The 55,599-nt window shown below is 31.3% G+C and carries 67 protein-coding genes, 2 tRNA genes and 5 pseudogenes (1 of these 74 only partly in view); 24 read left to right on the top strand and 50 right to left on the bottom strand.

Annotated elements, in window-relative coordinates:
• From GRQ01_RS02645 to GRQ01_RS02615, 9 genes are all read right to left on the bottom strand, one after another.
• Positions 1-634 carry the 5' end (the start) of an MATE family efflux transporter gene (locus GRQ01_RS02645; RefSeq protein ID WP_158334295.1) on the bottom strand. The gene continues 683 nt to the left of window position 1, outside the view, so 634 of the gene's 1,317 nt are visible here — the first part of the coding sequence; it begins with the start codon at positions 632-634; its stop codon lies off the left edge, out of view.
• Positions 635-944: 310 nt separating this feature from the next.
• Positions 945-2,228 carry a GntP family permease gene (locus GRQ01_RS02640; protein ID WP_158334294.1) on the bottom strand — a complete coding sequence of 428 codons (1,284 nt, stop codon included), beginning with the start codon at positions 2,226-2,228 and terminating at the stop codon, positions 945-947.
• Positions 2,229-2,238: 10 nt separating this feature from the next.
• Positions 2,239-3,003: a 3-hydroxybutyrate dehydrogenase gene (locus GRQ01_RS02635; protein WP_158334293.1), complete on the bottom strand. Its 765-nt coding sequence runs from the start codon at positions 3,001-3,003 to the stop codon at positions 2,239-2,241.
• Positions 3,000-3,119 carry a TIGR00366 family protein gene (locus GRQ01_RS07665; protein ID WP_373451529.1) on the bottom strand — a complete coding sequence of 40 codons (120 nt, stop codon included), beginning with the start codon at positions 3,117-3,119 and terminating at the stop codon, positions 3,000-3,002. The genes GRQ01_RS02635 and GRQ01_RS07665 overlap by 4 nt, the downstream gene beginning before the upstream one ends.
• Positions 3,100-3,186 (bottom strand): TIGR00366 family protein, encoded by an 87-nt coding sequence (locus GRQ01_RS07745; protein ID WP_324250698.1) that lies wholly within the window; start codon positions 3,184-3,186, stop codon positions 3,100-3,102. Before GRQ01_RS07745 ends, GRQ01_RS07665 begins: the two co-directional genes overlap by 20 nt.
• The gene (locus GRQ01_RS02630) at positions 3,170-3,772 is read right to left on the bottom strand and encodes a TIGR00366 family protein (RefSeq protein WP_227656229.1); all 603 of its coding nucleotides are present in this window, start codon (positions 3,770-3,772) and stop codon (positions 3,170-3,172) included. Before GRQ01_RS02630 ends, GRQ01_RS07745 begins: the two co-directional genes overlap by 17 nt.
• Before the next feature lie 8 nt (positions 3,773-3,780).
• The gene (locus GRQ01_RS02625; protein WP_158334292.1) at positions 3,781-4,413 is read right to left on the bottom strand and encodes a 3-oxoacid CoA-transferase subunit B; all 633 of its coding nucleotides are present in this window, start codon (positions 4,411-4,413) and stop codon (positions 3,781-3,783) included.
• A gap of 3 nt (positions 4,414-4,416) precedes the next feature.
• Positions 4,417-5,106, bottom strand: a complete 690-nt coding sequence (locus tag GRQ01_RS02620) for a CoA transferase subunit A (protein WP_158334291.1) — start codon at positions 5,104-5,106, stop codon at positions 4,417-4,419.
• A gap of 2 nt (positions 5,107-5,108) precedes the next feature.
• On the bottom strand, positions 5,109-6,290 hold the full coding sequence (locus GRQ01_RS02615; protein WP_158334290.1) for an acetyl-CoA C-acetyltransferase: 1,182 nt from the start codon (positions 6,288-6,290) through the stop codon (positions 5,109-5,111).
• 432 nt (positions 6,291-6,722) lie between these two features.
• Here GRQ01_RS02615 and GRQ01_RS02610 point away from each other — a divergent pair, with 432 nt between their 5' ends.
• On the top strand, positions 6,723-7,838 hold the full coding sequence (locus GRQ01_RS02610) for an NAD(P)/FAD-dependent oxidoreductase (RefSeq protein WP_158334289.1): 1,116 nt from the start codon (positions 6,723-6,725) through the stop codon (positions 7,836-7,838).
• A gap of 3 nt (positions 7,839-7,841) precedes the next feature.
• On the opposite strand, the gene GRQ01_RS02605 is transcribed toward GRQ01_RS02610, so the two are convergent.
• The 5 genes and pseudogenes from GRQ01_RS02605 to GRQ01_RS02585 all read right to left on the bottom strand — a co-directional run bounded on the left by GRQ01_RS02605 (position 7,842) and on the right by GRQ01_RS02585 (position 11,575).
• On the bottom strand, positions 7,842-8,582 hold the full coding sequence (locus GRQ01_RS02605) for a phosphate ABC transporter ATP-binding protein (protein ID WP_158334288.1): 741 nt from the start codon (positions 8,580-8,582) through the stop codon (positions 7,842-7,844).
• Between the two features lie 45 nt (positions 8,583-8,627).
• Positions 8,628-9,386 carry a phosphate ABC transporter permease PstA gene (gene pstA, locus GRQ01_RS02600; RefSeq protein ID WP_193699212.1) on the bottom strand — a complete coding sequence of 253 codons (759 nt, stop codon included), beginning with the start codon at positions 9,384-9,386 and terminating at the stop codon, positions 8,628-8,630.
• A gap of 23 nt (positions 9,387-9,409) precedes the next feature.
• Complete coding sequence (locus GRQ01_RS02595) at positions 9,410-9,661, bottom strand: DUF3333 domain-containing protein (RefSeq protein ID WP_193699211.1); 252 nt, start codon at positions 9,659-9,661, stop codon at positions 9,410-9,412.
• Positions 9,658-10,509, bottom strand: a pseudogene (gene pstC / locus GRQ01_RS02590) (phosphate ABC transporter permease subunit PstC). The gene GRQ01_RS02595 and the pseudogene pstC overlap by 4 nt, the downstream one beginning before the upstream one ends.
• A 67-nt stretch (positions 10,510-10,576) precedes the next feature.
• Positions 10,577-11,575: pseudogene (locus tag GRQ01_RS02585) on the bottom strand (substrate-binding domain-containing protein).
• A gap of 252 nt (positions 11,576-11,827) precedes the next feature.
• On the opposite strand from GRQ01_RS02585, the gene GRQ01_RS02580 reads away from it, so the two are divergent.
• From GRQ01_RS02580 to GRQ01_RS02565, 4 genes are read left to right on the top strand one after another with little or no spacing between them, the layout of a single operon-like run.
• On the top strand, positions 11,828-12,328 hold the full coding sequence (locus GRQ01_RS02580) for a ferritin (protein ID WP_158334287.1): 501 nt from the start codon (positions 11,828-11,830) through the stop codon (positions 12,326-12,328).
• 46 nt (positions 12,329-12,374) lie between these two features.
• On the top strand, positions 12,375-13,751 hold the full coding sequence (locus tag GRQ01_RS02575; RefSeq protein WP_158334286.1) for an MBOAT family O-acyltransferase: 1,377 nt from the start codon (positions 12,375-12,377) through the stop codon (positions 13,749-13,751).
• Complete coding sequence (locus GRQ01_RS02570; protein ID WP_158334285.1) at positions 13,752-14,732, top strand: SGNH/GDSL hydrolase family protein; 981 nt, start codon at positions 13,752-13,754, stop codon at positions 14,730-14,732.
• The gene (locus GRQ01_RS02565) at positions 14,719-15,897 is read left to right on the top strand and encodes a GDSL-type esterase/lipase family protein (protein ID WP_158334284.1); all 1,179 of its coding nucleotides are present in this window, start codon (positions 14,719-14,721) and stop codon (positions 15,895-15,897) included. Before GRQ01_RS02570 ends, GRQ01_RS02565 begins: the two co-directional genes overlap by 14 nt.
• Positions 15,898-15,939: 42 nt before the next feature.
• Here GRQ01_RS02565 and GRQ01_RS02560 read toward each other — a convergent pair whose 3' ends face one another.
• Positions 15,940-17,130 (bottom strand): M20 metallopeptidase family protein, encoded by a 1,191-nt coding sequence (locus GRQ01_RS02560; RefSeq protein ID WP_158334283.1) that lies wholly within the window; start codon positions 17,128-17,130, stop codon positions 15,940-15,942.
• A 253-nt stretch (positions 17,131-17,383) separates the two neighbouring features.
• On the opposite strand from GRQ01_RS02560, the gene dsbD reads away from it, so the two are divergent.
• Entirely contained in the window at positions 17,384-19,087 is a 1,704-nt protein-coding gene (gene dsbD / locus GRQ01_RS02555) for a protein-disulfide reductase DsbD (protein ID WP_158334282.1), read from the top strand.
• 116 nt (positions 19,088-19,203) lie between these two features.
• On the opposite strand, the gene GRQ01_RS02550 is transcribed toward dsbD, so the two are convergent.
• From GRQ01_RS02550 to GRQ01_RS02530, 5 genes are all read right to left on the bottom strand, one after another.
• Entirely contained in the window at positions 19,204-20,079 is an 876-nt protein-coding gene (locus GRQ01_RS02550; RefSeq protein WP_158334281.1) for a 1-aminocyclopropane-1-carboxylate deaminase/D-cysteine desulfhydrase, read from the bottom strand.
• Positions 20,066-21,019, bottom strand: a complete 954-nt coding sequence (locus GRQ01_RS02545) for an OmpA family protein (protein ID WP_158334280.1) — start codon at positions 21,017-21,019, stop codon at positions 20,066-20,068. The genes GRQ01_RS02550 and GRQ01_RS02545 overlap by 14 nt, the downstream gene beginning before the upstream one ends.
• Entirely contained in the window at positions 21,016-22,380 is a 1,365-nt protein-coding gene (locus GRQ01_RS02540) for a MotA/TolQ/ExbB proton channel family protein (RefSeq protein WP_158334279.1), read from the bottom strand. The genes GRQ01_RS02545 and GRQ01_RS02540 overlap by 4 nt, the downstream gene beginning before the upstream one ends.
• Positions 22,381-22,465: 85 nt before the next feature.
• Complete coding sequence (gene fbaA / locus GRQ01_RS02535; RefSeq protein WP_158334278.1) at positions 22,466-23,530, bottom strand: class II fructose-bisphosphate aldolase; 1,065 nt, start codon at positions 23,528-23,530, stop codon at positions 22,466-22,468.
• A complete protein-coding gene (locus tag GRQ01_RS02530) occupies positions 23,530-24,351 on the bottom strand; it encodes a peptidylprolyl isomerase (RefSeq protein ID WP_158334277.1) in 822 nt (273 codons plus the stop codon). The genes fbaA and GRQ01_RS02530 overlap by 1 nt, the downstream gene beginning before the upstream one ends.
• 81 nt (positions 24,352-24,432) lie before the next feature.
• On the opposite strand from GRQ01_RS02530, the gene nth reads away from it, so the two are divergent.
• From nth to GRQ01_RS02505, 5 genes are read left to right on the top strand one after another with little or no spacing between them, the layout of a single operon-like run.
• The gene (gene nth, locus GRQ01_RS02525) at positions 24,433-25,053 is read left to right on the top strand and encodes an endonuclease III (protein WP_158334276.1); all 621 of its coding nucleotides are present in this window, start codon (positions 24,433-24,435) and stop codon (positions 25,051-25,053) included.
• 26 nt (positions 25,054-25,079) lie between these two features.
• Positions 25,080-25,703 (top strand): DNA/RNA non-specific endonuclease, encoded by a 624-nt coding sequence (locus tag GRQ01_RS02520; protein ID WP_158334372.1) that lies wholly within the window; start codon positions 25,080-25,082, stop codon positions 25,701-25,703.
• A 9-nt stretch (positions 25,704-25,712) separates the two neighbouring features.
• Positions 25,713-26,345 carry a trimeric intracellular cation channel family protein gene (locus tag GRQ01_RS02515; protein ID WP_158334275.1) on the top strand — a complete coding sequence of 211 codons (633 nt, stop codon included), beginning with the start codon at positions 25,713-25,715 and terminating at the stop codon, positions 26,343-26,345.
• 58 nt (positions 26,346-26,403) lie between these two features.
• The gene (locus GRQ01_RS02510; RefSeq protein WP_158334274.1) at positions 26,404-26,841 is read left to right on the top strand and encodes an EexN family lipoprotein; all 438 of its coding nucleotides are present in this window, start codon (positions 26,404-26,406) and stop codon (positions 26,839-26,841) included.
• A complete protein-coding gene (locus GRQ01_RS02505) occupies positions 26,838-27,053 on the top strand; it encodes an EexN family lipoprotein (protein ID WP_158334273.1) in 216 nt (71 codons plus the stop codon). The genes GRQ01_RS02510 and GRQ01_RS02505 overlap by 4 nt, the downstream gene beginning before the upstream one ends.
• On the opposite strand, the gene cmoA is transcribed toward GRQ01_RS02505, so the two are convergent.
• From cmoA to GRQ01_RS02460, 9 genes are all read right to left on the bottom strand, one after another.
• Positions 27,043-27,753 carry a carboxy-S-adenosyl-L-methionine synthase CmoA gene (gene cmoA / locus GRQ01_RS02500; RefSeq protein ID WP_158334272.1) on the bottom strand — a complete coding sequence of 237 codons (711 nt, stop codon included), beginning with the start codon at positions 27,751-27,753 and terminating at the stop codon, positions 27,043-27,045. The genes GRQ01_RS02505 and cmoA overlap by 11 nt on opposite strands.
• The gene (locus GRQ01_RS02495; protein WP_158334271.1) at positions 27,740-28,594 is read right to left on the bottom strand and encodes a bifunctional riboflavin kinase/FAD synthetase; all 855 of its coding nucleotides are present in this window, start codon (positions 28,592-28,594) and stop codon (positions 27,740-27,742) included. The genes cmoA and GRQ01_RS02495 overlap by 14 nt, the downstream gene beginning before the upstream one ends.
• Positions 28,560-29,321, bottom strand: a complete 762-nt coding sequence (gene tlyA / locus GRQ01_RS02490; RefSeq protein WP_158334270.1) for a 23S rRNA (cytidine-2'-O)-methyltransferase TlyA — start codon at positions 29,319-29,321, stop codon at positions 28,560-28,562. Before tlyA ends, GRQ01_RS02495 begins: the two co-directional genes overlap by 35 nt.
• A gap of 174 nt (positions 29,322-29,495) precedes the next feature.
• The gene (gene ligA, locus GRQ01_RS02485; protein WP_158334269.1) at positions 29,496-31,439 is read right to left on the bottom strand and encodes an NAD-dependent DNA ligase LigA; all 1,944 of its coding nucleotides are present in this window, start codon (positions 31,437-31,439) and stop codon (positions 29,496-29,498) included.
• Positions 31,440-32,582, bottom strand: coding sequence for a dihydropteroate synthase (gene folP, locus GRQ01_RS02480; protein WP_203121142.1), 1,143 nt, complete (start codon positions 32,580-32,582; stop codon positions 31,440-31,442).
• A gap of 1 nt (position 32,583) precedes the next feature.
• Positions 32,584-33,183 carry a DNA polymerase III subunit delta' gene (locus tag GRQ01_RS02475; RefSeq protein ID WP_158334268.1) on the bottom strand — a complete coding sequence of 200 codons (600 nt, stop codon included), beginning with the start codon at positions 33,181-33,183 and terminating at the stop codon, positions 32,584-32,586.
• 3 nt (positions 33,184-33,186) lie between these two features.
• On the bottom strand, positions 33,187-33,723 hold the full coding sequence (locus GRQ01_RS02470) for a HobA family DNA replication regulator (protein WP_158334267.1): 537 nt from the start codon (positions 33,721-33,723) through the stop codon (positions 33,187-33,189).
• The gene (locus GRQ01_RS02465; protein ID WP_158334266.1) at positions 33,720-34,922 is read right to left on the bottom strand and encodes an aspartate kinase; all 1,203 of its coding nucleotides are present in this window, start codon (positions 34,920-34,922) and stop codon (positions 33,720-33,722) included. Before GRQ01_RS02465 ends, GRQ01_RS02470 begins: the two co-directional genes overlap by 4 nt.
• Before the next feature lie 2 nt (positions 34,923-34,924).
• Positions 34,925-35,395: an RNA pyrophosphohydrolase gene (locus tag GRQ01_RS02460; RefSeq protein WP_203121139.1), complete on the bottom strand. Its 471-nt coding sequence runs from the start codon at positions 35,393-35,395 to the stop codon at positions 34,925-34,927.
• Positions 35,396-35,494: 99 nt separating this feature from the next.
• On the opposite strand from GRQ01_RS02460, the gene hemW reads away from it, so the two are divergent.
• Genes hemW through queA form a run of 4 tightly spaced genes read left to right on the top strand, consistent with a single transcriptional unit; the run spans position 35,495 to position 38,731 of the window.
• A complete protein-coding gene (hemW, locus tag GRQ01_RS02455; RefSeq protein ID WP_158334265.1) occupies positions 35,495-36,562 on the top strand; it encodes a radical SAM family heme chaperone HemW in 1,068 nt (355 codons plus the stop codon).
• 59 nt (positions 36,563-36,621) lie between these two features.
• Positions 36,622-36,981 carry a Sec-independent protein translocase protein TatB gene (tatB, locus tag GRQ01_RS02450; protein ID WP_158334264.1) on the top strand — a complete coding sequence of 120 codons (360 nt, stop codon included), beginning with the start codon at positions 36,622-36,624 and terminating at the stop codon, positions 36,979-36,981.
• Positions 36,981-37,709: a twin-arginine translocase subunit TatC gene (gene tatC, locus GRQ01_RS07660; protein ID WP_158334263.1), complete on the top strand. Its 729-nt coding sequence runs from the start codon at positions 36,981-36,983 to the stop codon at positions 37,707-37,709. The genes tatB and tatC overlap by 1 nt, the downstream gene beginning before the upstream one ends.
• On the top strand, positions 37,706-38,731 hold the full coding sequence (queA, locus tag GRQ01_RS02445; protein WP_158334262.1) for a tRNA preQ1(34) S-adenosylmethionine ribosyltransferase-isomerase QueA: 1,026 nt from the start codon (positions 37,706-37,708) through the stop codon (positions 38,729-38,731). Before tatC ends, queA begins: the two co-directional genes overlap by 4 nt.
• Here queA and lpxD read toward each other — a convergent pair.
• The 5 genes from lpxD to GRQ01_RS02420 are packed head-to-tail and all read right to left on the bottom strand — an operon-like array spanning position 38,726 to position 43,326.
• Positions 38,726-39,685 (bottom strand): UDP-3-O-(3-hydroxymyristoyl)glucosamine N-acyltransferase, encoded by a 960-nt coding sequence (gene lpxD, locus GRQ01_RS02440; RefSeq protein WP_158334261.1) that lies wholly within the window; start codon positions 39,683-39,685, stop codon positions 38,726-38,728. The two genes, queA and lpxD, sit on opposite strands and share 6 nt — an antisense overlap.
• The gene (gene ilvN, locus GRQ01_RS02435; protein ID WP_158334260.1) at positions 39,682-40,146 is read right to left on the bottom strand and encodes an acetolactate synthase small subunit; all 465 of its coding nucleotides are present in this window, start codon (positions 40,144-40,146) and stop codon (positions 39,682-39,684) included. The genes lpxD and ilvN overlap by 4 nt, the downstream gene beginning before the upstream one ends.
• Entirely contained in the window at positions 40,143-41,843 is a 1,701-nt protein-coding gene (locus GRQ01_RS02430; RefSeq protein WP_158334259.1) for an acetolactate synthase large subunit, read from the bottom strand. The genes ilvN and GRQ01_RS02430 overlap by 4 nt, the downstream gene beginning before the upstream one ends.
• Positions 41,844-41,853: 10 nt before the next feature.
• Positions 41,854-42,297, bottom strand: coding sequence for a GatB/YqeY domain-containing protein (locus GRQ01_RS02425; RefSeq protein ID WP_158334258.1), 444 nt, complete (start codon positions 42,295-42,297; stop codon positions 41,854-41,856).
• A gap of 9 nt (positions 42,298-42,306) precedes the next feature.
• Complete coding sequence (locus GRQ01_RS02420) at positions 42,307-43,326, bottom strand: bifunctional 3,4-dihydroxy-2-butanone 4-phosphate synthase/GTP cyclohydrolase II (RefSeq protein WP_158334257.1); 1,020 nt, start codon at positions 43,324-43,326, stop codon at positions 42,307-42,309.
• A 94-nt stretch (positions 43,327-43,420) separates the two neighbouring features.
• On the opposite strand from GRQ01_RS02420, the gene GRQ01_RS02415 reads away from it, so the two are divergent.
• Together GRQ01_RS02415 and GRQ01_RS02410 are read left to right on the top strand one after the other, a co-directional pair.
• Positions 43,421-43,495 (top strand) — tRNA-Gln (locus tag GRQ01_RS02415).
• A 23-nt stretch (positions 43,496-43,518) separates the two neighbouring features.
• A tRNA-Met gene (locus GRQ01_RS02410) sits at positions 43,519-43,594 on the top strand.
• Positions 43,595-43,820: 226 nt separating this feature from the next.
• Here the strand turns inward: GRQ01_RS02410 and GRQ01_RS02405 are convergent.
• The 5 genes from GRQ01_RS02405 to GRQ01_RS02385 all read right to left on the bottom strand — a co-directional run bounded on the left by GRQ01_RS02405 (position 43,821) and on the right by GRQ01_RS02385 (position 45,952).
• Positions 43,821-44,174: a tyrosine-type recombinase/integrase gene (locus GRQ01_RS02405; RefSeq protein WP_228892765.1), complete on the bottom strand. Its 354-nt coding sequence runs from the start codon at positions 44,172-44,174 to the stop codon at positions 43,821-43,823.
• 229 nt (positions 44,175-44,403) lie between these two features.
• Positions 44,404-44,913: a tyrosine-type recombinase/integrase gene (locus GRQ01_RS02400; protein WP_158334255.1), complete on the bottom strand. Its 510-nt coding sequence runs from the start codon at positions 44,911-44,913 to the stop codon at positions 44,404-44,406.
• A gap of 103 nt (positions 44,914-45,016) precedes the next feature.
• Positions 45,017-45,343, bottom strand: a complete 327-nt coding sequence (locus tag GRQ01_RS02395) for a hypothetical protein (protein WP_158334254.1) — start codon at positions 45,341-45,343, stop codon at positions 45,017-45,019.
• A complete protein-coding gene (locus GRQ01_RS02390; protein WP_158334253.1) occupies positions 45,336-45,656 on the bottom strand; it encodes a hypothetical protein in 321 nt (106 codons plus the stop codon). Before GRQ01_RS02390 ends, GRQ01_RS02395 begins: the two co-directional genes overlap by 8 nt.
• On the bottom strand, positions 45,614-45,952 hold the full coding sequence (locus GRQ01_RS02385) for a MarR family transcriptional regulator (protein ID WP_193699210.1): 339 nt from the start codon (positions 45,950-45,952) through the stop codon (positions 45,614-45,616). The genes GRQ01_RS02390 and GRQ01_RS02385 overlap by 43 nt, the downstream gene beginning before the upstream one ends.
• Positions 45,953-46,523: 571 nt before the next feature.
• Here GRQ01_RS02385 and GRQ01_RS07740 point away from each other — a divergent pair.
• The 6 genes from GRQ01_RS07740 to GRQ01_RS02365 all read left to right on the top strand — a co-directional run bounded on the left by GRQ01_RS07740 (position 46,524) and on the right by GRQ01_RS02365 (position 49,495).
• Complete coding sequence (locus GRQ01_RS07740) at positions 46,524-46,706, top strand: DNA cytosine methyltransferase (protein ID WP_265331898.1); 183 nt, start codon at positions 46,524-46,526, stop codon at positions 46,704-46,706.
• Complete coding sequence (locus GRQ01_RS07655; RefSeq protein ID WP_265331897.1) at positions 46,645-47,043, top strand: DNA cytosine methyltransferase; 399 nt, start codon at positions 46,645-46,647, stop codon at positions 47,041-47,043. The genes GRQ01_RS07740 and GRQ01_RS07655 overlap by 62 nt, the downstream gene beginning before the upstream one ends.
• 208 nt (positions 47,044-47,251) lie before the next feature.
• The gene (locus tag GRQ01_RS07650; RefSeq protein ID WP_227656228.1) at positions 47,252-47,572 is read left to right on the top strand and encodes a DNA cytosine methyltransferase; all 321 of its coding nucleotides are present in this window, start codon (positions 47,252-47,254) and stop codon (positions 47,570-47,572) included.
• Between the two features lie 17 nt (positions 47,573-47,589).
• Positions 47,590-47,994, top strand: a complete 405-nt coding sequence (locus GRQ01_RS02375; RefSeq protein WP_203121159.1) for an ATP-binding protein — start codon at positions 47,590-47,592, stop codon at positions 47,992-47,994.
• Between the two features lie 17 nt (positions 47,995-48,011).
• Positions 48,012-48,575: a hypothetical protein gene (locus tag GRQ01_RS02370; protein WP_158334250.1), complete on the top strand. Its 564-nt coding sequence runs from the start codon at positions 48,012-48,014 to the stop codon at positions 48,573-48,575.
• 191 nt (positions 48,576-48,766) lie between these two features.
• Positions 48,767-49,495 carry a PDDEXK family nuclease gene (locus tag GRQ01_RS02365; protein WP_158334249.1) on the top strand — a complete coding sequence of 243 codons (729 nt, stop codon included), beginning with the start codon at positions 48,767-48,769 and terminating at the stop codon, positions 49,493-49,495.
• Positions 49,496-49,537: 42 nt separating this feature from the next.
• Here GRQ01_RS02365 and GRQ01_RS07755 read toward each other — a convergent pair.
• From GRQ01_RS07755 to GRQ01_RS02320, 9 genes and pseudogenes are all read right to left on the bottom strand, one after another.
• A pseudogene (locus GRQ01_RS07755) lies at positions 49,538-49,877 on the bottom strand (type II toxin-antitoxin system HicB family antitoxin).
• A 1-nt stretch (position 49,878) separates the two neighbouring features.
• A pseudogene (locus GRQ01_RS02355) lies at positions 49,879-50,108 on the bottom strand (type II toxin-antitoxin system HicA family toxin).
• 165 nt (positions 50,109-50,273) lie between these two features.
• Positions 50,274-50,690 carry a hypothetical protein gene (locus GRQ01_RS02350; protein ID WP_158334248.1) on the bottom strand — a complete coding sequence of 139 codons (417 nt, stop codon included), beginning with the start codon at positions 50,688-50,690 and terminating at the stop codon, positions 50,274-50,276.
• An 11-nt stretch (positions 50,691-50,701) separates the two neighbouring features.
• A complete protein-coding gene (locus GRQ01_RS02345) occupies positions 50,702-50,890 on the bottom strand; it encodes a hypothetical protein (RefSeq protein WP_158334247.1) in 189 nt (62 codons plus the stop codon).
• A gap of 38 nt (positions 50,891-50,928) precedes the next feature.
• Positions 50,929-51,528 carry a hypothetical protein gene (locus GRQ01_RS02340; RefSeq protein WP_158334246.1) on the bottom strand — a complete coding sequence of 200 codons (600 nt, stop codon included), beginning with the start codon at positions 51,526-51,528 and terminating at the stop codon, positions 50,929-50,931.
• A 5-nt stretch (positions 51,529-51,533) separates the two neighbouring features.
• Positions 51,534-51,992, bottom strand: coding sequence for a DUF4043 family protein (locus tag GRQ01_RS02335; RefSeq protein WP_158334245.1), 459 nt, complete (start codon positions 51,990-51,992; stop codon positions 51,534-51,536).
• Positions 51,970-52,320, bottom strand: a complete 351-nt coding sequence (locus GRQ01_RS02330; protein ID WP_158334244.1) for a hypothetical protein — start codon at positions 52,318-52,320, stop codon at positions 51,970-51,972. Before GRQ01_RS02330 ends, GRQ01_RS02335 begins: the two co-directional genes overlap by 23 nt.
• 9 nt (positions 52,321-52,329) lie before the next feature.
• Complete coding sequence (locus tag GRQ01_RS02325) at positions 52,330-52,716, bottom strand: hypothetical protein (protein ID WP_158334243.1); 387 nt, start codon at positions 52,714-52,716, stop codon at positions 52,330-52,332.
• Between the two features lie 33 nt (positions 52,717-52,749).
• On the bottom strand, positions 52,750-52,908 hold the full coding sequence (locus GRQ01_RS02320; protein ID WP_193699209.1) for a hypothetical protein: 159 nt from the start codon (positions 52,906-52,908) through the stop codon (positions 52,750-52,752).
• A gap of 216 nt (positions 52,909-53,124) precedes the next feature.
• Between GRQ01_RS02320 and GRQ01_RS02315 the strand changes: the two genes are divergently transcribed.
• Complete coding sequence (locus GRQ01_RS02315) at positions 53,125-53,322, top strand: hypothetical protein (protein ID WP_158334242.1); 198 nt, start codon at positions 53,125-53,127, stop codon at positions 53,320-53,322.
• Between the two features lie 645 nt (positions 53,323-53,967).
• Here the strand turns inward: GRQ01_RS02315 and GRQ01_RS02310 are convergent.
• Both GRQ01_RS02310 and GRQ01_RS02305 read right to left on the bottom strand, forming a co-directional pair.
• A pseudogene (locus GRQ01_RS02310) lies at positions 53,968-54,620 on the bottom strand (DNA/RNA non-specific endonuclease).
• Between the two features lie 5 nt (positions 54,621-54,625).
• On the bottom strand, positions 54,626-54,841 hold the full coding sequence (locus GRQ01_RS02305) for a DUF1828 domain-containing protein (protein ID WP_228892759.1): 216 nt from the start codon (positions 54,839-54,841) through the stop codon (positions 54,626-54,628).
• Positions 54,842-55,599 lie beyond the last annotated feature (758 nt).

The raw sequence follows: 55,599 nt of genomic DNA, 5'->3' as shown, positions 1-55,599 counted from the left end.
GAATTTGCAATTTATAACAAAGTATAAAAAATAAAGCAAGCATAGCAAAAATACGCGCTATAACATTGCTAAGCCCTATTCCAAAAAGCTCTGATTGGGTATAATATAATGCATAATAATTCCCGCAAATAACTAATACATCCATCAAAAAACCTATAAGCATCACCCAATAAGCACCATTATAAACCCTCACTATAGCCGCTAAAACAATGCCTATAGCGTCAAAAAATAAGCAAATTGCTAGCATGCGTAAATAAATTTCACCCTCTTTTAATAATGCATCCGGGATCTTTAAAAGATAAAGCAAATACTCCCCATGCCAGAAAATCAATACAGCACACAAAAACCCCAAAAGAATATTTAAAAACAAACTCTGATGAATAACCTTTCTAGCTAAAACAAAATTCCTTGCTCCAAGTGCTTGAGAAATGACTACACTACAACCTACACTCAAAAATAAAAAAATAGTGATAAAAAGATCTAAAATTTGATTGCCCGCTCCCATAGCTCCTACAAGAAAATTAGAATAATGAGACACCATAGCAGTATTAATAATAACACTTAAGTATTTTGAAAATAAATCACAAAAGATAGGAAAACTTAGTCTAAGCAAAGAAAATTGTTTTTTCACCATAGATCATACTTTAAAAAAACAATTATAAATTTTAATTTCTGATTTTTTAACTTTTAAAGCATTGTTTAATTTTTGAAAACATCTTAAAACATATATCAAATAAGAAAAATACTCTTGCTTACTTTGAATTTTTAAAAGATTTTTAAAGCAAACTAAAATACTCTTAAGCAAAATCATATCCTTTGAAAAATTTCTTTTTTAAGGATATTATTTTAATAAAAATACACTTGTTTTCAAATAAATCTAAGCAAATTTCGTTTTGAGTTAAAGACAAAAATCAATATCATCTTGTCTTTAACTCTATAAATTTTTAATAAATTCCAAAATAAGCAAATATTATACCCACTATTAAAGCTATAATAGGAATGATGACTGCAACCACACAAATATCTAAATAACTCTTTTTATGACTCATTCCTGTAATTACAAGTAAGGTCAAAACCGCACCATTGTGAGGCAAAGCATCAAGTCCACCTGATGATATAGAGGCTACTCTATGGAATAATTCTAAAGAAATATTTTCATTTAATGCTATTTCTTTATATTTTGCACCCAAAGCCTCCAAAGCTATCCCCATACCACCAGAAGCAGACCCTGTAGCCCCTGCTAATAAATTCACTGCTATAGCTTCAGAAATCAAAGGATTTGTTTTAAAACCTAAAAGCAAATGAGTTAAGGTTTGAAATCCTGGAACGGCTTTAACAACACTACCAAAACCTACCGCAGCTGATGTATTAATAATAGCTATAATAGAACCTTGCGCCCCTGCATTTATAGCTTGGATAAAATCTTTAAATCTATGTACATTTAAAATAAGTATTGCAAGAATACCACACAATAAAGCATTAATAATTTCAAAAGAAAATAAATTTAATAAAACCACCACGCAAAGCAAAGGCACTAATGATAAAATAAAATTAGGAACTTTTTGCTCTAAAGAAGAACGATGTTTTTCATCCGGTTCATCATAAAATTCCCCTAAATTTTTAAAATAATTTTCTCTGTATTTAAGATAAAAATATCCCCCAAGAAGCATAATCAATCCAGATATTATACCCATAATAGGTGCTGCCATGGCTGTAGTATCAAAATACTTTATAGGGATTAGATTTTGAATTTGAGGGCTACCAGGAAGGGCTGCCATAGTAAAAGTAAAAGCACCTAAAGCTATAGTCGGTGGAATAAGTCTTCTTGGTATATTAGCTTTTCTAAACAAAGACAAAGCTAGAGGATAAACCGCAAAAACAACCACAAAAAGACTTACCCCACCATAGGTTAAGATCGCAGCTGAAAGTATCACCCCTAAAATCGCTCTTTTTTCTCCTAGAATTTTTCCTATAGCTAAAGAAACAGAATTCGCCATAGAAGTAATTTCCATGAGTTTGCCAAAAATTGCTCCAAGCATAAAAACAGGAAACCAAGTCTTAGCAAAAGCCACAAAACCTCCCATATAAACATTAGTATAGCTATCAAACAAATCAAGCCCCCCACCTAATGCCACAACACCAGCTGCAATAGGTGCCACCCATACTATAGACCAGCCAAGATAAGCTAATATCATTAAAATAAGCAAACCTAAAATTATACCTGTCATATTAGCCTCCTTATTGTGCTGTATAACCTGCGTCAATGACCATATTTTGACCAGTTATATGCTTAGCCTCATCAGAAGCCAAAAACAAAGCTAAAGCCGCAATATCATTAATATCAATCAACTGTTTTTGAGGTATTAAAGGATAAAGCACTTCTTCTAAAACCTGTTCTAAACTCACGCCCCTAGTATTTGCTAAATCTTGCATTTGACCCCTTACTAAAGGAGTATCTATATAGCCTGGACAAATGGCATTAGCTGTAATCTTAAACATAGCACATTCTAAAGCTGTGACCTTTGTAAGTCCTATAAGCCCATGCTTTGCACTATTATAAGCAGCCTTACCAGCAAAGCCTATAAGTCCATTAATAGAAGCCATATTAATAATACGACCGAATTTTTGCTCTTTCATTATAGGCAAAACATATTTAGTACTGCAAAAAGCACCCACTAGCATAATTTGTATCATTTGTTCAAATTTAGCAGTGGGAAAATCTTCGATTTTTGCAACATATTGCAAGCCTGCATTATTGATTAAAACATCTATGCGTTTGAATTTCTCATAAGTTTTTTGGATTAAATTTTGTATATCACTTTCTTTACTAACATCGCATTTTACTCCTAAAACTTCATCTTTAGGATAAGCTTTAATAGTTTGATTTAAAGCATCTTCATTTAGATCTGAAAAAACCACATTATAATTTTCTTTAAAAAATTTTTGCGCTATGTTTAAACCTATACCACTAGCACTACCTGTAATAACTACAACTTTTTTCATATTATTTCTCCTTTGTTCATGTTAAAAAAATATAATCCACAACACACTATTAAACCTGCAAAAATCAGAGTAAGCACACAATAACCCATAATATCCTTAGCACCCAAACCTGCAATAGCTAAAAGCCGGCAAGGCCCAAAAAGGCTGTATCATATTAGTCCAAGAATCACCCCAACAATAAATAAATTATAAGTAGAAAAAAGAGTCTGAGTATAATAGGAATAGCTTGACTAATCACACCTGCACTTATGGTATGTAAATTTTCATTTTGTGTAGCTATGCTTAAAGGAATAGATCCTGATAAACCCCATGCCAAATCACAAAACCAGAATAAGCACTCGCAATAAGAAGCCCTATAATCTACTCCTTTAACATTCTTTGCAATTTCTTTTGCAAAAATCGCACTAATAACTAAACCAAATCCCCAATTAATCCAATTTGCTATTAAAGATAAAAAAGTAACTAAAACTATAGCCGCATAAGCACTCTTAGGCAAAGAAGCGAGGTATTTTAAAAATTTCTGAATCAATTGGGCACTAGCTAAAGCCTGACCTAATACCAAAACAAGAGCCATTTGCATAGAAAAACTCAAAAGAGTCCATAAGCCATTTCCCCAGCTAGAAACTATACTTGATACATTTTGTCCTGTAAAAAAATAAACAAGAATAAAAACAAAAAAGCTTAAAATTCCCACTAAAACAAAAGAATCAGGCAAGCATTTTGATGCTAAAAACACACAAGCTGAAGTAAAACGTCTTAATAAAAACATAAAATTTCCTATAAGCACACTTCAAATTCTGCTTCGGTTTTAGCCTTTATTTCCTCCAAACTTACTCCTTCTTGTAATTCAATAAGCTTCATTTTTCCATCTTCAAAATCAAAAACACCAAGTTCTGTAATCAATCTATGAACCACAGCTTTACCCGTTAAAGGCAAGGTGCATTCTTTTTTTACCTTACTTTCGCCCTTTTTATTAGTGTGTTCCATGACAACCACTATTCTTCTAGCCCCTGCGACTAAATCCATAGCCCCACCCATACCTTTAACCAATTTTCCAGGTATCATGTAATTTGCTAAATCTCCCTTTTGAGAAACTTCCATAGCACCAAGAAGGGCTAAGTTAATATGATTGCCTCTTATCATAGCAAAAGATTCAGCACTATCAAAAAAAGAAGCTCCTTTAACCACACTTACAGTCTCTTTGCCCGCATTGATTAAATCAGCATCAACTTCATTTTCTTTAGGATAAGAACCTATACCCAATAATCCATTTTCAGAATGCAAAAATACCTCTAAATTCAAGCTTTTAATTTCATCAGCTACTAAGGTTGGTATCCCTATGCCAAGATTGACATACATCCCATCTTTTATTTCTTTAACGGCTCTTTTTACTATAATCTGTTTTGACATCTTTTATCCTTTATCCACGGTTAATTTTTCTATTCTTTTTTCATAAAATTCACCCTTATAAACAAAATCCACATAAATTCCGCTCAAATGCACACTATCAGGATTAATTTCATCTACTAGTTCTTCAACCTCAGCCACAGTAATTTTTCCTGCACTAGCACATAAAGGATTAAAATTTCTAGCTGTTTTATTAAAAATCAAATTGCCGTATTTATCTGCTTTTTGGGCTTTTACTAAAGCAAAATCCCCTTTAATGGCTTGCTCTAAAATATACATTTTTCCATCAAATTCTTTATGCTCTTTACTTTGCGCTACTAAAGTCCCAATGCCTGTTTGAGTATAAAAACCAGCAATCCCAGCCCCACCAGCTCTTAATTGCTCTGCTAAAGTACCTTGTGGGGTAAGCACAACCTCTAATTCTTTATTGATCAATTGCTGTTCAAAAATTTTATTTTCTCCTACATAAGAAGCTATCATCTTTTTAATCTGTTTATTTGCTAGCAAAATCCCAAGTCCAAAATCATCTACACCGCAATTATTACTCACAACGGTTAAATCCTTTACGCCCAATTCCTTCACCTTAGCTATACTATACTCAGGAATACCACAAAGTCCAAATCCACCGACTAAAAGAGTCATACCGTCTTTTAAATCTTTAAAAGCCAGATCTAAATTATCTATAATTTTATTCATTTTTATTCCTTCATTTCAACTAAAACGCTAATACCTTGCCCTCCACCTACACACAAAGTAGCCAGCCCTAATTCTTTTTTATTTTGTCTTAAAGCATAAATCAAACTCGTTAGTATTCTAGCTCCACTAGCCCCTATAGGATGACCTAAAGCTATAGCTCCGCCGTGTATGTTTATCTTCTCTTCATCAGCTTTTAATTCTCTAATGCTTGCTATACTTTGAGCTGCAAAGGCTTCATTAAGTTCTATTAAATCTATATCTTTTAAATCAAGTTTATTTTTCTTTAAAAGTTCTTTAACTGCAAAAGCCGCACCTATACCCATAACACTTGGATCAACGCCCACACTAGCAAAAGATTTAAGAGTAGCAAGAATAGGCAAGCCCAATTCTTTAGCCTTTTCTTTAGAAGCTAGCATAAGCATGGCCGCTCCATCATTAATACCGGAAGAATTTCCAGCAGTTACGCTACCTTCTTTATCAAACACAGGAGAAAGTTTTGAAAGCTTTTCTATACTTGCATCTTTTCTTACAAATTCATCTTCTTTAAAAAGGAATTCATTCTTTTTATCTTTTATATTTAAGGCTAAAATTTCATCATTAAATTTGCCTTGCTCTATAGCCTTTGTGGCCTTTTTATGAGAATTTAAAGCAAATTCATCTTGCTCTTGCCTTGAAATATGATATTTTTTAGCTAAATTTTCAGCAGTAATGCCCATATGATAATCATTTAAAGCACACCATAAACCATCATTAATCATACTATCTATTAAAGTTTGATTGCCCATTTTATAACCTAATCTAGCATTTTGCATGATAAAAGGCGATAAGGACATATTTTCAACACCCCCAGCCAAAATCAAAGACGCATTAGCCAAAGTTATTGAATTAAAACCAAGTTCTATAGCCTTAAGACCAGATCCGCAAACCATACTCACTAAAAAAGCTGTTTTATCCTCTTTTAAACCACTTTTTAAAAGAGCTTGTCTAGCTATATTTTGTCCTTGTCCAGCTTGTAAAACCTGTCCTAAAACCAACTCATCTATGCAATGAGTTTGCACATTTAAACTTTCTATTAAATTTTTACTTAAAATACTGACCATATCCACAGGCTTGAGTGTTTTAAGTGATCCTAGAAAAGTTCCAATGGCAGTTCTTTTAGCTGCTACTATTACAACCTCTTTCATAAAATAATCCTTTGCTTTGTAGTTAATTTTACCTCGATCTTAAGTATATTAAAAACAAAACATTTCTTAAGAATAAACCACCCATCAAGAAACAAAAAATCAAAAAATGTATCAATAATGTTACTTTTTTATACATTTTCAAAAACTAAGCATAAAATTGAAGTAAAATAATAAAAACAAATAAAAACACACGCGTAAAAACAACACTATTTAAACATTTTAATCAAAATTTCAGCCTTATGTTACATTTTAATAATACCCATTACATTTTAGCAATACCTCATAATAAAGATATGATTATAAAAATCATATCTTTCATAATTTATCTTAAATTAATTTTTATTATATTATCTTTATTTACTGTGAAAAATCATGGATATTAAAATACTGATATTTAATTTAAAATTTTATACAAAAACAGAGGATTGATAAATGGAAAAAATTCTATTATTAGGTGGGGGATATGCCAGCTTATCTTTTATAAAAAATTTAAATAAAAATACCTTGAAAAAATATGATATTACTTTAATTTCAAAAGAAGATTATCATTATCAAAGTGTTTTGCTCCACCAAGTCGTTAGTTCAGGAAAAAACATCAATATTAATTATAAAGAAATTTTACCTCAAGAAGTCACTTTTATCAAAGATCAAATCCTAGAGATTAAAGAAAATGAAGTGGTAGGATTGAAGGCAAAGTACGATTATGATTTTCTTATTATAGGTTTAGGATTTAATAGCGATGATTTTAAGATCCCAGGAGTTAAAGAATATGCTTTTGATATAGTCGATTTTAAAAACAGCTTCACAATTTATGAAAAAATGAAAAATTATGATAATAATTTAGAAATTGCAGTTTGTGGAGGAGGATTTAGCGGGATAGAACTATTAGGAAATTTAGCCCACGATTTAAAAAAAATCAATAAAAATTTTAAACTCAAATGCATAGAATTTATGCCAACAATTTTACCTATATTTGATAAGGATCTTGCTTTACAGGCCCAACTTTATCTAGAAAAATTAGGCATTGAGTTTTATCTTAATTCTAAAATCATCCAATGCCAAAAAGATGGAGTAATCATACAAAAAAACAATGCAGAAGAAAAAATAAATGCTAATTTCATTCTTTGGACAGCTGGAGTACAAGGCAATCCAGTAATAGGAAATTCTTCCTTTTTTAATTCTCAAAGGAATAAAATAGAAATCAATGCCTTTTTAAATCCCTTAAATCAAGAAAAACCAATGAATAATATTTTTGTCTTAGGAGATTGTGCTTTATTAAAAGATGCTAATAACAAAGCTTATGCTCCAACAGCACAATTAGCAAACCAACAAAGCCAATATCTGGCTAAAAGATTTAATAATGATTTTAAATTTAATGATTTTTTTCATTACCAAAACAAAGGAATCTTATGTTCTTTAGGCGAAAATTACGCTATAGGAGTTATAAAAAACAAAAGCATAAAAGGAAGCCTAGCATCCTATATTAAAAAATTCATAGAATTGCAATGGCTTTTAAAACTTAAAGGCTTAAAAGCTCTATTAGGATAAATTCTATCCAAAAACACCGCTTAAATAGGCTTTAGTTTTTTCTTGCTTTGGGTTTTCAAAAATTTCTTGACTTTGACCTAATTCTACTAATTGTCCAAGATGAAAAAAGGCTGTATAATCGCCAATGCGTTTGCCTTGCTGCATATTATGTGTTATCATGATCATAGAAAGATTATGACTTAATTCTTTTAAAAGTTCTTCTATAATACTTAAACTTATAGGATCAAGTGCTGAAGTAGGTTCACCTAAAAGCAAAAGCTTAGGCTTAATAGCTAAGGCTCTTGCTATACAAAGACGCTGTTGCTGTCCTCCTAAAAGGACTAAAGCATTTTGCTTTAATTTATCTTTAACTTCTTTAAAAAGCCCTACTTTTTCTAAGCAATCAACCACCAAAGCCTCTTCCTCGTCTTTATTTTTAAACATGCCATGAAGCCTAGGTGCATAAGAGATATTTTCATAAATGCTTTTTACAAAAACATTAGCCTGTTGAAACACCATACCTACATTTTTACGCAAAACCACCACATCTTGATGATTAACATCTTTACCTTCAACCTCAATCAAACCATAAATCTTTGCGATTTTATCATTCATTCTATTAAAACAACGCAAAAAAGTAGATTTTCCACATCCTGAAGCCCCTATGAGAGTGGTTATTTTGTTTTGCTTAATTTGCATATTGATATCAAGCAAGGCCTGTTTTTTCCCATAAAATAAATTTAAATTGCTTATTTTTGCTATCATTTTAATCTTCCTTGAAAATATTTTCTTAACAATACCGCACTTAAATTAAGCACAACTAAAACCCCCAAAAGCACCATATGCTGCAGTTCTTTCTAAAAAAGCACGCTCAGGCATGGCCAACCATGAGTAAATTTGGGCTGATAAAACACTAGTAGGATCAAAAATAGAATTTGCCACATCAGGGATAAAAGCTATCATACCTATAATCATTAAAGGTGCTGTTTCTCCTATAGCCTGTGCTAAAGTAAGTATAGTCCCTGTTAAAATCATAGGCATAGCTAAAGGCAAAATAATGCCTTTAATCACTTGCACCCTTGTCATACCTAAAGCATAAGCAGCATTTTTCATATTTATATCCACGCTTTTTAAAGCTGCCTTTGTACAAACAATGATAATAGGCAAACTCATCATGGCCAAAGTAAGCCCTCCTACTAAAGTACTAGATCGAGGCATATTAAAAAGATTGATAAACACCCCAAGTCCTAAAAGTCCAAATAAAATACTAAGAATACTAGCAAGATTATTAATACACACTTCTATAAAATGTGTAAAAATATTTTGTGGTGCAAATTCTTCTAGATAAATAGCGGTTGCAATCCCTATAGGAACACTCACAACCATACAAACAAGCATCACAAGCAAGGTCCCTACAAGCGAAGATAAAATACCTGAATTTTCAGGCGATTTAGAATCCCCATTTAAAAAGAAAGGAGTATTAAAACGAAGTTCTATTTCGCCTTTTTGCACAAGTTCATCTACTAAAGCTCTTTGCTGTTGATTTAAGCGATTGTATTTTTGCTTCATATACTGATCTACTTCTGCATTGGCTAAAAGCCAAGTTTTTTAGTGATTTGACCTGTTCTTATCCTTCTTTGTTCTGCACGCGATAAAAGCTCATAAACTGGGGAATTTTTTTGGGCTTTAGCATAAATATAACTTTGTTTAAAAGCCCCACTCCCAAGATACACCACGCTTACTAAAAAGATACAAAGAAAAAGCAAATTAAAATAAAGCCCCATTTTACAAAGCCTTTTAAAAGACTTTGAAGCTTTTTGCCTTTTTTTAAAAAGTTTCTTCATAAATTTTTCCTTTTATAAAAACGGTTAATAAGATAAACACTCAATATATTAATAAATAAAGTGAGTATAAAAAGAACAAAACCCAAAGAAAAAGCACTTAAAGTCAAAGAACTATCAAAGGCCTGATCCCCGCTTAAAGCTTCTACTATTTTTACTGTGATAGTTGTCATGTCTTCTAAAAAATTCATACTTAAATTAGGACGCAAAGAAGCTGCCATTACTACTATCATGGTTTCACCTAAGGCTCTTGAAACCCCTAAAAGACAAGCTGCAAGTATACCTGGAAGTGTTCAAGTAAAATGACTGCAAAAACCACTTCTTTTTTAGTCATTGCCAAAGCATAAGCAGCATGGATCCTTTTTTGGCTTACAGCTTCAATACAATCTTGCGATAAAGAAGCCACTATAGGAACTATCATAATCCCCATAATAAGTCCTGCTCCTAAAGCACTTTGAAAACTAGCTTGCAAGCCTAATAAAGAAAAAACCATACTATACAAGGTGCTACAACTATAGCCGCAAAAAATCCAAAAACCACAGTAGGAATTGCAGCTATGATTTCTAGTATAGGCTTTAAGCAATTTTTTGATTTTTTAGACGCAAAAACACCCAAATATATAGCACACATCACACCCAAAGGCAAAGCACTTAGCATAGCGATTAAAGAAATATAAAAAGTTCCCCAAAAAAGCGATAAAGCACCAAAAACGCCTTGCTTGTACCATCTGCATTTACAAAAGCTGCATCTGCAGCCCATTCACTTGAAAATAAAAAGGTAATAATGCTTTCTTTTTGAAAAAATTTTAAAGCTTCAATTAAGATTGTAAACAAAATAGCAAAGCTCACCATAACACTCACAAAAGCACATAAAAAAAGTATAAATGAAATGATTTTTTCTTTTAATAAAATATTTCCTTTAAAAAGCTTTCCCAGCTTTTACCCTATCATAAGTTAAAATTTTTCTCTCTTGTATATGCTTTTGAAAAGCTTTTAATTTCTCATCACTTAAAGGAATAAGTCCTATTTTTTCAAGCTCACCTCCATTTTTTGCCAAATCATCACTCATATAAATTTTTGCAAATTCAAAGGCTTGTTTAGGATTTTTCTTCGCATTAATATAGATAAATAAAGTTCTTGCAAGTTCGTATGTTTCATTAGCAATACTTTCTTTACTTGGCATGATACCATCAATACTAGCTGCATTGACTTTATCAAAATTACTCACCAAAAAACCATAGCCAAAAATTCCAAAAGCATCTTTATCCACACTTAATTTTGAAATGATTAAATTATCATTTTCCCCACTAGGAATGTAAACTCCATCTTGACGTATGGTTTTATACTCACCCTTATATTCAGGAATCTTTTTAGAAATATCACGCATGATAAGCTCTTCTATACTATCTCTAGTACCAGAACTTGAAGGAGGACCATAGATGCTGATTTTACGTTGAGGCAGGTTTTTATTAATTTGATGCCAATGGGTATTAAGGATTTAGCACAAGTTTTCCTTTTTGCGGAATTTCTTTTTCCAAAGCTAAAAAAAGCTCTTCTTTGGTAATGCTTAAAGGAATATTGGCTTTATTTTGTACTAAAACTATACCATCATAACCTATCATAACACCTACTATCTATATCTGTAATGCCTGCTTGATTGCAAGCTTGAAATTCACTAAGTTTCATAGGTCTTGAAGCATTAGAAATATCAGTGATTCCCTCACAAAAAACTTAAATCCACACCCTGTTCCTATACTCTCTACTATAGGAGTTTTCACATTTTTAATCAAAGCATATTCTTCAGCCACAAAAGCTGTGAAAGATATACTGTTGAAGATCCTGCGATCTTTAATTCTTCTGCATTTAAAACGCCCAAAAGGGTAAAACTTCCCATACTCAAAAATAAAAATTTTTTCATAATCTTCTCCTTTTTTAAAAAGCGATAGAAGTTTAAAAAACTTGGAAACATTTTAGAAACATCTCAAACAATAAAAATCTTAAAAATTGATTGATTTTAAAAAAAATAAATCCTCTAATATACGCAAGAATTCCATGGATTTGTTATAAAATGATTTAGAATTTTTAATTTTTAAATTTACAATTTTAGTTTATTTTTAACAAAATAATATATTATTACAAAGTATTTTAAAATTTAAAAAGGAGACAAAAAATGCTTTCTAAGGAAGTTATTACTTTACTCAATGAGCAAATAAATAAAGAAATGTATGCAGCAAACTTATATCTTAGTATGAGTTCTTGGTGCTATGAAAATAGTTTTGATGGTGCTGGATCCTTTTTATTTGCGCATGCAAGCGAAGAAAACGATCACGCAAAAAAACTTATCATTTATCTTAATGAAACAGACTCTCATGTAGAATTAAAAGAAGTAAAACAACCTCAACATCAATTTAAATCCTTACTTGATGTTTTTGAAAAAACTTACGAACACGAACAATCCATCACAAAATCTATCAACGCTTTAGTTGAACACATGCTAATACACAAAGACTATTCTACTTTCAATTTCTTACAATGGTACGTAAGCGAACAGCATGAAGAAGAAGCTCTTTTTCGTGGCATAGTAGACAAAATAAAACTCATTGGAGATCATGGTAATGGGCTTTATTTAGCTGATGAATACATTAAAAACATTGCATTAAATAAAAAATAATCTTTGCTCTTTATATAGGGCAAATTTCATTTGTGGATTTTAAAGCATGACTTATTTTTCTTTAGAATTTAGTATTTTAATGCTTGCTTTTTTTGCTATTTACTGGGCTTTTAAAAATCATTATAAAATACAAAATATTTTAATTTTGATTTTTTCTTATATCATTTATATTTTAATCAATCCCTATTTTGCTTTGGTTTTATTTATATATACTTTTTTTATACATTATTTTGCCTTGCTTATTTTTGTACGCAAAAAACGCTATATTTTCGCAACCTGCATGAGTTTTGTTATTTTAAATTTATGTTTTTTTAAATACTTTCCTAGTATTAAAGAAAGTTTAGATGAATTATTAAACTTTTTTGGCTTAGAATTTTTAAATATAGATTTAATGCTGCCTATAGGCATTAGCTTTTACACTTTTAGTTCTATTACCTATCTTGTAGAAGTTTATAAAAAACGCCATTTAGTAAGCTTTTTGAATTTAGCAAGCTTTTTATCCTTTTTTCCCACTCTACTTTCAGGACCTATTATGCGGAGTTCTTTTTTCTTTGAACAAGCCTTTAAAAAACGCCAATTCAAACACGCAGATTTAATCATTGTTTTATTGGTTTTTGGTATAGTAAAAAAAGTCCTTATCGCAAATTACTTAGGAATTTATGCTAAAAACATTTTAGATTTTCCTCAATCTTATAATTTCATACAACTACTTAGTGCCATTTATGCTTATACAGTACAAATATATTGTGATTTTAGTGGATATATAGACTTAGTTTGTGCTTTTGCTTTAATGTTAGGCTTTAACTTGCCGCCTAATTTTAATATGCCTTATCTTGCGAAAAATCTTAAAGACTTTTGGGCAAGATGGCACATTAGCCTTTCAACCTTCATAAGAGATTATATTTACATACCCTTAGGCGGAAATAAAAAAGGAATGCCTCGCACCATCTTTAACATACTCATTGCTTTTATACTCTCAGGAATGTGGCATGGAAATACGCTTTCTTTTGTGATTTGGGGTTTATTACACGGCTTTGGCATTGTTTTTATACATTTATTAGCTTTAAGCAAATTCAGTTTAGAAAAAATTCCTATCTTAGGAAGATTTTTAACCTTACAATTTATATGTTTTACTTGGATTTTCTTCTACTATAGTAAAAATTTAGACGATGCATTAGAGTATTTTAAAGCATGCTATGAGAATTTTTTCCAAATCCCAACTTATAATGATATTTACATGCTAATAGCTTTTGGCGTACTTTTTATGATCTATCCTTTATTTATCAATTTTAAAGATCATTGCATAAAAATTCTCAATCTCACTCCTTTGTTATTAAAGCCTTTTATCATAGCTTTTATTTTACTCTTGGTTTTTGCCTTTATGCCAGATGGGATTCCTGATTTTATTTATGCGAGTTTTTAAATGAGTGCAATACGATTTTTCTTTATTTTAATCACCATACTTTCTTTAATCATTATAGTAATGAATCAAAGCATTAGTTCTTATATAGAACAAAAATATCATTTTGCATTTTATCCCCATCATGATCTTTTAAAAGAAGCTAATGGCTTAAAAGTCAAATTAGAACAAATTCGTGCTATTTTAAGCAACAATCCCCCAAGTCAAATCCAAGAAGAAGAAAAACACGCAGAAGAAAACTCAAGCATAGAATCTAAAAACTTAAGCCTAAGTCTTTTAAGCCATGAGCAAAACAATAGCCTAATCAAAGAAGATTCCATTAACCTAACCCATGATACTAAATTAAATTTACAACATGGCGATGAATTTTTGTTTATAGGGGATTCTTTAATGCAAGGTGTCGCAGTAGCTTTAAATAAAGATTTTAGAAATTTAAATCTTAAACTTACTAATCTTAGCAAACAAAACACAGGGCTTTCTTATAAATCCTATTTTGACTGGTCAAAAGCTACCCATGAAGCCCTTAATAAAAACCCTAACATCAAATACCTTGTTGTACTTCTTGGGGCTAATGATCCTTGGGATATTAAAAAAGGAGGAAATTATCATCGCTTTGGTTCTGCTTCTTGGATTGAAATTTACACCAAGCGTGTAGAAGAAATCATAAAAATCGCCAAAAATCATAAAATCAAAATTTTTTGGTTTGAAATCCCTCCTGTAAAAAAAGAGGATTTAAACAAAAAAATCCAAATACTCAATAAAATCTACAGTGATGAACTTTTAAAAAATCAAGAGATTTTTATCAACACACGAACCTTTTTCAGTGTTAATGATAAATATTCAGCTTATATTAAAGATGAAAACAATAAAAGTATAAAAGTAAGAACCGATGATGGGATCCATTTCACACCGCGGGGTGCAAAAGAAATGTCTAAACTCTTATTAAATCATATAAAATTCAAGGAAGAAAATGCGAGTTCATAAACTTCAAATCCTTTTATTATCTTTTATCATTTTTAGTGGATCTTATGCAAAAAAATTAAATCCTGATCCCACAATAGAATCCATGATCAAGCAAAACAAACTCCCCTCTGCTTTAAGCAATTATGCATCCAGAAAAGACCTTAAAATTTTAGAAAAAAAACTCAAACATAAAAAAAACTTAGGCATTAGAATCTATGGAGATTCTCATATGGCGGCTGATTTTTTTCCGCGTATTATAAGAATGAATTTAATCCCTTCAAATTCCATAGGCTTTAGCTACCCTTTACAACCTAAATACCAACAAAATCTCAATCTTAAATATTCTTATGAAAATTTTGAAATTCTTAATTCAAAAAACCCCACCAACACGCAGCACAATTTCCCTCTAGGCGGAATCATAGCAAAGGCTAAAACCAAAGGCGCAAAAATCAAACTAGACACAAGTTCAGATAAAAAAGCCTTTAAAGTAGGATTCTTATTTAAAGCTAAGCAAGACACAAACGCCTTTAGCATCAAAGACGCTAAAAACAAAAACTATGAGTTAAGAACACCAAAAATCAATCAATGGTCCTATAAAGAACTCTTTGTTGATTTTCCTTTGCAAATTTCAGCCTTACAGCAAAATGCCGAACTTGGCGGATATTTCATCACTAATAAAAACGACAATATTTTTCTAGACACCGTCGCTATTAACGGAGCTAAAAGCGATCTTTGGCTTTCATGGGATCAAGCAGTAGTGCAAAAACAATTACAAATTTTACACAATGATCTTATCATCCTTGCTTATGGATCTAATGACGTGCTTTTTAAAGGCTTTCAAAAGCAAGAATTTAAAAATAAGCTAAAAAAATGGATAAAAATTCTAAAAAGCTATAATAAAAATGCCATCATCCTTCTCATTTCTCCCCCGCTTGTAGTACAAAAACAAGGCAAAAATTACAAAATAGCACCTGATTTTTTCACTATACGCAAAGCACTTTATGAAATAGCTAAAGAAGAAAAAACCCTTCTTTTTGACATGTACCAATTCATGCAAGATAGCGGCGGGAAAAACCGGTGGATAGAACAAAAACTCTCATTAAACGATGTACATCTTAGCGTCAAAGGCTATGAGTTAATGGCTAGAAAAATGCTTCAAGATTTAAAAAAAATCCTAGCTTATTGATTTTTAAAACCTTTTTAATTTTTTATCCTAACAAACCCTGATTTAAGAATTTAAAAATTCCAAAGCCATCATAGCATCTGCTTGCATCAATACTTTTAAATTTTCATCATCCCAGCAAAAATAAGGGCTATGATGTAAAACAGGCTTATTTAAATCTTTTGAAATTCCTACAAAAACATAAGCCCCCATTCTCTCTTGCGTCAAAAAAGCAAAATCTTCAGCACCCATATCAGGCTTTGACTGAGTAATAATACGCTCCTCTCCTAAGATCTTAGCAAAGGCTTTTCTAGCTATTAAAGCCGCTTTTTCATCATTGATTAAAGGAGGGAATTCTTGAGTATAGCTTAGTTTATAATCGCCTCCATTAGATTTTGCTGTGGCTAAAGCCACTTGCTCTAAAGAATCTTTTAAAATATTTTGAGTCTTATCGTTTAAAAAACGCACAGTCCCTTTTAAACAAGCCTTAGCGGGGATAACATTATAAGTCGTACCTGCATTAATTTGCCCCACAGTAATCACCCCAGCTTCATAAGGAGCTAAACGTCTAGAAACAACACTTTGTATGTTATTGATAAATTGTGATGCCATGATTATAGGATCTATACATGTATGCGGATGGGCTCCATGCCCTCCTCTACCTATAAATTCTAAGTCAAAAATATCACTTCCCACCATCATTTCACCGCTTACAATTTGTGCAGTATTTTCAAGCAAAGCTCCCCACAAATGGCAGCCAAAAACAGCATCAACATGAGGATTTTCAAGCACCCCAGAATCTATCATAGGTTTAGCACCCCCACTGCCTTCTTCTGCGGGCTGAAACATGAACTTAATCACTCCGCAAAACTCCTCCCTAAGTTCGTTTAACACCAAAGCCGCTCCTAAAAGTCCCGCCGTATGCCCATCATGCCCACACGCATGCATCTTGCCTTCAATCTTTGAAGCATAATCAACTTGGGTTTTTTCTTGCACAGGTAAAGCATCCATATCCGCTCTTAAAAGAACACATCGTGGCTTTTGCGAACTTGTTTTTTTACCTTCTATAATCGCTAAAATACCTGTTTTAGCGATATTTTTTTGATATTTAATACCAAATTCATCTAGGATTTCACACACTAAATGGGCTGTATTTTCTTCTTCAAATTCAAGCTCAGGATGCATATGAATTTGATGCCTTAAACGGACAATTTTATCATAATATTTTAGCGTCAATTTTTCAACCAGTTTTAACATTATTTCCCTCATCTTAATATCTATAAGTTTTATAAAATCATATATGGCTTTGATTATACATTAATTTTTATATTTTGAGTAAAAATACTTTAAAAATTTGATCTATTATGAGTATAAAGGCCACATTTTTCATCAATGGGTTTTAAAAACATTTTTACTTAGAAGGATTTTTAACTCTTATACTAAAACATACAAAGCAAAATTTACTATAATCAATTATAATTACACCCATACAAAAAACTTTAGGAAATTCATGCGTTTTATCATTGCAATTTTATTAAGCTTTAGCTTGGCTTTTGCCTCTATATTATCTTTAAGTGAAGCCTTTAATGTAAAATCAAACTCCTATAATAGCTCTGTTTCTATAGACATTGATCTTGGAAAAGACATTTATCTTTATACTAATACATTAAAACTTTATATCAATGATAAAGATATAAGTGCTTTAATCAATCTGCCTCAAAGCTATCAAAATGGCAAAGAAAAGGTTTATTATCATAAAGTCAATTTAGCCTTGCCCAATTTACTTTTAGAACGCTTTGCAAAAAACCCTACTAATTTAATCAAACTCCAGTTTCAAGGCTGCTCTGAACAAGGCTTATGCTACAATCCCCAAACTTGGTATTTTAATCTTAATCACCAAAACAATGCCTTTACAATCTCTCAACCTTATAAAATGCAAAAAGCAAATGCAAAAACTAATACCATTTCAGAAGAAAATTCCATAGCTAATTTCCTAGCCACTAGTAATCTTTTTTGGATTTTATTAAGCTTTTTTGGCTATGGACTTTTACTCTCTCTTACACCTTGTGTTTTGCCTATGATTCCTATTTTATCCTCTCTTATCGTAGCAAAAACTAAAAGCAACACTTCTAAAAAACACAGTTTTTTCCTTTCTTTTATTTATGTGTTTTTCATGTCTTTAGCCTATGCTATTGCTGGAGTTATAGCAAGCTTTGTAGGTGCAAGCTTGCAAGGAATTTTACAAAAACCTCTTGTTTTAATTATCTTTGCCTTAATTTTCATAATTTTTGCTTTAGCTATGTTTAGCGTCTTTCGTTTTGAACTACCCTTAAAACTCCAAAACTTCTTACACAAAAAAAGCGAAAAAGGCAAGGGACTTTTAGGTATAGCCATTATGGGATTTTTATCCGCTTTAATAGTAGGGCCTTGCGTAGCTGCTCCTTTAGCAGGTGCTTTAATTTATATAGCTGATACAGGCAATATTTTACTAGGTGCTAGCGCACTTTTTATCATGAGTTTTGGCATGGGAGTGCCTTTACTTTTCATAGGTCTGGGCTTAGGATTTTTAAAACCTGATCTTTGGATGCAAAAGATTAAAATTTTCTTTGGTTTTTTGATGTTAGCCATGGCCATTTGGATACTTTCTAGAATAATTGAAAATAATTATATTTTAATAGCTTATGGGATTTTAGGGGTATTTTTTAGCGTATTTATGGGGATCTTTGAAAAAAGTTTTACTCCAATATCTAAAATTAAAAAAAGCATTTTAATCCTTGTTATAACTTGTTCTTTAAGCCTTTTTCTAGCAGGACTTTTAAATACTTTTAATTTTTTAAATCCTTTTGAACTCAATCCCAACTCCCAATCAAAAGCTACACTAAACTATACTTATATCAATAAGCTTGATTTATTAAAACAAGAAATAAAAACAAGCACAAAGCCTCTCATGCTTAACTTCACAGCTTCTTGGTGTGAAAACTGCAAACTTTTAGATAAATTAACTTTTAGTAATGAAAAAGTCATAGAAAAAATGCAAAATTATAAGCTTATCAAAGTAGATTTAAGCCAAAACAATGATGAAGAACTTAAAATCATGAAAGAATTCCATGTTTTTGGTCCTCCTGTTTTGATTTTCTTTGAAGAGGGCAAAGAAAAATTAAAAATTACAGGTTTTATTAATGCTAATGATTTATTAGAAAAATTAGAACAATAAAACAAAAAAACTATACTATTTTAAATATAATCATTTTAAGTCTTTTTTCACTAGGCTTAATTTGATCCTTTAAATATTAGAAATTTTAATTTTAAAAAACCGCCTTATTAAAAACTTCAAAGCATTTTTTTAAAATCATATCTTTGTAGCATGCTAACATTACCCAAAATTCCTCCTTGGTGTATATAAAGCAAGGGATTTTCCCATTGTTTTTCTAAAACTAAACTTAAACCTAAAACATCATAAAGCAAATCAAACTCTATTCCTAGTTCCTGTTTTAAATCCTTATATAAGTTATAAAATTCTTTATAAGGTTTAGCAAAATGGTATTTTTTACTGCTTTTTAAAAATTCCAAATTAGAAAAATCATAATCTTGCATCAGGGTTAAAATCTGTTGTTTTAAATGCTTAATGTCACCCACACAAGCACAAGTAAAGACTTTAAATTGAGAATATTTTGCCAAAAAAGCCGCAGAAGTACCTGTACCCGAAGGCAAAAAAATATCAAATTTCAGCTTTAAATCCTCACTTTGCCTTTGAATTTCCTCGGCAAGTTCTTTATAGCCTTCTTGAGCTTGAAAATTAGCAATGCCTTGTTCTATAAAAACATCGCCTTTTTTACATAAAGATAAGGCAAATTGCCTTAAAGGCAAAAAACCTGGATTTTCTACTAATTTTACCCCATTATGCAAAGCCAAAGCATAGTTCCCACAAGGATTAAGTTTAAGAAAGTCAGGAATTTTTTCACAAACAAAAACAAGCTTATAAGATCTTTGCCTAATAAAAATACTCAAAGCCCCCAAAGCATTGCTTTGACTCCCTCCATAACTCACAAAACATTGATTTTTAGGATATTTTTGACGCAGATAAAATGCAAGTTTTCTGGCTTTATTTCCATTAATCTCTCCTAATAAATCATCACGCTTTACATAAAATTCAAATCCTCTAAAATTAAGCTTTTGTATAGGACTTATATGATTAATAAAATTCAAAGAATTTTTCTATATCTTTTAAAGCATTATCATTTTTAATGCTGAATTTAATCTCTATACGACGACTTTTATCCTTATCTTCAATCCCATTGACAATCACAGGATCTGAAAAAGATCTCCCGCTTGCCATTAAAAGCTTTTGAAGCTCTTCATTCTTATAAAAAGTATAGATAAAATTCATCACCTCATACGCTCGTTTTTGAGACAAATCTAGATTGTAAATATAAGATCCATCACTATCAGTGTGTCCTTCAATGATAATATTATCAATATTAGAAAGAATTTTAGGATCTTTGAAAATAGCATCAAAATACTCGCTTAAAATTTTCCTTAAACTTGCCTTTGCTTCGTTTTTTAAAATATAAGAATCTTTATCAAAAAGCACTTCAGAAGGCAAAGAAATAGAACCTGTTTTTTCATTTACACTAATATTGCCTTCAAGCTTATTTTGCAATTCTTTGCTTAAATTTTCACGCATCAAGCTAAGGTTTTGCACTTTTAGCTTAATTTTTTGAAAATCTTCTTCTAGCTTTTTAATCTCTTCTTCCTTTTTTTCTAATTGTCCAAGCAAAATAAGAATTTGCTTATCCTTAGAATCAAGAGTAGAATTTAAATCTTTGCTAAGACGCTGGTAATTTATGATATTAGCTTCTAATTCTGCTTTTTGAGAATTTGCAAGGCTTAAAGCACTAAAAGCATTATTTAAATCATGGCTTAATTTAAAAACTATGGCTTCTTTGTCTTTAAGCTCTTCTTTGTTTTCTTTTAAACGAAGTTCTTGTTTGCTAAGATTGTCTTTGATTTCTCGCAAATCGCTTTGAGTTAAAACATATTTAACAACAATAGCCCCTATTAACAAAACAAAGACGAAAAATAAACCAGCCATTAAATCCGCATAAACTATCCAAAAATTACTATCCTCTTTTGACTCATATTTCATTTATTTTCTTTATCTTCATTTTCTAAATCATCTTGCTTTAAATCCTCAAGATCTTCTTCGTTTTCATATCTTTCTTTACCAAATTTAATCATCATTTGATTGGTTTCTTCATCAAGGGCTTGGATTTCTTTTTTAAGCTCATCCATCATTTTAATCTTAGCATCAATACTTTTTTCTTCTTCATACACTTCTTTGAATTTATGCATACCTTCAAACAAACTAGTTTTAAAACCTTCAAAGACTTTTTCTTGGGTTTGTATCATGGCTTGTTCATAAAGTTCAAAATTCTTGCTAAAGCGCTCTACTTTTTCATCAAAAGCACTCAAAGTTTTATCAAAATGATGGATCTTATCACTACTAATATCTAATAAACGATTGTATTGCTCAGACATTCTTGTATTGATTTCTTTTAAATTTTGATTTAATAAAGCTACACCATTTAGCATTTCGCTATAAAGTTTTCCAAGATCTCTTTGATCCCTTTGGGCCTTGCTTAATTCTCCCATGGCTTGCTTAATATGCTCACTACTTAATCTTATAGCTTTTTCTTCTATATTTAACATATCTTGAAAAATCCCAAATTTTCTATCAATAGCATGGTCAAGTTCAGCTAAAAAATCCTCATTGCTCACCTGTTTAAAAATCGCACTAATTTTTTCAAAATGCTGCAAACTCTCGCTTAAATACCTCTGATCTAATTCTTCTTTAGTCCAGAAAAAACCACTGGTTGAATTCCTTTGACGATTTAATAAACGATCAATCTTACTTTGACCCAATTTTTCAAAAAATATCCACCAAAGTGCTAATACAATTCCATAAATTGAAACATAAAAAGCAGTGCCCACCCCACTTAACAAATCAGCAATTTCTTGCTCTAAAGCTAAAATATTATTAGAATTAAAATGAGGCATTGAAAAAGCTATACTTATAAAAGTTCCTAAAATTCCCATCATAGGGAATATAGCAGAACCTATACTAGCAAAATTTTCATTTCTAGCATCTTTAAGGTATGCACAAGCAAAATCATCAAAATTCGCATTAGATTTTGTATCTTTTCCAATAGAAAGAAAATGCTTCATAATATATCTTTTTAATGCTTGTTTAAACTCATCTTTTTGCTGTTCAAAAATATTATAAGCATACTCTGCACTGTGTCTAGCAAAAATCAATGCAATCAAAAAAATCACTCCAATTAAAACAAGAGTATGAAGCTCAACCTTAAAATCAATCACATGAAAATATCCTAGCAAAACTAAAATATAAACAAAAGCGGGAATAAAAATGATTTTTAAATAAACTAAAGAACCTTTAACATCCTTGCCTTCAGGTAATACAAGCTCTGAAATTGCATCTGATTTCATATCCCTCACCCCAATTAATTTTATTTTAAGATTATTACTCAAATGTAAAAATTTTAAAATAAATACAAAAACAAAGTCTAAAGACTTAGTTTTTGTTTATACAATTTAAATCTTCAAAAGCGATTTGAAGACGTTTTATCATACTTTCTTGGCCATTTCTTAACCAAACACGCGGATCATAATATTTTTTATTTGGTTTATCATCGCCTTGCGGATTTCCAATTTGTCCTTGCAAATAAGCACGATTTTTAAGCTCATATTCACGCACTCCATCCCAAAAAGCCCATTGAGTATCTGTATCAATATTCATCTTAATAACACCATAACTCAATGCTTCTTTAATGTCTTTTAACTCACTCCCACTGCCACCATGGAAGACAAAATTGACAGGATTATGAGTTTGTAAAGAAAATTTTTCTTTGACAAATTCTTGGGAATTTTTTAAAATTTCAGGCTGCAAGCTTACATTGCCTGGTTTATAAACCCCATGAACATTTCCAAAGCTCGCTGCAATAGAAAATTTATCGCTTATTTTCCCAAGTCTTTCATAAGCAAGTGCCACATCCTGTGGCTGGGTATAAAGTCTAGAATTATCAATACTGGTATTATCTACCCCATCTTCTTCTCCCCCTGTACAACCAAGCTCAATTTCAAGTGCTATGGCCAAAGCATCAAGCTTTTTAAGATAAAGTTCACAGGTGCTAAGATTTTCTTCTAAACTCTCTTCACTAAGATCTATCATATGAGAACTAAACAAAGCCCGTCCATAAATCTTTTTATGCTCAGCATTAGCCTCAATAAGTCCATCAATCCAAGGCAAAAGCTTTCTAGCAGCATGATCAGTATGCAAAATCACAGGCACACCATAAGCCTTAGCCAACAAATGCACATGTCTAGCCCCGCTAATGGCACCTAAAACATCCCCATTAGGACAATTTTTTCCTGCATAAAACTGTGCCCCTCCATTAGAAAACTGGATAATAACAGGAGAATTAACTTTTTTCGCAGCTTCTAAAACCGCATTAATGGAATCTGTACCGACAACATTAACAGCAGGAATAGCAAAACCTTCTTCTTTGGCATAAGCATAGACTTTATTTAACTCATCGCCACTAAGCACTCCTGCTTTTACAAGGTCTAAAACACCCATTATTTATATTCCACTTTAGCGTTATTTAATAATTCTTGGCCTTTATTATTCATCACTTTTTTAAATTCTTCAAATTTAAGGCCATTTTCAATACCCTGTTTTACCTCATCAAATTTGATTTGACTTTTAGCTTGTGAATTTTCTTTTAATATCACATGATAACCAAAGTTCGTTTTTACCGGAGTGGTAGTAATAGTGCCATTTTTAAGTGCAAAAGCCGCATCTGTAAAAGGCTTCACCATAGTTGATTGATCAAACCAACCAAGTTCTCCACCTTGATTTTTAGAACCTGGATCAAGGGATTTTTCTTCAGCAAGTTGACTGAATTTAGACTCTAACTCTTTACCTTTTAAACCTTTAAGTTCATTAATAATATCTGAAGCTTCTTTTTCTGTGCTAACTAAAATATGTTTTGCTTGCACTCTTGCAGGTTTGACATATTTATCTTTATTTTGTTCATAAAATGCTTTTACTTTAGCAGCATCAATTTTGATAGTATTAAGAATCTTTTCTTGATAAACATTAACAAGTATAGCTTCTTTGACACGATCAAGTTCTTTTTTATAAAGAGGATCTTTTTCTAAATTTTGTTTCTTTGCATCTTGGACAATCAAATCTTGCATAATGTATTGCTGGATGAGAGCTTTTTTTTGATTATCAGGCAAGGTTTTAAAATCCTGACCTCTAAGCACAGGCGCAAAAAACTCACTCACTTGTGTATCACTAATACTTTTGCCATTTACAGTGGCTACTGTAGCTGCATTTACATTTAAGGCTACACCGGCAATCAAAGCTGCTGCAACTAAAGAAAATTTATTCATAAGGCTTCCTTTAATAATAAAATATATATAAAATTGATTATATCTAAACTTGGTTTAAAGCTAATTAACTAAAATTAAAAAATGAAAAGAAATTTACAGATTAAAGAACTTTTTTTAAAACATTTTGGCGAAGCTACAACAGAATTGAAATTTTCAAATCTCTATGAGCTTTTAGTTTGCGTGATGCTTTCTGCTCAGTGCACCGACAAAAGAGTCAATCTCATCACTCCAGAACTTTTCAAAGCCTACCCTGATATTAAAACTCTTGCAAATGCTAATTTATCTAGCCTAAAAACCTATATTCAAAGCTGTTCTTTTTACAATAACAAGGCTCAAAATCTTATAAAAATGGCAAAAGCCGTTTGCCAAAACTTCAATGGCATTATCCCTTTAAATGAAGAGGATTTAAAATCTTTAGCTGGAGTAGGACAAAAAACCGCGCATGTAGTTTTAATAGAATGGTGTGGGGCTAATTTTATGGCAGTAGACACTCATGTTTTTCGTGTAGCACACCGCTTAGATCTTAGCAAGGCAAAAACCCCACAAGCCACAGAAGAAGATTTAACGCGTATATTTAAAGACAAGCTTAATTATCTTCATCAAGCCATGGTGCTTTTTGGACGCTACACCTGTAAGGCTAAAAAGCCTTTATGTAAAGAATGTTTTTTAAACCATCTTTGTAAAAGCAAGGATAAACTGTGAAAAAAACTCTTGCTTTATTTTTTCTTTTGTCTTTAAAAATTTTTGCCTTTGATGCTTATAAGCCTAGTAGTGATTTTTCTTCTTATTTTGATCTTAAACACTGTTCTGTAGTTTTAAATAAATTTTTTTATTTAAATTGTTATGATTATAAACTCAAAGGCACTAAGGCTATAGCTTACAAATTAGAGGCTAAAAACCTACAAACAAAACAAATCAAAAAACACCCCCGTTTTGAAGAAGACACAAATATCTCTAAAAAATACCGCAGCACATACAATGATTACAAAAATACCCCTTACACACGCGGGCATGTCGCACCCAATGGTTCTTTTAGCTTTAGCAAAGCTGCACAAAACTCAGTATTTTTAATGAGTAATATCACCCCACAAAATGCACAAATTAATAATAAAATTTGGAATAAAATCGAACAAAGAGAAAGAAATCTAGCCTTAAAATTTAAAAGTATTGAAGTTTTAAATCTAGTACTTTATAGCAAAAACCCCAAATATATCAAAAAACGCATTGCCATCCCAAGTGCTTATATTAAGATCATTAAAACCCCTTATTTTAAAGAATGTTACCAAGCCCCCAATCACGAAGTTCATAACGAAAACATCAAACACTATAAAATCAATTGCGATAAGTTCTAGGTACCTAATATGGAAATAAATGTTCTTACTATAACCATTCTTTATATCATAGGAATTTCTGCAGAAGGCATGACAGGGGCTTTAGCCGCTGGACGTCATAAAATGGATCTTTTTGGGGTAATTTTTATCGCACTAGTAACAGCTATAGGGGGTGGAAGCATACGAGATGTGCTTTTAGGCCATTATCCTCTAACTTGGGTAAAACACCCTGAATATATTATTTTAATCTGTTTTTGTGCCCTTGTAGCGACAAAAATCCCACGCATAGTTACCCAACTTGAAAGATTGTTTTTAACCCTTGATGCCATAGGACTTGTAGTTTTTAGCATACTAGGTGCTCAAATAGCCATAGATCAAAATCATGGCTTTATCATCGCTATAGCAGGTGCTGTTATTACAGGAGTTTTTGGAGGAATTTTAAGAGATATTTTATGTGCTAGAATTCCTTTAGTATTTCAAAAAGAAATTTATGCAGGAATTGCTATAATTGCAGGAGCAATTTATTATACACTTGTAATTTGGCTTGAGTTTAATACGCTAATTTGCACACTTGCAACCCTTTTTATAGGAGTAATTGCCAGACTTTTGGCTATTAAATACCAATGGTCTTTACCTATCTTTTCTTATAACGAAGAAAAATAATTTATTATTAATTTATTATTAATTTGCTAAGATATCAAAAAGCTAGGAGAATAAATAAATGCAAAAATTAGGTGTTTTTTATACAATTTTAACCCTTTTAACTATAACAGCCTGTGATAACAAAACAGAGCACTACTACAAAAGCCATCCCAATGAAGCCAAAGAAAAAGCAAAACAATGCAAAGAAAGTAACACTCTCAATCACGATTGTATTAATGCTTTTAAAATAGGCATCAAACCGACAAACGAACAAAGCAAATATAGCCCTAATATCCAAACCAAATTCAACAACAAAGCCTCAAGCAATCAAAATCAAAGTCTTAAAAAAGAAAGTCAAAGCTTTAAAAAAGACATCAACCAAAGTCTAGAAAATGAAGAAAACGCCATAACTCCCCCTATAGTGGAAATATTTTCTGAAATTTATCCTTCTAAAATCAAAGACAACAATCACAATTTTAACAACAACACCCATACCATACAGGAGAAACTACCATGAAAAAAGCCCTTTTATTAATTTTCATAAGCCTATTTTTCAACGCTTGTGAACAAACTAAGAGCGTAGAATACTACCAAAACCACCCCCAAGAAGCCAGAGAAAGAAGTCTAGAATGCAAAGAAAAAGCTATCATTTCTCAAGATTGTGTTAATGCCTATAAAATAGGTTTTCCAAAAGAGGATTTTGAAGATGAAAGCAAAATCAATCCTTAAAAGCTAAAAAAGTTTCAAAATTAACCCATTTAAAAATACTTTCTATCTTTTTAAAACCTGCTATTTCTAGCATAGCGATATTTTCTTTGTGGGTATAAGGGATTAATACATTTTCTAAAGCCTCCCTCTTAGCCGCGATTTCAAATTTAGAATAACCCTGTTTTTCCTTATAATGTGCATAAAGTTCAATGATATTTTTTGACAAAAAAGCATCCTCATAAAGGATCTTTTCACTCATGATGAAAATGCCTTGAGTATTTAAGCTCTCATAAATTTTATTAACAAGTTCTTGTCTTTTAGGTGGACGGATAAATTGCATAGTATAATGCGCTATAAAAGCATCATTTTTACAAAAATCAAACTCACATACATTGGCATTAAAAAATTCCATACTTAGCCCATAAGCTTGTATTTTTGATCTTGCTACCTCTAGCATAGAAACAGACTCATCCACCCCTATGAGTTTAAAATCTTTTCTTAAATTTGCTAAAAAAATCAAAAAATTTGCACTCGAACAGCCCAAATCACAAATACTCGCATCAAAAGGCAAAATTCTAGCAAGTAAATTCGCACAAAGTTCTAAATTTTCTCTATAAAAGGGCACAGAACGATTGATCATATCATCAAAAACACTCGCCACGCTTTTATCAAATTCAAATTGTTTTTTCGCACTTTCTTTAAAGAGTTCATCTTTCATCATTTTTCCTTAGCAATTTTTGTGCTTGTTTTATGTCTTTAGCAATTTGTTGTTTGAGTTTTTTTAAATCTTGAAATTTCTGATTCTCCCTAATAAAATCAACAAATTCAAGCTCTAAAACATCCCCTTGATTAAAACCATCTTCATAATTTTCTAAAATATGGCTTTCTATAGCAAAATTCCCATCACTTGATCTTATGCCTAAAAAACTCACACTTTTATAAATTTTATTTTTGCCTTTAAGCAAACTTGCATAAACCCCATGAAAAGGTAAAAAATAATCCTCACATTCTAAATTCACCGTAGCAAAAAGTGCTTTAGACCCAAGCCCTTGCCCTTTAACCACTTTAGCTTTAATACTATAATTTCTCCCTAAAAACTCTCTTGCTTTTTGCAAATTAGCCTTAGCTAAAAAATCCTTAATCAAACTCGCATGAACCCCTACCCCATCAATGCTAAACTTATCTACAATAAGAGTCTTTATAGAACTTAATGATTTGATGTCTGTTGCCCTATAAGCCTTATTTCTTCCAAAAGAAAAGTCATAGCCCACAACTATAAATTTCAAATGTATAAATTGCTTTTTTAAACAATCTAAAAATTCCTTACCTTCTAAAGATTTAATACTTTCAAAATCCACTTCTATAACAGGTTTTTTTGCAAGCTCTTTTTTTTGTTCATTAGAACAAAGCATTTTGCCCTTAAGCTTATTAATCACAAGCAAAGCTCCATTTTCATCTAAGGACTCTACAAGCTTTAAATGTCCTAAATGCATACCATCAAAACAACCCAATGCTAAGGAAGTAACATCATTTTTTGATATAGTAGTAAAAATATTCAACATTACCTTCTTTTCCTTTGATGCAAGATTCTTGCGTACTTTTTAAAATCCAAGCTAATTTAGTGCATTCTTTTTCAAACTCTGATCTAGCCTTTATGATGGCTTTATCATCTTTTAAAACTCCTCTTTTATCTCTTTTAGCATCTTTACCCACTTCAAATTGGGGTTTAAAAAGCAAAACAAGCTCTTTTAAAGCCAATTGATCAATATAAAAAAGCAAATTTTTAAGAGAAATAAAGCTCACATCACAAGTAATAAGATCGAATTTTTGCTCGCTCTTAAACGACCTTAAATCCGTATTTTCTAGTAAGATAATTTTTTCATTATTTCTTAAACTTGCATGCAATTGCTTAGCTCCTACATCCAAAGCAGTGACATTTAAAGCCTCATTTTCAAGCAAAATTTGCACAAAACCACCCGTACTACAACCTATATCCAAACATCTTTTACCTTTAATCTTAATCTCATTATCTTTAAGGAAAGTTTTTAATTTCAAAGCCGCTCTTGAAACATAAATTTCACTTAAAAGCTCTAAATTCAATTCTTTAGAAAAAATAATCGCATCATGGCTTAAATTTTGTATTTTTGTTAGCTTAGCTAAAAAATTTTTTATATTAAAAGAAGCTTTAAAATATCTATCATTGAGTAAAACTTCTTCATTTTCTATGAGTTCTAAAGCCTTATTTCTACTGATATTTAAACGTTTTGAAACAAAAAAATCATACCTCATCTTCAACTTTCATTGATTATTTTTTCTACATCTTATTTTCCTTAAGAAAGTGCTAAATACCTAAATTCTAAGGAATTTTTCTCAAAAAGCCCTTAGAATACTTTTATAATACCTTCCTAAACCATAAAAACAAAATCCCAAAAAAGCAAAAAAACTCAATAAAACCAAAAATCACTATTTTTTAATAAGTTCATTAAAAGCATTCTCATCTATACATACAACACCAAGCTCCCTAGCTTTGCTAAGCTTTGATCCTGCTTCTTGACCAAAAAGCACATAATCTGTTTTTTTAGAAACTGAAGCACTTAACTTGCCTCCAAGGCTTTCTATCAAAGCTTTAAATTCTTCTCTAGGCTGTGAAAGCGTACCCGTAATCACAAAGCTTTTCCCAAAAATCGCACTATTATCTTGTATCTTTGTTTTTTCTACTTTTAAATTTAAAAGTTTATAAAACTCATCAATCCTTATGCGATTAACCCGCGTAAACTCACAAAGACTCAAAGCCATCTGTTCTCCAAAACCTTCTAAATTCATATAAGCTTGAAAATCTTGCTTGTGCCATTGCAAGCCAAAGCTCATGCTTAATTTCTTAGCAGCAACTTCACCAATATGCTCAATACCCAAAGCCGTGATAAAACGAAAAAGCTCACATTCTTTTGCATTCTCAATAGCCTTTAAAAGATTATTAATTTTTTTTTCTTTAAAGCCTTCTAAACCCTCAAAATCACTGGATTTTAAATGAAAAACGCTTTCAAGCGTGGTGATTTTTTTATTTTGATACAAAAGCTCTACTATATTTTCACCAAGCCCGTCTATATTTAAGCATTTTTTAGAAACAAAATGGATCATAGAATTAACAAGCCTATCTTTACAGTCTATATTCTGGCATTTTATTAAAGTGCCCTCATCTAAAAGCTCACTTTGACAAGTAGGACAAAGCTTAGGACGCATAATGCTCAATTCCAAGCCATCACGACGATCTTTAAAGACCTTAGTGATCTTAGGTATCACATCCCCACTTCTTATCACACTTACAAAATCATTAATCCTCACATCCAATCTTGCAATTTCATCAAAATTATGCAAGCTTGCTGATCTTATTACAACCCCATCTAAATTCACCGCTTCTAAAATCGCCACAGGCGTGACAACTCCACTTCTTCCTACTTGTAAATTCACACCTATTAAACGCGTGGTTTTTTCAAGTGCAGGGAATTTAAAAGCCACCATAAACTTTGGAAATTTTACTGTATAACCAAGCTCATCACAAAGCCCAAGATCATCAACTCTTACCACCATTCCATCCATCATCATGGGCTTTTTTTCTCTTAAAGCTAAAAGCTCTTCATAAGCTTTTAAAACTTCATCCACATCCTTGCAAACCTTGATAAAATCATCCTTTAAAAAACCAAGCTCTCTAATAAAACCCATGGCTTGACTATGGGTAGTAAAATTTAAACTATTCTCCCCTATACCCCAAGGATAAAATTTCAAATTCCTATCCCTTGTAATGCTTGTATCAAGCTGTCTTAAACTCCCACTTGCAGCATTGCGAGGATTAGCAAACAAACTTTGGTTTAAACGTGCTCTTTTTTGATTGATTTTTTCAAAATCTTCTTTTAAAATAACCACCTCACCGCGAATTTCTATCCTTTCTTTATAGGAAATATTTTTAGGAATGCTATTGATTTCAAAAACATTAAGCGTGATATCCTCACCCACTTGACCATCACCCCTTGTAGTTCCACTAATTAATCTCCCCTCTTCATAAAGCAAATTTAAACTTGCCCCATCAAATTTAGGTTCTATAAAAAAATTTTTTTCATTTTTAATACGTTTCACCCATGCTCTTAACTCAGCCTCATTAAAAACATCCTCCATAGACCACATAGGCTTTAAATGTGAGAGTTTTTTAAACTCACTCTGTATAGTAGGCGCGACTTTTTGCGTGGGAGAGTCTTTGGCAATCTCATTTTCATTTTCCCTTTCAAAAGCCCTTAATTCTCTGATTAAAGCATCATATTCTTCATCGCTTGCTAAAGGTTCATCTTTTTCATAATACGCCCTCATCCACAAATTCGCCAAAGCCACTTTTTCTAAGTATTGCTCTTTTGTCATTTAAACTCCTATTTTATCCATAGCTTGCACTAAAGCAAAAAGCTGTTTGTGCTCGTATAAATCATGCACCCTTAAAATACTAGCCCCATTTTCAAAAGCCTTTAAATGCAAATACAAAGTCCCTGCCAAACGATCCTTAATCTCACTTTGAAAATACGCATTAATCACACTTTTACGACTCGCTCCTATAAGCAAGGGTTTATTAAATTGTAAAAAATGTTCTAAATGCTTGATTAAAATCATATTATGCTCAGCACTTTTTCCAAAACCTATGCCCACATCTAAAATACTTTCTTTAACCCCATATTGCTCTAAAAGCTCAAGCTTAGTTTTGAAAAACTCACTCATTTGATCAAGCACATCCTCATAATAAGGGTTATCTTGCATATTGCTAGGATTGTTTTGCATGTGCATTAAACAGTATTTTGCTTCATACTTGCTTGCAAGCTTAGCCAAATTTTCATTTCTTAAACTGCTTATATCATTAATAAGTTTAAAGCCTTTATTTAAAGCATATTCTAAACAATACTCATCAAAACTATCCAAACTAAAAATAGCTTTTTCATAGTAATGTTTTTCATAAATCCTATCAAGCACATTTTTAAGCCTTTTAAACTCCTCTTGCTTGCCACAATACTCACTCCCAGGCCTTGAACTAACCGCTCCTATATCAATATACTCAGGATTTAAAGCCAAAATTTCATTAAGCCTTGCTTCAAATTCATACTCACTCACGCGACTTTTTGGATTAAAACTGTCTTCATTGATATTCATAACCGCCATTAATTGTGCTTTTTGAGGTTTTAAGAAGTCCTTTTGTAAAAAAGAAGCCAAGGCTTTAAGCCCAAAATCTTGAAGCTTTTCTTTAGCTATAAGTTTTTGCATTTGTTCTTTTGTCGCCATTAATAAAGCATTAGAATGCGTAATCTTAGCACTAATGACTTCTTTATGTGTGACAAGCTCTGCACCTACTCTTAAAGCATCTTGTTTTAAAATATTAGCCCCAGGCGTAGAAAGGTCTTTAATAAAAACAAAATGGATTTTTTCTTTTTGTGCCATGATCTTTTGCCCTATTTGATGAGGACTGATTAAAGAACAAAGCAAATTAAAATCAGTATGAGAATTAAGCTTAAAAAATTTCACTTTATTTCTTTAAATAATAATTTAATAAAAGCGTGGCTAAAAGCACCCCGCCTTTAGAATTAAGCCTAGCAAGTTCATAGCTTTCATAAAAAAACTCAAGCTCTTCAACGTTAAAATCTTTGTATTTAACGCATTCTTTAGCCAATAAAGCAATCTTATCTCTAAGCTCATTTTTATCTAAATTCTCATTTTCTTGTACAAAATCAAAAAGCATCTTTAAATCCATTTTTTTTAAATCCAAATCAAGGCTATTAGATTCTTTTTTAAATTTTCTTTTTTCGCAAATAAGCCTAGATTTCACAGTGGGCAAAAGCGAATTTTTAGAAGGCACAACCAAAAGGAATTTAATATTTTTTGGAGGTTCTTCAAGAAGCTTAAGCAAAAAATTTTGTGCTTCAATCCTAAAAGAATGTGCCATTAAAACGATGATTTTTTCTTCTGTTTCGGCTATATAGCTTTCTTTTTCAACCCCTCTTGCATCTTCAAGTAAAAATTCATTTTGGGGCATGAAAAACCTTAAACGATTTCTGCCAAAACTTTCAATCATTTCTTCTTTAATGCCTTCAAAATCTTCACTAATAATAATCTTACTAATAAACAAAATTCACCCTAATTGCACTTTAGAAAACAAAATCGCATCCAAACTCACATCAAAAAGCTCATACAAACTAATGAGTTTGATATCTAAATGTTTATCTTTAGAATTAAGATAAAAGCTATCTTGCAATTGCTCATCAAAAAGCCATAATAAACTATCATCCTTTGACTTAGCGATCAAGGATTTAGGATCTGTGGCATTACCTATATAAAAATACACATAGCCCTTAGGAAATAACACATCAAGCAAATCATTAAGCAAAGCTATATCTTCACTACTTTGGATCTTTTTCTTGCACAAAGCATTTAAAGACACAAAAGGAAGCATAGGACGAGTAGCCTTAGCATTGATATTTTTTAAAAAATACTCTTCATACCAAGATCTTTGCTCATCACAAAGCAAAACAAAAGTATAGCCTTCTAAAAGATACCTAAGCCTTGCTGCCATTAAAGGCGCCCATTCTAAACGACGCGACTCCATCCAAGCCATAAAAGTCCCGCCATTGCGTATACTCTCAAGAGTAAAGCTTAAAAAATCACTCATTTATCAAGCCCATAGCACTCATGCAATGCCCTAACTGCTAATTCCCCATACTTTTCATGAACTATCATAGAAATTTTAATTTCACTAGTAGAAATCATTCCTATATTAATCCCCTCATCTGCTAAAGCCTTAAAAGCCTTAGCAGCGACACCTGAATGTGATTTCATCCCCACACCTACTATGGATACTTTTACCACAGCATTATCGCTTTCTATAGTTGTTTTAGAATTTAAAATTTTTTGCATGGCATTTTTAGCCAAATCTAACTCATTTTGAGGAACCGTAAAGCCCAAATTCGTAGCCCCATCTACACCGACATTTTGTATGATCATATCCACATTGATATTCTCACTTGCTAATACAGCAAAAATTTCAGCCGCAATGCCAGGTCTGTCTTCAACATTTCTTAAAGTTACTCTTGCTTGATTTTTATCCAAAGCAATCCCACTAACTAAAGCTTGTTCCATTCCATCTTCCTTTGTTATCATTGTACCTTCATTATTATTAAAACTGCTTCGAGTGACTAAATTAACATTTAATTTTTTTGCAAGCTCTACAGAACGATTTTGCAAGACTTTAGCACCCAAACTTGCAAGCTCTAACATCTCTTCATAAGAAATTTTATCCAATTTTTTTGCCTTAGGCTCAATCCTAGGATCAGTTGTATAAACCCCATCAACATCAGTATAAATTTCACACAAATCCGCATCCAAAGCCCCAGCAAGTGCCACAGCACTAAGATCACTTCCCCCACGCCCTAAAGTCGTCACATCCCCTTGTTCATCAACTCCTTGAAAACCTGCTATAACGACAATTTTGCCCTTTTGAAGCTCTGTTTTTATCGCTTTCGTATCAATATAATGAATCCTTGCTTTTGTAAACATACTATCAGTAACAATACCCGCTTTCCTCCCAGAAAAAGACACAGCCAAATATCCCTTTTCATTTAAGGCTATAGATAATAAAGCACTACTCACGCGCTCTCCACTACTTAAAAGCATATCCATATCCTTAGCATTAGGATTTTTACTAAAATATTGAGCTTGTTCTATAAGAGTATTGGTTACTCCACTCATTGCAGATACGACAACAACGACTTTATTGCCTTCTTTTACGCTTTGGATGACTCTATTAGCCACCGCTTCTATGCGATCAAGGGTTCCAACGCTTGTCCCACCATATTTTTGAACTATAAGCATCTTTAGATATAACCTTTCTCTTCAAAATATTTAATCACTTTTATATAAATATTTTTTTTGAAATGATTAATCATTTCAAAAATTTGTTCAACACTTACAAATTGATAATCATCAAATTCAGGATGCTTAGTACGGATATTGATTTTAGCACCCTGTTTTAAACGCACTAAAAAATACTTTTGAATCTGTCCATCATAAGGATACATTTTTTTTGCAATCTTAACAGGAAAATTATAACTCAACCACTCAGGATACTCAGCGATAATCTCTACCTCATCAGTGCCTATTTCTTCTTTTAGCTCTCGTAATAAAGCCTTAACAATACTTTCGCCCTTATCAATGCCCCCTTGTGGAAATTGCCAAATATTATACATATCATTTCTTTTAGCTATAAAAATTTTACATTCTAAAGGATAGGAACTAGATAAAATAATAGCTGCAACATTGAGTCTATAATTTTTCTTCTTTTGCACAATATTTTTCCTTGATTTTAACGCTTTATTTTAACCTAAATCAAATCAAATTTTCATTAAAATATTTCAAATTTATAAATTATTCTTTATAGGGTTTTAATGCATTTTTATATCCATATTCCATTTTGCCAAAGCAAATGCCATTACTGTGCTTTTACAAGCTTGAAAAATAAAAATTATGAAAAAGCTTATTTTCAAGCCTTACAAAAAGACATTGATTTTCATTTAAAGCACTTTCACATCCTAGAAAAGCAAATTAAAACTTTATTTATAGGAGGTGGAACCCCAAGCTGCGTCCAAGCCCATCATTACGAACCCATTTTCAAACTCTTAAATCCTTATCTAAGTCCTAATGCAGAAATTTCATGCGAAGCAAACCCCAATTCAACGAGTTTAAACTGGCTTAAAGCCATGAAAAATTTAGGTATCAACCGCATTTCCTTTGGAGTTCAAAGTTTTCATCCTCAAAAGCTTCATTTCCTTGGAAGAATCCATGATCAAAACATGATCTTTAAAGTCCTAGAAAAGGCGCACAAAGCAGGATTTTCAAACATTAATATCGATCTTATCTATGATACTTGTTTAGACAATAAAAAAATGCTTGAATTTGAACTCTCACATCTAGAGCAAATCAAACCCCTAATCACACATCTAAGTGCTTATAATCTAAGCTTAGAACCTCACACTGCCTTTGCTAATAAAAAACATTTTAAAAAAAATGCACCCAATTTAATGAAATTTTTCATTAAAGAACTCATACAAGCAGGTTTTTTTCAATACGAAATCAGTAATTTTGCCAAAACCCCCTCTTATATATGCAAACACAATCTTGCTTATTGGCAAGCAAAAAACCATCTAGCCTGTGGCCTTAGTGCAGTGGGGTTTTATAAAAACAAGCGTTTTTACACGACTAAAAGCTTACAAGTTTACATCCAAAACCCTATTTTTAGAAGTATAGAAAATTTAAGCCATAAAGATTTGAATTTAGAACATTTATTCTTAGGGCTTAGAAGCATCATAGGCATTGATGAAAATAAACTTGACGCTTTACAAAAAGAAAAAATAAAAACCTTACTTAAAGAGAAAAAGATATTTTATAAAAACCAAAGATATTTTAACCCCAATTTTCTTCTAAGCGATGAACTTGCTTTATATCTCTCATCTTAAATTTAACTTTTTTAAGTAAAATGTTTTCTTAAAAATACCAAATTAAAGAGTGCTAAATAATGAGTTTTAGTGAAATTATCGTGATTTTAATCGTAGCTATTTTGGTTTTAGGGCCTGAAAAACTTCCTCAAGCCATAGTACAAATAGCCAAAATTTTAAAAGCCATAAAACGCAATATAGACGATGCTAAATCAAGCATAGAAAAAGAAATTCGCATAAACGATCTCAAAGAAGAAGCTAAAAAATACAAAGACGAATTTTCAAGTGCTAATGAAAACATACGCAAAAAACTCAGCTTTGAAGAATTTGATGATCTTAAAAGAGACATCTTAGAAAAAACAAAAGCCAACTCAAGCACACATCATCACACAAACTCTGATCCTAAAGACACAAAAATACAAAATCCTATGGAAAAATAATGTTTGAAGAATTAAAACCCCATTTAATAGAATTAAGAAAACGCCTTTTCATAAGCGTAGCCTGCGTAGTAGTGATGTTTATCTTATGCTTTACTTTTAGAAGCCCTATTTTAGATATTTTAAAAGCTCCTCTTATAGAAGTTTTACCCGAAGTTTCCAAGCAAATCAACGTCATAGAAGTTCAAGAGGCTTTATTTACAGCTATAAAAGTCAGTTTTTTTGCAGCTTTTATTTTCTCTTTACCTGTGATCTTTTGGCAGTTTTGGAAATTCATAGCCCCAGGGCTTTATGAGAATGAAAAACGCCTCATCGTACCTTTTGTAAGCTTTGCAAGCATTATGTTTGCCTTAGGAACTTGCTTTTGTTATTTTATTGTCGTGCCTTTAGCTTTTAAATTCCTTATCAATTTTGGTTTGCATGAAGATTTTAATCCCGTCATCACCATAGGTGCTTATGTTGATTTTTTTACCAAAGTTGTAATAGCCTTTGGCCTAGCCTTTGAAATGCCTGTTCTTGCCTTCTTTCTTGCTAAAATAGGACTCATTGATGATAATTTTTTAAAACAACACTTTCGTATAGCCATTTTAATCATCTTTATTTTTTCAGCCTTCATGACCCCACCTGATATCCTATCCCAATTTTTAATGGCAGGGCCTCTTTGTGCGCTTTATGGACTTTCTATCTTAATCGTTGAAAAAACCAAATCCAACAAAGAAACCAATCCATGAAAGACCTTCTTCTTTCAAGCTATGATTATACCTTGCCACAAGAATACATAGCCACTTACCCCATACATCCTAAAGAAGAAGCTAAACTCTTAGTTTTCAATCGCAAAAATTCTCAAATCTTTCATACTACTTTTAAAAACTTGCAAGATTTTCTACCCGATTGTGCCTTATTTTTTAACGATACTAAAGTCATCAAAGCAAGAATTTATGGCACAAAACAAAGCGGAGCTAAAACAGAACTTTTACTCCACCAACCCTTTATAGATACAAAAAGCTTGCTTTTTTTAGTACAAATTAAAGGGCGTGTGAAAAAAGATGATATTTTATACTTCAAACAAAACCTAAAAGCACAAATCACAGAACTTTTAGACAATGGCCTTCGCATAGTGCGTTTTTTTCAAAATGATGAAATTTTAAATACCGCACAACTTTACAATCTCTTAGATCAAATAGGCCACATACCCCTACCACCCTATATCAAAAGAAAAGACCAAAACAGTGATTTAAAAGACTATCAAAGCATTTTTGCAAAAAACCCAGGAGCCATAGCCGCACCCACAGCAAGCTTGCATTTTAGTCAAAATATGCTTGAAAAACTCAGCAAAAAACACGATTTTTATCACTTAACCCTACATGTAGGTGCAGGAACCTTTAAAAGCGTAGAATGTCAAAACATACAAGATCACAAAATGCACAGCGAATTCTTTCACATCCCTAAAAACGCTTGTAAGATCATTGATTCTAATCAAGCTATTTTAGGCATAGGCACCACAGTCACAAGAAGCATAGAATACTACGTAAGAACAAAACAAAATAAAGGCTTTTGCGATCTGTTTTTACATCCTAAAAATCCGCCTTTAAGGCAAAATTATCTTTTGACCAATTTTCATTTGCCTAAATCCACTCTTATAATGCTAGTTTCAGCTTTCATAGGAAGGAAACAGTGTTTAAAGCTTTACGAACTTGCTATAAAAGAAAAATACCGTTTTTATTCCTATGGGGATGCTATGCTGATTTTATGATTTAGTTTTAAAACTCAAAGCTATTTTAGCTTGAAGCTTCAGCCAGTCTTTTTGAAGCATGATGGGAAAACCTCCATAAACTCTTCCCCCTTCTAAGTTTTTACTCACTCCACCCCGTGCTGCTACAGTGGTAAAATCCCCTATTTTCAAATGCCCACTAGTCGCACTCTGTCCTCCCATGACCACATTGCGTCCTAGTTCACTTGATCCTGAAATTCCCGTTTGAGCCACTATAATGCAATTTTGCCCTATATTGCAATTATGTCCAATTTGCACAAGATTATCCACCTTAGTCCCTGCTTTAATCACAGTACTATCAAACACCGCCCTATCTATAGTTGTACAAGCACCCACTTCGACAAAATCTTCTAAAACTACATTACCATTGTGATAAATCTTATAATGCTCCCCATTTTTATTATGTGCATAGCCAAAACCATCGCTGCCTATAACACAGTTTGCAAGCAAATGACATTTTTTACCGATTTTACTATCATTATAGATCACAACATTAGGATGGATAATGCTTTCATCACCTATACTTACATTATCTCCTATATAAGCTCCTGCCATGATCACTACATTTTCACCTATGCTTACATTATCCCCTATATAGACATTTGGCATGATTTTCGCACTTTTAGCGATATTTTGCGTTTTTTCCTTAGCATTGCTAAATAAAGGCTTAGCAAAAAGCTTACTTAAAAAAGCAAAGCTTAAATGCGGGCTTTGTGCGATTAAAGCCTTAGTATCTTTAGGCACTAAATTTTCATACTCTTTATTTACTAAAATCGCACCAGCACCTGTATTAGCTATATCTTTGACATGTTTTTCACCCTCACAATAAGTAAGCTCGGTAAAATTCGCTCTTAATAAAGAATTCAAAGCTGTAATTTCCATATCTTCGCCTTGATATTCTAAACCTAAAAATTCTACAATTTCGCTTAATTTCATTTAATCTCCATCAAAACAGATCCACTCCGAACAATATCGCTAGGATTGTATTTTTTAATCGTTTTTAAAAAATTATCAATACGATTAGCATCATCAGCAACCATTAAAAATAAAAAATTCTCATTGCTATTTGCAATAGTACCATTATAAGCTTTCAAAACAGCATCAAGCCCGCCTAAATTTTCATTCAAAGGAATTTGAACCAAAGCCATTTCCTTATCGATAAATTCCTCACTCTCTATAACCTTATAAGTAGGAATGAGTTTGTGAAGCTGCTTAACAATTTGCTCAAAAGTCCTTTCATTACCTGAAGTGACTATATTAATACGCGAAAATTCTTTATTTTCCAAAGGTGCTACAGTAAGCGAGTCTATATTATACCCTCTTCCTGAAAAAAGCCCTACTATACGCGATAAAACCCCATGCTCATTTAGCACAATCACAGATAAAACTCTTCTCATTGCTTATCCTTTGCCTTAGGTAATATCATATTATAAATAGCTCCTCCTGCAGGCACCATAGGCAAAACATCCTCAAAGCGATCTATAAGTACATTTAAAAGAGAACTTTTATCGCTTTTTAAAGCCTCATTAAAGGCCTTGCTAAATTCCTCTTTTGTAGAAATTTGATAGCCTTCACAGCCAAAACCCTGTGCTATTTTTACAAAATCTGCTTGCAAGCTTAAATCCGTTTCTGAAAAATGATCTTTATAAAACATACTTTGCCACTGTCTTACCATACCTAAAAAAGCATTGTTTAAAATAATATTTATAGTTTTTATACCATACTCATAAGCAGTCATAAGCTCTTGGATATTCATCAAAATCGATCCATCTCCTACAAAATTAACCACCACTTCATCCCCCACTGCAAGCTTTGCGCCCAAAGCCGCAGGCAAAGAATACCCCATGCTTCCTTGCCCACCGCTTGTAGCAAGCTGCCTTGGGTAATTAAAAGGATAAAACTGTGCCACCCACATTTGATGCTGCCCCACATCAGTAATAATCCTTGCTTCAGGGGCAAGCCTTGCACACTCTTGTATCACCCACTGAGGTTTTAAAACCTCATTACTATCCTCATAGCAAAGCGGATAAAGCTCATTATAACGCCTTAAAGTCTCATGCCACTGGCTAAAATCTGCATGAAATTCCTCCTTTTTAAGCTCTTCTAAAAGCTCCTTAAGCACTTCTTTAACATCTCCTACTATAGGATAATGCGCACGGATAATCTTAGAAATAGAACTAGGATCTATATCTACATGAATGATGGTTGCGTGTTTAGCAAATTCGCTTGTTTTTCCTGTGATCCTATCATCAAACCTAGCCCCTATACTCACGAGTAAATCACACTCACTCAAAGCCATATTAGCACTGTAGCTTCCATGCATTCCCGCCATTTTAAGATTTAAAGCATCATCACTCCTTAAAGTCCCAAGTGCCATTAAAGTCTCAACCACAGGAATTTTTGTCAAGCTAACAAGCTCTCTAACATACTCACTAGCATTAGCACTTACACACCCGCCCCCTAAATAAAACAAAGGCCTTTTAGCCTCTTTTAAAAGTTCAGCAAATTTTTTAATCTGCTTAGAATTGCCCTTATACACAGGCTTATAAGTTTTCATAGAAATTTGCTTAGGATATTCCCAAGCACCCAAAGTCGCGCTCACATCCTTTGGCACGTCAATATGCACAGGCCCAGGCCTGCCTGTTTTTGCTATATAAAACGCTTCTTTTAAAATACGCGGCAATTCCTCTATACAAGTTACTAAATAATTATGCTTTACACAAGGCCTTGAAATCCCCACCGCATCAATCTCTTGAAAGGCATCAGTCCCAATAAGCGAATTCGCCACCTGTCCTGAAATCAACACCAAAGGAATAGAATCACTATAAGCACTAGCCAAACCCGTGATAGTATTAGTAAAACCAGGCCCACTAGTCACTATAGCCACCCCTACTTCTCCGCTCATCCTTGCATAAGCATCCGCAGCGTGCAAGGCCGCTTGCTCATGACGCACCAAAATATGCTTAAAATACTTTTGATTATAAATCTCATCATAGATATTTAAAGCAGCCCCACCAGGATAACCAAAAACTATCTTAACATTCTCTTCTTTCAAAGCCTCACAAATCATTGCTGATCCATTTAATTCTCTCATATAAACTCCATTATTTTAAAAGCTCTTTAAGCATTAAATTCAATCTCTTCCCCTCTACTTTAAAACCCAATTCCTTCTTAGCCTCTTTCATAACCAAACCCTGATCTTTTAAAGAACTCACGCCTAAGCTTTCTATTATTCTCTTTAAAGACTCTCTTAATTCCTCATCGCTTAAAGGCTCAGGCAAATAAGCTTGAAAAAGCTCTATTTCTTTTTGTTCCTTATGGGCTAAATCCTCTCTGCCTGCTTTAACATAAAGCTCACTTGCATCTTGACGCTTTTTAATCTCACTGACTATAATCTTACAAATTCTCTCATCATCAAGCTTAATCCTCTCATCAATCTCTATTTGCTTTAAAGCCGCATTTAAAGTCCTCAAACTATCCCTTTTAAAATCTTCTTTTTGCTTCATAGCTTCTTTAATATCATTTAAAATTCTTTCTTTTAATTCCATTTTTTCTCCTTATGTAAAACTACAAGTTTTAAGGTTTAAACCAAAACCTTTCAATCCTATATAATCTTTATCGCAACTTTGTGATAAAAGCTTGATTTCTTCTATGCCAAGATACCTTAAAATTTGTGCTCCTATACCATAGTTTTTATACTGAGTAACACTTGATTTTTCTCCTTGCATGAACACTATCACTCCTCCTTCTTTACTAAGAAAACGAATCTGATCTAAAAGTCTAGAAAATTTATCTGAAGTCAAAAGCTCAAAATCACTCCCACTAATGTGAAATTTCACATTTTCGCATTTTTTTATATCTTTAAAGCAAAAAGCAATATGCTGAGTTTGATTATGATCGCTAAAAATAAATTTTTGCGCCTTAAACCCAGCTAAAATACTCTCACTTTTTGCCTCAAGCTTGATCAAACTTTCATGCTTTAAACGATACTCTATAAGATCACTTAAAGCTATCATATTTAAACCATGCTTTTGACAAAAATTTTCCAAATCCCCTCTTCTTGCCATATCTCCATCATCTTTTACGATCTCACAAATCACACAAGCCTCTTTCAAACCAGCCAATTTGCATAAATCAACAGCCCCTTCAGTATGCCCTGTGCGTTCTAAAACCCCGCCCTTTTTTGCGATTAAAGGATTAATATGTCCTGGACGGACAAAATCCCCCACCTGCGCATCTTCATTAGCAAAAATCCTTATAGTCATATTCCTCTCATAGGCACTAACACCCGTTGTAGCATTTTTCGCATCCACAGTGATAGTAAAGGCGGTTTCGTGATTAGAAGTATTCTTAGCTACCATTAAAGGAAGTTCAAATTTTTTCGCTAAACTCTCATCCAAGGCCACACAAACCACCCCGCGCGCTTCTTTTATCATGAAATTAACTTTTTCTTGAGTGCTAAATTGTGCAGCAAAAATCAAATCCCCCTCATTTTCCCTATCTTCTGCATCTACCATGACAAGCATTTTTCCCGCTTGCAAATCTTTTATCGCTTGTTCTACGCTGACAAATTTCATTATTTTTCCTTGACAAATTTTTCAAATTATAGCCAAAACTGCTTGACAAATAGATTAAAATTCATTATAATCACAATTTTAAAAATATATACACTGGGGTATCGCCAAGCGGTAAGGCAACAGGTTTTGGTCCTGTCATCCAGGGGTTCGAATCCCTTTACCCCATCCACAACTTACATCATTCTTTCACAACGCGGAGTAGAGCAGTGGTTAGCTCGTCGGGCTCATAACCCGAAGGTCGGGAGTTCAAATCTCCCCTTCGCAACCATGGTAAAATAGTAGTTTTAGCTTTGATTAAGTATTTTAAAACATACCAAATTCTGACACGGTTTTAAAGCTTAAAAAGCTAGTTAATACCCTATATTACGTGTTTTAAGACTTTTTGACACAAGTTCGGATGTGTCAAAAAAATGCTTTTAAAATGCCTAGATTTCTTTGTCGCACGCATTTTTTAAGTGCGACAAAGAAATGCATTACCTTAAGAGTATAGTTTACTAAGAAACTAATATTTTCTTAGCAAAGCTATCTAAATCATTATTTTTGCTTTCTACATATCTACTATATTTTTCTAAAGTTATAGCGGCTGAAGAATGTCCCATCATTTTGGCTATCCAATTGATGTTCATTTTTTCAGCTATCATGATAGAAGCAAAAGAATGCCTCGTCCAGTAAAACAACCTATTTCCTGTAATTCCTGCTTTTCTTACGATTTTTTTAAACTTTTTAGCAAAAAAGCTCCTATCATAAAAAATTTCATTTTTAGAATTAACAAAAATAAACTCATCGTGTTTTTTATAATTTAATTTCAAAAACTTAAATGCATTTACTACAGGCTCGATAAGATCAATAACCCTATCTGAATTTTCGGTTTTTGTTAGAGTTATTGTACCTCTTCTAAGATTTCGCCCGTTCTTAAGCCTGTGAAAAATAAAATTATTAGCATTTGTCTAAACTCTTCATCGCTTTTAGACAAAATCCTTTTAACTTCATCTAAATTAAAAGGTTTAATTTTATCTTTTCTTTTGTTTGCATTAGGAATTTTGCCAGTCAAAGTGCAAGGATTATGCGTCAAAGATGTTAATTAAGTCTTATAGCCTCGTTGTATAAAAACGATAAGACAATTCTTATATTTCTAACTCTTTTAGAACTAAGTCCTTGATTAACTAGCTCACTTTGCCACCAAGCAATGTCTACAGGCTTAATATCCTCCATTAATTTATTTTTAAAATATGGATAAATATGTTTTAAAAACATAGCCTCATATTCCATAGTGGTAAACTCTCTTCTAGAATTCATATTTCTTTCAAAAGATTGCATAGCAAAATCATAAAGATAGTTTTTATTTTTTTCACAAAATTTTGGACGGCTTTTTAATTCTTCATGCTCAATGATGACTTGATTTATATTTTTACAAAGCCAATCAATATTAGATAAACTAGCCTTTTTTCCTGTACTAAAACGATAACGCTTATTGTTTAGTTGTACATCCATATACAAGATATCATTTCTCACAGTATAAATTTTTTTACTCATTTTTACATCCTCTAAAAAATTAGAGCACATAAAATCGGTTTTAGATTTTACCATAATTTCTCCTATTTTGTATTCCTAAATTAATTCTTTAACACAACTTGTAATTTGATTATAAAAATAATCCTCAAGTTCAGAAATCAAATATTGACCCTCACCATTAATTTGTATGTTTTTTTTCGATAAGTTTTTTAATGTTTTCATCCAAACTCATAGGGTTTTGTTTATATTCTTTTACAGTTTTTAAGGCTTTATATTTAGCCTCTTTTTTAAAGAAAAAATCTACATATTTTCTTATACTTGGTAAAGAAAATTGACTTTTTCCAAAACCGCTGAGATTTAATTTATCAAGGTAAACATCTTGGATAAAATCTTTAAACCATCTTTTGGGCAAGGAGTTCACAAGCCTTTCAAGCAAATCAAGCTCAAAACCTGAATAAGATGAACGCTGTAAACAATCATCAATAAAACTTGCAAAATTACTCATTTACTCTCCTAAGTTTCGGCTTTCCGTTTTCACAAAAAACTTCTATAAATTGATTGGCAACTTTTAATTTGCGTTTAGGGGCTTTAATAACATCACTAAGATAAAATCCATGATTTTTGATTAATTTAATAAGATCTTCGTTTGCTTTATTTGCTTGTTTTAAAAACAAAAATCTCGTCCAATTGTTTTCTATGGCCTTTTTAATCAAATCATTAACATCAACTCCTTGATCAAAAAATTTTTGCATTCTTGTTGCAAGTCTTTTTAAGGCTATTTTTGTGTAGTCTTTTTTAGTCTTACACTTATGATGCATGAGCCATTCTTTCCACAATTTTTCGTCAAGCTTTTTAAATCTTGATCATGACTCTTAGATGTATTAAAACCTTCAGAGGCTAAATTATGCTTATTAAACCCCTTAATTAAAAATTTTCTTTTTCTGCCCGAGTTTTCTTCAATATCGATTAAGTCCAATTTTTTAAGCTTATTAATGGCTCTTGAAATAATGTTTTTACTAACATAAAAGACTTTTGCAAAGTCATTAAGACTAGCTTTGCAATATCCATCTTCATTGATATTAACACTTAGTTCAATCCAAATAAGTTTTTCCATAGGACTTAAATCTTTTGAATATCTTATAAAAGCGGGCGCCATTGCCACATTTAAATTGCTCATAATCTATCTTTCTTAAGTATTTTTAATCGACAATGATAAGTAAAAAGAACTCACTCATATAGAGCTAGAAGCTTCATTTAAACGATCTTGTTCGTAGTGTTAATAAATACTACGATTAATAATATAAGAATATTTTAAGTAATTTTAATTATTTATTAAAATACCATGCAAAAAGTCTTAAACTATTTTTTTATTAGTGCAAAAAAATAGTTTAAAATAAATGACAAAATTGGCAAAAATTATTAAAAATTAAAAATCAATGTCAAAACAACTATAAAATTTGCATTTTTTTCTTTATTTGCATATTAAAAAAATGATTTTATTTAAAATGTTTTGATTAAAAAATTATTTGTGGGGCGAGGCTACAGAATAAAGACAAAATACATAAAAGCATTTTAACAACAGTATTCAACCACCTTGAAAAATATTTGATTAAATTAAAAAAATTTAAGTGTCTTGTTAAAAATTAATTATATAATTTTAGAAATAAAGACAAAGTGTTTTTTATATGAAAGAAAATAGTGTGATTGACTTATTTTGTTACGTAGGCGGATTAAGCTATGGACTAAAACAAGCTGGATTAAAAATCATAGCTGGGTATGATTTGGATAAAACTTGCAAATATGCTTATGAAAAAAATATCAAGGCTAAGTTTATACAAAAAAACATTAAAGCCATTTTCCCCAAATGAAATCAAAGAACATTTTGGGGATACAAAATACAAGATTTTAGTAGGATGTGCACCTTGTCAAACCTTTTCTAAATACACTAAAGGTAAAAATAACAAAAACGATGAAAAATGGACTTTACTTGATGAATTTCTTAGACTAATAAGCGAAGTCCAACCTGAAATAATCAGTATGGAAAATGTGCCTGATTTAATCAAATATCCTATATTTGAAAACTTTATTGATAGCTTAAAACAACAAGGCTATTTTATAAATTATAAAATCATCTTTTGTCCTGATTATGGCATACCGCAAAACAGAAAAAGACTGGTTTTATTAGCTTCTAAAATCAAAATATAGACATTATAGAAAAAACCCATTGCAAGCAAAATTACATTACGGTAAAAGATACTATTGCTTTTTTACCCAAAATAAAAGCAGGAGAACAGTGTAAAACAGATGCACTACATATTGCTAAAGCCTTATCAAGTTTAAACTTAGAAAGGATTAAAGCTACCCCTAAAAATGGCGGAACTTGGAAGGATTGGCCTAAACATTTAATGCTAAAATGCCATCAAAAAAATCGGGTAAAGATTTTGGTAGCGTATATGCAAGAATGAAATGGGATGAACCTTCACCGACTCTGACTACTTTTTGCACTTCTTTAGGAAATGGTAGATTTGGTCATCCTGAACAAAACCGTGCTATAAGCTTAAAAGAAGCAAGTTTGTTACAAACTTTTCCCACTCATTATGATTTTATTGATGAGAATATTGGGATAAAAACTTCAGTTATTTCAAGACATATTGGAAATGCAGTCCCACCAAAACTAGGTCAAATAATAGGATTGAGTATTAAAAAGCATTTAAAAGATATTGATGGCATATAAAATGAAAATTAGTTTAAATAATCGAACATTTAGGAATTAATTTATACAGTAACCTACCCTCTGTATTATCAGAAATTGTTGCTAATTCTTGGGATGCAGATGCAACAGAAGTTAAAATGAACATTTATAATACTCATAAAATAGAAATCATAGACAACGGTTTTGGGATGAATGAAGAGGACATTAATAAAAAATTCTTATATGTTGGCTATAAAAAAAGAGATGATAGTTTTACTCAAACTCCAAATGGCAGAAAAGTTATGGGTAGAAAAGGAATAGGCAAACTATCTTTATTTTCAATCGCTAATAAAATTACTGTTATTAGTAAAAAAACAAATCAATCAAGCAATGCTTTTATTATGGATCTTGAAGATATTAAAAAAGCAATCAGTGAAAAAAAATATATGAGCCCATCGCACTAGATAATACTCAATTACCCATGCAAATACAAGATCAAGGAACTATTATAATTTTAGAAAATTTAAAAAGAGAACGCATCAGATATGATAATATTAGAATGAATTTAGCAAGACGCTTCTCGATTATAGATAATATCACCTTTAAAGTTATTGTAAATGGACAAGAAATTGGATTAGAAGAAAGAAATTATTTTAAAAAATTAGATTTTATTTGGTATTTTGGAGAGAAAAGTAAGAAATTTTTGACTTTATGCAAAGAAAACATAAGTTCTAAAATGCTTCAAAATAATATAAATAATGATTACTTAATTAACGGATGGATAGGCAATACTCAAGAATCTGGATTATTACAAGAAGATAATGGAAATGAAAATTTAAATAAAATTTCTATTCTTGTAAGAGGAAAAGTTGCTCAAGAAGATATATTATCAGAATTTAGAATTGGAGGATTGTATACAAAATTTTTAATAGGCGAAATTCATGCTGATTTTTTAGATGAGGATTTTTTAGATGACATAGCTACGTCTAATAGCCAAAAACTCAAAGAAGATGATCAAAGATACATTCTTTTAAAAGATTTTTAAAAAAACAACTCAGTATTATCAGCCATGAAAGACAAAAATTTAAAGAAGAAATAGGAGTAAAAGAAGCACAACAATACCAACCTATTAAAAAATGGTATGATAGCTTAGATAAAAATTTAAAAAAACAAGCAGATAAATTATTTGGAAAAATCAACCAAATCGCAAAAGAAGAAAAAGATAAAATAACCCTTATGAAACAAGGAATTTTAGCATTTGAAAACATGAAAATGCGTCATGCCTTACACTCATTAAACCAAATAAATAACGATAATTTAGAGACTTTTTTAGAGATCTTTAATAGTTATAAAGATATTGAAGTAGGGGTTTATTATACCATAATTAGCCAAAAATTAAAAATCATACAATCTTTAAAAGAAAAAATCCAAAATAATGAAAAAGAAAGGATTTTACAAGAACATATATTTGATAATTTATGGCTACTTGATCCTTCATGGGAAAGAGGTACTCAAAATGCACAAATGGAAGAAGTAATCCAAGTTCAAGCAGAAAAAGAGTCCGATAAAATAAAAAAAGGCAGAATAGATATTCATTATAGAAAAACGGCAGGAGAACACCTTATCATTGAACTTAAAAGAACTAGCGTGAATATAACATTGCCAGAAATTATAAGTCAATTAGATACATATAAAATGGCTTTAAAAGATAAGTTAAAATTAATTAATAAAGAAAATGAAATAATTGAATGCATTTTTATATGCGGCAAACTACCAAGAGATTGGCAGGATTTAAACAAGAAAAAAGAAGATCAAGATGCACTTAAGGCTAAAAGAATCAGATTACTAACCTATGATGAGTTAATAGAACAATCTTACAATGCTTATAAAGAATACATGGATGAAGAACAAGAAAGTGCAAGAATTTTAAAAATACTTAAAGAAATTGATCAAATGCAAGAATAAAGCAAAATTCTTATTTTTAAGCTTGATTTATCACTAAGCTATTCAATTTAAAGCCCTCATGGCTAAATCTTGTAAAAACTTGCTTCTATTATCACTAATTTTATCAATTTTTTCTAATAAAGTCTTAGAAAAACTTATATTAATTTGTATTTTTCATCATAATTTTGAGGTTCTTTTATACAATCACCCTTTTCTAAGGTAAGCAAAATAGCCCTTTAAAAGCTTCTTTAACATCTTTTAAAGCCTCTATCTCATTTTCTCCATCCCCCATGATATAAGGAAAATCTTTATAGCTTGCAAAATACCCTCCTCCATCTTGGGCACTTAATTTTTTAACTATAATCTCATAAGGTAAATTTAAATAATATTCTAAGTCTTTCATTTTACTCCTCCTCTTCTAAGGCTTTTAAAACCATTTTAACATAAATGATTTTTATAGGGCGTTTAAAAGGTATGGTGATGAGTTCACATTCTTTTTTTCTAAATTGATAATGCGACCCACCCTTATTAAAACACTCATATCCATGATTAATAAGCAAGTTTTTAAGCACAGAAAAATCTACATTTTAGGATTATTTTTCAAATGCTTAATCAACTTTTCTTTAGCACTCATTTTATTTCCTTTAAATGATTAAAGCAAGTCTTTATAAAAGTTTCAAGACTTTGTTAAGCTATGAAAGCTCTTTTTTGAGTTCTTTAAATTTTTTCAAAAACTCCTCAAGTGCTAATCTTGATTCTGAAGTAAAACGCATTTTTTTAATATCATCTTGCATTAAATTTACAAAATCATCACTAGTATAGCTTTTTTAAGCACATTAAGTATATGAAATCTTAATGCAGCTTGGCCTATAATATCATCCATCATTCCAAAAGGATTAGGTAAATTTCTTATGATATTATTAAGTAATAATTTCGTTCTTTGGTAGTCATACGCGCCTTCTAAGCTTGTAGCAAAGCCGTTTCCAAGTCTCACACCTTTATATCCGCCTATTTTTGAAGCCACGTTCGCATCATTGCCAAAAACCCTATCGAAATTCTTGATGATATTGATAAAATCCTTAGCTTCTTTGGAGTGAAAAGAAGCATTTTCTAATCTTTTAAAAAATTCTTTGCTATTTAACACTTCAAGATTATCATTTTTATAAAGCAATTGATTAAATACCTCTTGAAGTATATTTAACTCCATTCTAGCCATATTTTTAACATCTAACTTAGCACTAAATTTTCTAAAACATCATTTTGAGATTTAGAGGCGTTTAGTATGCTGTCAGCGACTTCTTTTACACTTACTTGGGGATCTTTTGCGGTTTTGAAAAAATCCATTTTTTGAAGCTCTTTTAAAATGCCATAATCTTGTAAAGTTTGTTTATAAAGTCTATTTGCTTTTTCAGCCATGCTAGGATTTTTAGCAAAAATTTTCTCTATACCTTCATCTATAGCGTTTTTTTAAGCTGATTGGATAAAAGGCCTTTCAAATAAGAACCATAATTTTGACTTTGATTGAACATAGAGTTTAAAAATTTTTTCGCATTATTGAGTTGTTTAAAATTTAATTCTTGGCTAAATAAAGAATTTTTTAATTCTTTTAAGAACTCATCAATTTCTGCTCCTTTTAAATTTTCCTCCATAAGTTTTATTTTTAAATTTTCATACACCCTAGGATCAAGTTTTATTTTTTCATTTTTATAAATAGAATTTAAAACTTTCTCCATCCTAGCGTAATCATTAAGAATTCCTCTTTCATAGCTTCTTAAAATATCGCTAATTTCAGCTTTATTAAGATCTAATCTTGAAAGTTCAGCCTTTAAATTTTGGGTAGAATAATTAAAAATTTGTTTTAATTTCTCACCCGCTTTAGCGTTATTTTTAGCAATCTCAGATAAAATTATCGCTCCTTGATCAAAACTTCTTAAAAGATTAAAAAGTTTGCCCTGGGCTTCTCTTAGATTTTTCATAGTAAAAAGCTTACTAAATTTATCAAAAAACTTGCCTAATTTAGAATCTTCTTCATATTTTTTTCTTAAAATACTCACTGGCCTCATTTATAAAAGCATTGCCCTCTTTTATCCATTTTTTGCGCTTCTTTCCATTCAGGATCATTTTTTAATTGTTCTACTTGTAAAGAGTTGATAAAAAGCACATAGACTTCATCTTTATACTCAAACCCACCTTCATTAACCACTTTAACCTCTAAAGGCTTAGTGATAAAACCACTTGTACTATCATAAGTTCTTCCGTTTTTAGCCATAGATATGGCATGTTTTATGGTTTTTACACTTAAAACATCTCCTTTTTTAAGCTCGGTTTTTACATAGTCTTTTACCTTAGTCCCACTTTTAGCACTGTCTTTAAAACCTTTAGTTTTATCGGCTATGACTACATTGGTTAGATCATTTACTAAGGTTGCTGCCATCATTTTTTGTACCAAATCACTCATCCAGTCTTGCAAACTATCGCTTGCCTCTCTAATATAATCAATCCCCCTTAGTTTTTTCATAAGCTAAGTTTTCACTTTGCAAAGAATTGCCCTTAGTAACAGGCTCTATTTGATGGGTTAAAAAATTAAGAGTGTCTCTATTTGATTCAAAATTAGTATTACCGCTTACGCCTTTTCCAGTAAGCCCTGTTTTAATTTTTTCTCTGCTGTAAGGTGAAAGATCATTGATCACCCTAGTGATTATGCCTCTGCTCTTTTTTTGCCCCGCTAAAATCAAAAAGCGATTTTCTTTAAAATAAGATTTTTCTATATCATTTGCTATATCAACACAAACAAGTGGATCGCTTGCCCAGCGACTAAGTCTTTCATCCGAAATATCTAATGCCATTTTCTCTCCTTAGTATCTATTCATAGGTAAATCATGATTTCTTACATCATTTAAACTCATACTCTCATCTGCATAAACAGAATTATATTTTTGAGGCAAAGAAGGTTTTTCTATATTATTTTCTTTCATAAAAAATTCTAAAAGCCTCGTTAAACCTTCCATAGGTTCCATATTTGCAAGTTCATCTTGTTTTCTTTTGCTAAGATCATTAATATAAAAATCTTCCAAAGCCTGTAAGCTAATTTGAGGGTGTTTGTTTTGAAATTCTTGCTTGATAGCAAAAACCCTTCCCCCTCTTTCTTTATCCTGTATGATAGCTCTAAGCTCTTCAATTTTTTTCATCTTAGGAACCATTTGAGAGTTTATATAATCTTTTTTTAGTCTTTCATAGTGCATGAAAAAACCTTTTTTGTCTTCAAAAAACAAATTTTACAAGGCCTCGTCTTGTTCAACTTCATCTATGAAAGCCTCTATAAACTCTGAGTTTATAGCCTCATTGCTTTGATCAAGCTCTTTTTGCATAACCTCAAGCTGGGCTAATTCTTGTGCTGTATCAAAATGTTTTTGATACGAAGCTTCATTCGCCATTTTTTCTCCTTATAAATTTTTTATGAAATATAGCTTTTTTTAATTTTAAAAAATAGTGCTGTAAATTATTAAAATTTTTTTAAACTTTTTAAAAATAATCCCAAAAATGTAGATTTTTTTTAAAAATACTTGTGATATAATGTATTTTCCAATACAAAATAATGTTTTGGAATATGAAAATTTATATTTTTAAGGAACATTAAATGAAATTTTTTAATGTTTTTAATAGGGATTTTAGGCACTAGTGCATTTGCTGATGTGTATGTTAATGGGTATTATAGGAAAGACGGTACTTACGTTGAACCGCATTATAGAAGCAATCCTAATGATACTACATACGATAATTGTACTACTAAAGGCAACAGAAATCCTTATACAGGAAAATATGGAACAAGAGTTCCTTATGATTATTAATGTTAGCTTGTTGTTAAAATAAGCTAACATAAAGCTTGCTTGTATTACTAATAAAGAAATAAATTCTACTGATAATAATGTTGAGTTTTTGCTAAAAATAGTCCAATTATGTTTATGTTTGGATCTAGCCTTTCTAATAGTATATTCTTGCAAGCTTTAAAATGTCCACCTGTTGTTAATACATCATCTATTAAGACTATAGCTTCGTTAAAAAATACGGAGGATAAAATACTATTTTTTCTTTTAAATCATTAGGGTTTCTACAGCCATTATTGTGTGCAGGTATCAAATTATCTTTAACATCAAAACAATCAAATATTTGATAATTATTATCTAATTTTAATAATTCTTCCTAAATTACCTTTATAATAAAGAAATTTTATATAGGTGTTTTTTAAATTTTTTGGGAATTGATAATTGTGTTGTGTTAAAATTGAAAAGTCTTTTTTGTCTAGTTTTAAAAGAAAATTTTGTATTTTTCCCTTTTCTTTTTCAGAGATAAGGTCTTGTTGTATTATTTTCAAATCTTTGAATTTTTTAGACTAGAATTTTTAACACTACTCCATATAAATTCATACTTTAGCATTTCTTCATACAAGTTTATAGAATTTAAAGTTAGCATAACAAATCCTTTTTTATAAAAAACTATTGTATTTTATCACAATCAAACTTATAATTTTTTATACTCTCATCATCAACTTCATGGTTTGGAACTTCATAGCACTCTTTAAAACTATCAGTTTTTAGTATTTTAATATAAGAACTAGGAATGGCTATATTGTTTTGTATCCTTTGGGGAATACGATCATAATTAACCAAATTTAAAACTTCCAAACTTCCAAGTTTTAAGGCTATTTGTCTTTCTCTTTTTTCAATCTTGCTCCAAACTCTTTGATTGATTTGAGGGTTTTGCGGGGTGATATTATTCATTAAAAAGGTGCTTCTTTGTGCTTGCGTAGTTTTTCTCATTGAAGCATTAGAAACAGTGTGTCCTCTATCATAACCACTGTTTTTATAATCACTCCATGTGCTGCGGTATTTTTTAGGTATGCTTGTGTCTTCTTCAAAGCATGGGCGTTTTTTATTTGGTCACCTTGTAAGTTTTTAGTTTCTAATTTATAAGCTACGGCTTTAGTGCCCTTGAGTTTATAATCGTAACAATTTAAATAAAAAAATTTATTTAAAACCTGGGAACAGTTTTCTTCACTAAAATACCTAGCAAAATCTTTGCTAGGCTCATATTGAGTATAATCGACTAATGCTAAAGTACTTAATAATAGTGTTATAAGTTTTTTCATTTTAATTATATTGTATTTATAGACACAAATGCTTGTATTAAATTAGCTTGTCTTGCTTGAAGCTCATTTTCTTTACAGAAAATAAACAAATCATCATTTTGTTTTTGTATATTAAAATCATAAAAAATGGCTTGTAAGTCTTTTAATCTTTCTTCAGAGTCAAAATCTAAACCCCTTAATGATAACATTCTTAAGGTTTCACTCCCATCACTAAGCTTTATGCAATCATCTTTTTTTGTGCATATAAAAATCGGGTTATAACTCCATAAAGATTATCATTTATTTTACTTATATGAAAATTAGTTTTGGTATAGTCAAAATAAGAGTCCATTAAATTTTCTATCTAACACTGAGTTTTTCCTTTTTTTAACGCAACCAGATATCTTAGTTTTAGCTTGTTTTAACTTTCTTTCTTGTCTTTAAATGTACTTGTGTTAAGCTTTAGAAAGTATTTTAATTGTCTTAGATTTTCTGTAATTAGAAATATTTTTTATTGACTTCATTATTGACTTTACTAAAATTTTTAAATAATTTATTGACCTATTTTAAAATGCAAAATTCTCTTAAACCCTTATACATTTTAACCTCCTTTTAAAACAATATATTTTATCATTACATAATTATTTTTTATATTTTATCTTACTTTAAAGGAACACTTATGAAAGCTTGCAATACTCTCTGGGGGGGGAATGCTTCAAAGGAACATTAATGTCTAAAAACACTTCATCTTCTAATCATGCTTTGTTTTTAAAAAATCCTTTATCATCTAATGAAAATTCTGAGGGGGGGGGTATTTAAAATCTAAATACTCTGATTTAAAAAAACAAATAATTTAAGATCAAAGAATTTAACTTCAAAGAATTTAAAATCAAAAAAACCAAATTCTAAAAAACTAGCCCTATCCTTAGCTACCATATCCTTACTAAGTTCTTGTGCTATGGCACAAATTAGTGGACCACAATATGCTTTTTACTCCTTT

This window comes from Campylobacter bilis (assembly GCF_016806695.1).
Classification (GTDB): Bacteria; Campylobacterota; Campylobacteria; order Campylobacterales; family Campylobacteraceae; genus Campylobacter_D; species Campylobacter_D bilis.
Note: the sequence above shows the minus strand (reverse complement) of the source record. Positions and strands in the feature narration are given on the sequence as shown.

Bases quoted from the DNA above. Each gene is read 5' to 3' on its own strand.
- GRQ01_RS02540 (WP_158334279.1), bottom strand. From the start codon at position 22,380: ATGAAATCAGATGCAATTTCAGAGCTTGTATTACCTGAAGGCAAGGAT.
- GRQ01_RS02620 (WP_158334291.1), bottom strand. From the start codon at position 5,106: ATGAATAAAATTATAGATAATTTAGATCTGGCTTTTAAAGATTTAAAA.
- GRQ01_RS07650 (WP_227656228.1), top strand. From the start codon at position 47,252: ATGCCATCAAAAAAATCGGGTAAAGATTTTGGTAGCGTATATGCAAGA.
- GRQ01_RS02430 (WP_158334259.1), bottom strand. From the start codon at position 41,843: ATGAGAGAATTAAATGGATCAGCAATGATTTGTGAGGCTTTGAAAGAA.
- tatB (WP_158334264.1), top strand. From the start codon at position 36,622: ATGAGTTTTAGTGAAATTATCGTGATTTTAATCGTAGCTATTTTGGTT.
- GRQ01_RS02625 (WP_158334292.1), bottom strand. From the start codon at position 4,413: ATGTCAAAACAGATTATAGTAAAAAGAGCCGTTAAAGAAATAAAAGAT.
- GRQ01_RS02570 (WP_158334285.1), top strand. From the start codon at position 13,752: ATGAGTGCAATACGATTTTTCTTTATTTTAATCACCATACTTTCTTTA.
- pstA (WP_193699212.1), bottom strand. From the start codon at position 9,386: ATGAAGCAAAAATACAATCGCTTAAATCAACAGCAAAGAGCTTTAGTA.
- GRQ01_RS02365 (WP_158334249.1), top strand. From the start codon at position 48,767: ATGAAACAAGGAATTTTAGCATTTGAAAACATGAAAATGCGTCATGCC.
- ligA (WP_158334269.1), bottom strand. From the start codon at position 31,439: ATGACAAAAGAGCAATACTTAGAAAAAGTGGCTTTGGCGAATTTGTGG.
- GRQ01_RS02370 (WP_158334250.1), top strand. From the start codon at position 48,012: ATGCAAATACAAGATCAAGGAACTATTATAATTTTAGAAAATTTAAAA.
- GRQ01_RS02635 (WP_158334293.1), bottom strand. From the start codon at position 3,003: ATGAAAAAAGTTGTAGTTATTACAGGTAGTGCTAGTGGTATAGGTTTA.
- GRQ01_RS02605 (WP_158334288.1), bottom strand. From the start codon at position 8,582: ATGATAGCAAAAATAAGCAATTTAAATTTATTTTATGGGAAAAAACAG.
- GRQ01_RS02565 (WP_158334284.1), top strand. From the start codon at position 14,719: ATGCGAGTTCATAAACTTCAAATCCTTTTATTATCTTTTATCATTTTT.
- GRQ01_RS02595 (WP_193699211.1), bottom strand. From the start codon at position 9,661: ATGAAGAAACTTTTTAAAAAAAGGCAAAAAGCTTCAAAGTCTTTTAAA.
- fbaA (WP_158334278.1), bottom strand. From the start codon at position 23,530: ATGGGTGTTTTAGACCTTGTAAAAGCAGGAGTGCTTAGTGGCGATGAG.
- nth (WP_158334276.1), top strand. From the start codon at position 24,433: ATGAAAAGAAATTTACAGATTAAAGAACTTTTTTTAAAACATTTTGGC.
- tlyA (WP_158334270.1), bottom strand. From the start codon at position 29,321: ATGAGGTATGATTTTTTTGTTTCAAAACGTTTAAATATCAGTAGAAAT.
- GRQ01_RS02465 (WP_158334266.1), bottom strand. From the start codon at position 34,922: ATGCTTATAGTTCAAAAATATGGTGGGACAAGCGTTGGAACCCTTGAT.
- GRQ01_RS02315 (WP_158334242.1), top strand. From the start codon at position 53,125: ATGTTTTTAATAGGGATTTTAGGCACTAGTGCATTTGCTGATGTGTAT.
- GRQ01_RS02580 (WP_158334287.1), top strand. From the start codon at position 11,828: ATGCTTTCTAAGGAAGTTATTACTTTACTCAATGAGCAAATAAATAAA.
- GRQ01_RS02320 (WP_193699209.1), bottom strand. From the start codon at position 52,908: ATGGCGAATGAAGCTTCGTATCAAAAACATTTTGATACAGCACAAGAA.
- GRQ01_RS02325 (WP_158334243.1), bottom strand. From the start codon at position 52,716: ATGCACTATGAAAGACTAAAAAAAGATTATATAAACTCTCAAATGGTT.
- GRQ01_RS02330 (WP_158334244.1), bottom strand. From the start codon at position 52,320: ATGGCATTAGATATTTCGGATGAAAGACTTAGTCGCTGGGCAAGCGAT.
- GRQ01_RS02350 (WP_158334248.1), bottom strand. From the start codon at position 50,690: ATGGCTAGAATGGAGTTAAATATACTTCAAGAGGTATTTAATCAATTG.
- GRQ01_RS02425 (WP_158334258.1), bottom strand. From the start codon at position 42,297: ATGGAATTAAAAGAAAGAATTTTAAATGATATTAAAGAAGCTATGAAG.
- GRQ01_RS02610 (WP_158334289.1), top strand. From the start codon at position 6,723: ATGGAAAAAATTCTATTATTAGGTGGGGGATATGCCAGCTTATCTTTT.
- GRQ01_RS02345 (WP_158334247.1), bottom strand. From the start codon at position 50,890: ATGGCTGAAAAAGCAAATAGACTTTATAAACAAACTTTACAAGATTAT.
- GRQ01_RS02495 (WP_158334271.1), bottom strand. From the start codon at position 28,594: ATGTTGAATATTTTTACTACTATATCAAAAAATGATGTTACTTCCTTA.
- GRQ01_RS02470 (WP_158334267.1), bottom strand. From the start codon at position 33,723: ATGAGTGATTTTTTAAGCTTTACTCTTGAGAGTATACGCAATGGCGGG.
- queA (WP_158334262.1), top strand. From the start codon at position 37,706: ATGAAAGACCTTCTTCTTTCAAGCTATGATTATACCTTGCCACAAGAA.
- GRQ01_RS02390 (WP_158334253.1), bottom strand. From the start codon at position 45,656: ATGCATCATAAGTGTAAGACTAAAAAAGACTACACAAAAATAGCCTTA.
- ilvN (WP_158334260.1), bottom strand. From the start codon at position 40,146: ATGAGAAGAGTTTTATCTGTGATTGTGCTAAATGAGCATGGGGTTTTA.
- GRQ01_RS02560 (WP_158334283.1), bottom strand. From the start codon at position 17,130: ATGTTAAAACTGGTTGAAAAATTGACGCTAAAATATTATGATAAAATT.
- GRQ01_RS02515 (WP_158334275.1), top strand. From the start codon at position 25,713: ATGGAAATAAATGTTCTTACTATAACCATTCTTTATATCATAGGAATT.
- tatC (WP_158334263.1), top strand. From the start codon at position 36,981: ATGTTTGAAGAATTAAAACCCCATTTAATAGAATTAAGAAAACGCCTT.
- hemW (WP_158334265.1), top strand. From the start codon at position 35,495: ATGCATTTTTATATCCATATTCCATTTTGCCAAAGCAAATGCCATTAC.
- GRQ01_RS02505 (WP_158334273.1), top strand. From the start codon at position 26,838: ATGAAAAAAGCCCTTTTATTAATTTTCATAAGCCTATTTTTCAACGCT.
- GRQ01_RS02630 (WP_227656229.1), bottom strand. From the start codon at position 3,772: ATGTTTTTATTAAGACGTTTTACTTCAGCTTGTGTGTTTTTAGCATCA.
- GRQ01_RS02640 (WP_158334294.1), bottom strand. From the start codon at position 2,228: ATGACAGGTATAATTTTAGGTTTGCTTATTTTAATGATATTAGCTTAT.
- GRQ01_RS02335 (WP_158334245.1), bottom strand. From the start codon at position 51,992: ATGAAAAAACTAAGGGGGATTGATTATATTAGAGAGGCAAGCGATAGT.
- lpxD (WP_158334261.1), bottom strand. From the start codon at position 39,685: ATGAAATTAAGCGAAATTGTAGAATTTTTAGGTTTAGAATATCAAGGC.
- GRQ01_RS07740 (WP_265331898.1), top strand. From the start codon at position 46,524: ATGAAAGAAAATAGTGTGATTGACTTATTTTGTTACGTAGGCGGATTA.
- dsbD (WP_158334282.1), top strand. From the start codon at position 17,384: ATGCGTTTTATCATTGCAATTTTATTAAGCTTTAGCTTGGCTTTTGCC.
- GRQ01_RS02420 (WP_158334257.1), bottom strand. From the start codon at position 43,326: ATGAAATTTGTCAGCGTAGAACAAGCGATAAAAGATTTGCAAGCGGGA.
- GRQ01_RS02400 (WP_158334255.1), bottom strand. From the start codon at position 44,913: ATGGTAAAATCTAAAACCGATTTTATGTGCTCTAATTTTTTAGAGGAT.
- GRQ01_RS07655 (WP_265331897.1), top strand. From the start codon at position 46,645: ATGAAAAAAATATCAAGGCTAAGTTTATACAAAAAAACATTAAAGCCA.
- GRQ01_RS02385 (WP_193699210.1), bottom strand. From the start codon at position 45,952: ATGGAAAAACTTATTTGGATTGAACTAAGTGTTAATATCAATGAAGAT.
- GRQ01_RS02615 (WP_158334290.1), bottom strand. From the start codon at position 6,290: ATGAAAGAGGTTGTAATAGTAGCAGCTAAAAGAACTGCCATTGGAACT.
- GRQ01_RS02395 (WP_158334254.1), bottom strand. From the start codon at position 45,343: ATGAGTAATTTTGCAAGTTTTATTGATGATTGTTTACAGCGTTCATCT.
- cmoA (WP_158334272.1), bottom strand. From the start codon at position 27,753: ATGATGAAAGATGAACTCTTTAAAGAAAGTGCGAAAAAACAATTTGAA.
- GRQ01_RS02530 (WP_158334277.1), bottom strand. From the start codon at position 24,351: ATGAATAAATTTTCTTTAGTTGCAGCAGCTTTGATTGCCGGTGTAGCC.
- GRQ01_RS02545 (WP_158334280.1), bottom strand. From the start codon at position 21,019: ATGAAATATGAGTCAAAAGAGGATAGTAATTTTTGGATAGTTTATGCG.
- GRQ01_RS02510 (WP_158334274.1), top strand. From the start codon at position 26,404: ATGCAAAAATTAGGTGTTTTTTATACAATTTTAACCCTTTTAACTATA.
- GRQ01_RS02575 (WP_158334286.1), top strand. From the start codon at position 12,375: ATGACTTATTTTTCTTTAGAATTTAGTATTTTAATGCTTGCTTTTTTT.